Below are 55085 nucleotides of genomic sequence, written 5' to 3'. Positions count from 1 at the left end.
CGGGTTTTCCTCAGCCGCCTGAGGCGCACCACCAGGGGGTATGAGTCCGGCTGGAGCAGGTGCGGCCACCCTGTCGTTGCATACGGTAGGGGGGTATGGTAAATCTGTAGAGGTCGCGACGACCTCGATCGAATTCCGTACCGAAGAAAGAAGGACATGCGATGAGCACCACCACCGTCACCGTCACCGGAATGACCTGCGGCCATTGCGTCTCCTCGGTCCGCGAGGAGATCGGCAGCATCCCCGGCGTCACCGGCGTGGACGTCGACCTTGCGAGCGGCCGGGTCGACATCGACTCCGATACCCCGATCGAGCAGGCGGTGCTCGCCCAGGCTGTCGACGAGGCCGGCTACCAGCTCGCCGGCTGACCGGCCGAACCCGAGACCCGGACAGGAGATTCCCCCCGATGAACGCATCGTCGAAGTTCGCCGGATTCACCGTCGGCCTGGCCGCGGTCTTCGCTCTCGCCCTCGGGGCCGGGGCCGCCTTCGGCCCCGAGGACGCCGCACCGGCCGACACCCACGACACCTCGACTCACGGCGCCGGACCCGTGTCCACTGCGGGCGCACCGGTCGCCGATCAGACACCTGGAGGACTGATGGTCACCGACAGCGGATACACCCTGGCCTTGGACACAGCGCAGGTGTCGGCGGGCGCGGACGTGCCACTGCGGTTCCGCATCCTGGGCGCCGACGGCGTGCCCGTCACCCGCTACGTCGACAGTCACGACAAGCAACTGCACCTGATCGCGGTGCGCCGCGACATGGTCGGGTTTCAGCACGTGCACCCGGTCCTCGACGCTGCCGGAACCTGGAGCGTTCCGCTCGATCTGACCCGCGCCGGGGCGTACCGGGTGTTCGCGGACTTCTCCCCCGACGGCGGTGACGGTCTGACCCTGGGCGCCGACCTGCAAGTTGCCGGTGCCTACGATCCGCAGCCGCTGCCCCCGGTGGCCGCAACCACCACGGTCGACGGCTACACCGTCACCCTCGATGGCGCTCTCACCCCTGGTCAGGCGTCGAGGGTGACGCTGGCGGTGAGCCGCGGCGGGCAGCCCGTCACGGATCTGCAGCCCTATCTGGGGGCGTACGGGCACCTGGTGGCCCTGCGGGCCGCCGACCTCGGCTACCTGCACGTGCACCCGGACGGCCATCCCGGCGACGGGGTCACCCCGCCCGGTCCTGGCATCGACTTCTCTGTCACCACCCCGAGCGCGGGCGATTACCGCCTGTTCCTGGACTTTCAGCACGATGGGGTGGTGCGGACCGCCGAGTTCACCCTGACGGCCGGGCAGATCCCCGGCTCCGCGGCGCCCGTCGCCCCGGAGCCGATGCCCGCCGGGCACGGACACTGACCGCGATCACACCCCGAGAGGAGGACACGATGAATCCCGTCACCCAGCACCCGACCGCCGACGGCCAGGTCGAACTCGAAATTGGTGGCATGACCTGCGCCTCGTGCGCCAACCGGATCGAGAAGAAGCTCAACAAGCTCGACGGCGTCACCGCCACGGTGAACTACGCCACCGAAAAGGCACGCGTCCACTTCGTCGGTGATGTGTCGACCGAGGATCTCGTGGCCACCGTCGAGCAGGCCGGCTACACCGCCACGGTCCCGGCGCCCGCCGGGTCCAGCGCCGACCCCGACGCCGCCGACCCCACCGCGGAGCAGGACCCGACCGCCTCGCTGCGTCAACGCCTACTGGTCTCGCTGGTGCTCAGTGTGCCGGTGATCGCGATGGCCATGGTCCCGGCGCTGCAGTTCACCAACTGGCAGTGGCTCTCGCTCACCCTCGCCGCCCCGGTGGTGGTGTGGGGGGCGTGGCCGTTCCACAAGGCCGCCTTCACCAACCTGCGGCACGGCACCTCCACGATGGACACCCTCATCTCGATGGGCACCCTCGCCGCGCTGGGTTGGTCGCTGTACGCCCTGTTCTGGGGCACCGCCGGAATGCCGGGTATGACACACCCGTTCGAGCTGACCATCTCCCGCAGCGACGGCGCCGGCAACATCTACCTCGAGGCCGCCGCGGGAGTGACCACCTTCATCCTCGCCGGCCGCTTCTTCGAGGCCCGCTCCAAGCGCCGCGCCGGCGCCGCCCTCCGCGCACTGCTCGAGCTCGGCGCCAAGGAAGTCTCCGTGCTGCGCGGCGGTGTCGAGGAGCGCATCCCCACCGATCAACTGGCCGTCGGTGACGAATTCGTCGTCCGCCCCGGGGAGAAGATCGCCACCGACGGTGTGGTCACCGAGGGCTCCTCGGCGGTGGACGCGGCGATGCTGACCGGCGAATCTGTGCCCGTCGAGGTCGGACCCGACGACCTGGTCGTCGGCGCCACCGTCAACGTCGGCGGACGAATCGTGGTCCGCGCCACCCGCATCGGGTCGGACACCCAGCTCGCGCAGATGGCGAAACTCGTCGAAGACGCGCAGACCGGAAAGGCGCAGGCCCAACGCCTGGCCGACAAGATCTCCGGAATCTTCGTCCCGATCGTGATCGCCCTCTCGGTCGCCACTCTCGGGTTCTGGATCGGCACCGGCGGCGGCATCGCGGCCGCGTTCACCGCCGCCGTCGCGGTGCTGATCATCGCCTGCCCCTGCGCCCTCGGCCTCGCGACTCCGACCGCACTGATGGTCGGCACCGGCCGCGGCGCCCAGCTCGGCATCCTGATCAAGGGACCCGAGGTCCTCGAATCGACCCGCCGCGTCGACACCGTGGTGCTCGACAAGACCGGCACCGTCACCACCGGCAAGATGACCCTGCAGGGCGTGATCACCGCGGACGGCGAAGACACCGCGCAGGTGCTGCGCCTGGCCGGCGCCCTCGAGGATTCCTCCGAGCACCCCATCGCCCAGGCCATCGCCAAGGGCGCCCGCGAGAAGGTCGGGACCCTGCCGACGGTGGAGCAGTTCGCCAACATCGAGGGCCTCGGGGTGCAGGGCATGATCGACGACCACGCCGTGATCGTCGGACGGGCCCGCCTGCTCGCCGACTGGGCGCAGCATCTACCCAAGGGTCTCGAAGCGGCCATGAGCGCAGCCGAATCCGAAGGCAAGACCGCCGTCGCGGTCGGCTGGGACGGGCGGGCCCGCGCCGTGCTCGTCGTCGCCGACGCGGTCAAGGCCACCTCGGCCGAGGCGATCACACAGCTGCGGAAGCTGGGTCTGACCCCGATCATGCTCACCGGCGACAACGCCGCGGCCGCCCGGGCGATCGCCGACCAGGTCGGCATCGACGAGGTGATCGCCGAGGTGCTGCCCGCCGACAAGGTCGATGTCGTCAAGCGTCTGCAGGATCAGGGCAAGGTCGTCGCGATGGTCGGCGACGGCGTCAACGACGCCGCCGCATTGGCTCAGGCCGACCTCGGTCTGGCGATGGGCACCGGCACCGACGTCGCGATCGAGGCCAGTGATCTGACCCTGGTGCGCGGTGATCTCCGCGCGGCAGCGGATGCGATCCGGTTGGCCCGCAAGACGTTGGGCACCATCAAGGGCAACCTGTTCTGGGCCTTCGCCTACAACGTGGCCGCCCTGCCCCTGGCCGCCGCCGGGCTGCTCAACCCGATGCTGGCCGGTGCGGCGATGGCGTTCTCCTCGGTATTCGTGGTCAGCAACAGCCTGCGGCTGCGCCGGTTCCAATCCCTCACCGGATAACCACGGGCAGAAAGAGCACCGAAGGGTGTGGGGTGGGCGGGGCGTGCAGTCGCCCACCCCACCCACACCCCTTTTACCGATGTACTCCCGAAAGGAGACCGGCCATGTCCTCGGTGACAACGACCCTGGTGCAGATCACCCGGCACCCCGCGACCCGGGCGGTGGCCCGCTGCGCGGTGATGTGTGCCGCGGCGGCGGTCGGCCGCCGTCCGGGCGGACCGACCCCGCCGCCCCATACCCCGGGCGGGCATAATCGGGGATGCTCGGCATGACACTCGGATTCCAGGAGGACACCATGGCCACCACCCCCGCGGCCACCCCGGCACCTGCCGAAACCGACGGCCATGACCATGCCGCGCACGGCTACATCACCGAAAAGGACGCCTACCTCAAGCGCCTCAAGCGCATCGAAGGCCAGGCCCGCGGACTGCAGCGGATGGTCGAGGAAGACAAGTACTGCATCGACATCCTCACCCAGGTCTCCGCGATGACCAAGGCCTTGCAGGCGGTGGCCATGGGACTGCTCGAAGACCACCTCAGCCACTGCGTGGTCGACGCCGCGGTCGCCGGCGGCCCCGCAGCCGACGCGAAGATCAAAGAGGCCACCGACGCGATCGCCCGCCTCGTCCGCTCCTGAGGCGAGCCGCGATCACCCGGTATAGTCCAGCCGGGTCACCATGCCGGGTTTCTGATGATGTCCGTTGTGGCAGTGAACCATCCAGTTGACTGGGGGCGTCCGCGACCAGCCCCACTGCACGAGAGCGTTGCGGGGCCGAGAACTGGTCACCGCTTCAACTGTCGTAGTCGAGGCGGGTCATCATTCCTGCTTCCTGGTGGTAGGCGTTGTGGCAGTGCAGCATCCAGTCGCCGGGATTGTCGGCGACCAGGTCCACCGCGAGCGAACGCATGGGCAGCACGATGACGGTGTCCTTCCGCGGGCCGGGGGTGCCGTCGGGTTTGACGATCTGGAAGGTGTGCCCGTGCAGGTGCATCGGATGCCACATCATCGTCATGTTCGTGAAGGTCAGGCGGGCGTGCTGACCTTGCCGGATCGTCAATGGTTGGGTCTGGTCGTAGGGGCGGCCGTTGACGGTCCAGTCGTAGCTCATCATGCCCCCGCCGAGATCCGCGGCCAGGTTCACCTCCGGGCGTCCCCCGGGCAGCAGGACGGTGTCGGCGGCGGCGAAGGTGTCCACGGTGCCGACCCGGCCGCCGAGTTCGCGGGGCGCGAATGCCGGGTCGGGAGCGGATCCGGCGCCGGTGCGCAGCAAGGCCCGGGCGCGGGCGTTCTTGCCTTCGGCCGCCGCGACGAGGGGAAAGATCCCGTCCCCGGCGGTGACGATCACGTCGTAGCGTTCACCCATGCCGAGTAGGAGGGCGTCGACGTCGACCGGGGTGATCGGGTAGCCGTCGGTGTGGGTGACGGTCATGGTGTGCCCGGCCAGCGCGACGCGGAAGGCGGTGTCGGCGCCGGCGTTGATGATGCGGAGCCGCACGCGCTGACCGGGTGTGGCCGTGAACGTCGACGGTGCGGTCGGGATCCGCCCGTTGATCAGGTAGTACGGGTAGGTGATGTCGCCGGCGTCGCCGCCCAGGAGGCTGCTGGTGCCCACCCCGTTCGGCGTCGCACTCGAGGTGGGGGCGCCGGATCGATCCGAGCCGCCACCCATGCCCATGCCCATGCCGGGCATGTTCCCCATGCCGCCTGGTCCGCCCATCGATCCCATCCCGCCCGATTGCAGGTTCGAGAAGATCTGCCGGGGGCCGGGGCCGATACCGTCGGTCCAGTCGTCGAGGACGACGATCCATTCGGCGTCGTATCTCCCGGGTTCGTTCGGGTCGTCGACGATGACGGGAAGGTAGAGCCCGTAGTCGGTGTCGAGCCCGACATGCGGGTGCGCCCAGTAGGTGCCCGCATGCGGCACCGAGAAACGGTAGGTGAAGCTCTGCCCCGGTCCGATGTCGGGGCTGGCGGGCGCGGCCCCGTCCATGTCGTTACGCAGCGCAATGCCATGCCAGTGCACCGAGGTGTCGTGGTCTAGGCCGTTGGTGAGGGCGACAGCTATCTCGTCGCCGACGTTGGCCCGAATCATCTTCCCGGGAACGGTGTTGCCATAGGCGAAGGTGCGCACGTGTATCCCGCCGAGGTCGATGTCGGTGGTCTGCGAGGCCAGAGCGGCGTCGACGGTGCGGCCGGTGCGGGGGCGGGCTGCCTCGGCGGCCGCGACGGCGTTCGAATCGACCGGATGAGGTCCGGAAAACGGTGATCTGCGGGTACAGGCAGACACTGCGAGGCCGCCCAGCCCTGCGGCCGCGGCGGCGAGGAAGGTGCGCCGACTCAGTCCGGCACCGTACTCAGGCACGTCCGCCCCCACTCCTTTCCAGGCCCTGCAGCACGCGTGAGGGTGTTGCTGGCTGACCGTCAACCGGCCATCGACACGGCAGATCGCTCACGTGTCACTGCCGGGCACGCAATTCGTCCCTGCGGAGTCGGTATTCTTCGGCGTCGATCTCACCTCTGGCGAATCGTTCGTCGAGAATTTCCCGGGCCCGAGCGTCGGGGTCGAAGGGCGCGGTGCGATCCGTTCGCATGCTGTGGAACAGTGCAAACACCCCGGCAACAACCAACCCCCAGAACGCGACCATCACCACGGCCATCAGTACCCAGCCGCCCCAGCCCATTCCGTACCCCATACCGTCGTTCCACCACATCATGGCTGTTCACCTTTCGTTGCTCTCCAGCGTGGTGTCGGATCGCGGTGAATCGATGAGGGTTCTGTGTAGTTTCCCTGAAGATATGGGCGGTTCAGGGTGACCCGCACCGGACCGGGAGGACACCGGCGACGATGGAGACCATGAACCACACGCCACACCTCCCGCCCGAGAGCGCCGCCGGATATCGGGCCTTGGTGGTCGACGACGAGCGCCCGCTGACCGCGGTCGTCGCCAGCTACCTCGAGCGGGAGAACTTCGAGGTCGCCGTCGCCTACAACGGCGTCGATGCGCTCGCTCGCGCCCGGGAAATCGACCCCGACGTCGTGGTCCTCGACCTCGGACTGCCGGGCATGGACGGAATCGAGGTGTGCCGGGCACTGCGGACGTTCTCCGACGCCTACGTGGTGATGCTGACCGCCCGCAACGCCGAAATGGACACCATCATCGGATTGTCCGTCGGCGCCGACGACTACGTCACCAAACCGTTCAGCCCCCGGGAGTTGGTGGCTCGCATCCGAGCCATGTTGCGCCGACCCCGGAAGGCACCGACATACGAGACGCCGACCACCGGGCCGGTCGGGAGTGAGGCACCCCCGCGGGTATTCGGGGCGATGAGGATCGACGTCGCGGGCCGGGAAGTCCATCTCGGCGACCGCCCGGTGGTCTTGACCCGCACCGAGTTCGACGTGTTGGCGGCGTTGTCGTCCCGGCCGGGTATGGCCTTTAGCCGGCGCCAGTTGATCGAGGCCGTGTGGGGAGAGTCCTGGGTCGGGAACGAGCACCTCGTCGACGTACATGTCGGCCACCTGCGCCGCAAATTGGGAGACGACCCCGCCGCGCCCCGGTACGTCACCACCGTCCGCGGCATCGGGTACCGGATGGGGACCGGGCAATGACCTCGCATCAGGTTCGCCCGGGCACCGTCGGCGCAGGTCCGGTGCGCAGCCGTGGCCCCGGCCTCGGCGTGCGGCTGCTGCTGGCGCAATCGCTGGTCTTGGTTGCCGGCGCCGCCACCTGTTGGGTGGTCGCGGTGTTCGCCGGCCCCCCGCTGTTCCGCGAGCACCTGCACCGCGCCGGGGTACCGGCCTCGTCCGACGAACAGTTCCACGCCGAGCAGGCGTACCGCTCCGCCACCGCCATTTCCCTGGCGGTCGCCCTCGGAGTGGCCTCCCTGGCCGCGTTGGTGGTGACCTGGTATTTCAGTCGGCGCCTGCAACGGTCGTTGACCGAGGTGTCGTCCGCGGCGACCGCGGTGGCCAACGGGCGCTACGACATCCGGGTCACTCCCCCGCACCTGGGGGACGACTTCGACTCACTCGCCGAGGCGTTCAACCGGATGGCCGCCGGACTCGAATCGGTCGAGACCACCCGCCGTCAACTTCTCGCTGACCTCGCCCACGAGATCCGCACCCCGGTGTCGGTACTCGAGGCGTACATGGAGGCACTCGAGGACGGGGTCGAGACGCTCGATGCCGACACGATCACGATGCTGCGCGACCAGACCCGCAGACTGGTCCGTTTCTCCGACGATGTCCGCAGCCTCTCCCATGCGGAAGAGAGCCGGACCTCGATCGAGCCCACCTGGGTGGACCCCGCCGCACTGCTCTCCACCACCCTGATCGCCGCGGCGGACCGCTACGCCGCGAAGCAGGTGACCCTGACCTCTCATGTTCCCGCGCACCTTCCCCGGCTGTGGGCCGACCCGGAGCGGCTCGGGCAGGTGCTGGGGAACCTGCTCGACAACGCCTTGCGTCACACCCCCCGGGGCGGGCGGGTGGAGGTGACCGCCGGCCAGCGGAGCGAGCAGCTGGTGATCGCGGTGACCGACACCGGCGACGGGATCTCCGCCGAGCACCTCCCGCACCTGTTCGAACGGTTCTACCGGGTCGACGCGGCCCGCGACCGCGAACACGGCGGCGCCGGGATCGGATTGGCGATCGCCAAGGCCCTCGTCGAGGCGCACGGCGGCCACATCACCGTCCGTAGCGACGGCCCCGGAACCGGCAGTACCTTCACCATCACCTTCCCCCTCCGCCCGGATCAGCGATGAGGAAATACTCGGTGACCGCGATCGCCCGGCACCGGCTCGCGCACGCCCGCAGCGCGCCGAGCGGACGGAGCGCGGAAACTGTCTACGGTGGTCACGAGCACCGGCTGCGCCAGACTCTCATTGCGCTCACCCCGGGCCGGCGGTTAGCCGATGTTCCCATTCGCGGCGAGGCCACCGTGTACATCATGTGCGGGCGGGTCCGGCTGACCTGCGGTGGCAGCCACGACGACGCGGTGGCGGGCGACCTGGTGACGATCACCGCGGCCCATCCTCCCCGGGTCGAAGCGCTGGTCGAGTCCGTCCTCATTCTCACCGTCACGAAACCTCGCTGATACCCCGGAAAGGGCGCCGAGGGCGGATCAGCTGGGCGGGTCGGACAGCGAGTATCCGGCCTCGTCGACGGCATGACGTACCTGCTCGAGCGGCAGTGGCCGGCTGCTGGTGACCCTCACCCGAGAATCCTCGCCGGGGACCAGGTCGATGTCGACGTCCGTCACTGCATCGAGACGGTCGAGTTCCTCGGTGACCGCCTTCACGCAATGCGCGCAGGTCATGCCGGACACGTGGTAGCTGGTGGTGGTGCTCACTGTGTTTCTCCTCGGACGAGGTCATCGGCTGGTATTCGAATCCCCGAGCCGGGGTGTCACAGCGAGGCCAGGATGGTCTGCATCGTGGTGATCTCCTGCTGTTGGGTGTCGGCGATGGTGCGTGCCATCGCGATGGCATCGGGATACTGACCGGAGTCGATTTCAGTCTGCGCCATGGCGATTGCGCCCTGGTGATGGGTGATCATCTGCGTGAGGAAAAGCCTGCTGGCATCCACGCCCTGAGCATTCTGCAGTGCGGTCATGTCCTCGGCGGACATCATTCCGCTCATTCCCATCCCGCTATCGCCTGGCATCTCCATGCCCGGCATCGACATCGGCATGCTCTGACCCGGAGTCATCATCCCGGACGTGGCCATCGGCATGCTCTGACCCGGAGTCATCATCCCGGACGTGGTCATCGGCATGCTGGACTGTCCCCACTCGGTTAACCAGCCCTGCAGCCGCTCGATCTCCGGGCCTTGGGCTGCCTTGATCTGGTTGGCCAGATCGGTCACCCGGGGGTCGATACCGTCCTTGGCGAGCACGACATCGCTCATCTCGATCGCCTGCGCGTGGTGCGGAATCATCTGCTGCGCGAACGTCACGTCCGCCTGGTTGTGGGCATCTGCGGAGGCCGTCGTGGCGGTAACGCTCGCCGCGGTACTGCTCTGCGCTGACTGATCAGTGCTGGAGTTGCTACAGGCGGTCAACGCGACCAGAGCAGCAACCGCGGCTGCGCCGGCGGCGAGGGACTTCTTCTTCATGACAGGGGAATTCCTTTCTCACAGTGCACACACGTGCTGATCACGCGAGACGTCGGGCAGTTGTGCGGTGGGGGCCAAGCGTTCACGCCCGCACCCCGCCGAAAATCACGCGGGGCCGTCGAACTCCATGACCTTGGCGGCCTGACAGATTCCAAGCACCTGGGCGCGCACCCGCTTCCGGCTCGGCGGGCTGTTCGGGCCTCATTCGGCGCCATGCCCTTCGATGACAGTTTTGCAGTCAGGACCGCACGAGACGTGCGATGGCGTTGGATGCCTCTGCGATCTTCACGTCGGCCTCGACGCGATCGCCGGCCGCGGCGGCATCGACCACGCAGTGGCTGATGTGATCCTCGAGCAGGCCCAGCGCCACGGCCTGGAGGGCCTTGGTCATCGCGGAGATCTGGGTGAGGATGTCGATGCAGTACTTCTCTTCGTCGACCATCCGTTGAAGGCCGCGGGCCTGCCCTTCGATGCGCCGCAGGCGCGCGAGGTAGGCGTCCTTGGACTGGATGTGGCGATGGCTGGCCTCGGGGGGTTCGGTGCTCACTGCCGACTCCTCTCGCCGGGCCGCGTTCTCCACCTCTCAATATACCCTCCTCCGGTATCATCGGCGGTTGCGGACGCAGGGGACTATTCAGCGGCCGAGTCGCCGGTGGTGGATCGCTCACGATTCCTGACCAACCCGGTGTGTCGACAGAGACGGCGACAAGTGGATCCGCACGGCACTGCGACACATCCGCTCCTTGTCCCTCATCCCACCTCGATCGACCCGACGGCGCCCTGAGCCCGTCTCGTTCCAGACTGTCAGTTCATTGCCGGTTCAAGCCGAGGATTTCTGTGAAGATTCGCTGAAGAAGCTTTACCTCCATGGCGGGTGGTGGCGCGGCGACGCGCAAATACGAGCGGCTGGGCACGGACCGTCACGTCGTTAGGCGCGCGAGGATTGGCACCTCACCTCGGCCAATTCACCCGAACGATATTCGGCGACAACCTCATCGGACTGGCGGCAGATCACGGCCACGGGCAGACCCCTGCAGCCGACGTCATGTCGGTGGCCGTTCGGTATCACAGCTCACTGACGCGGAGGGTGAGCAAGCCGAACTGACCGAGGTGAGGTTCCGATTCAGTTATCGGGGACAACCGATCAGCATCGGCCTGACCCAGGACCGGGCGCGGCTGCGACTGCATCCCTGCTCGGCCGGACCGGTCCGGCTCTGCGTCGAAGGAATCGAGAAGACGCTGCCCCCCGGTGAAGTCTGGGAAGAGGACCTGCCGTCGGCGGCGGCCGCCGACGCACTGCCCGAACCTGGCGCCGACCCTACCGCTCCGATGTTCGCCAGATAGCCCGTCCTCGGGCGTGGTGATTACCTGCGGGTGCGCTTGCGCAGAATCTTCGTCACCTGATCGAACAGATCGTTCGGCTCCCCACCATGCGTCGAGGTCGCCGAGTTCCTGATCGGTCAATGAGTCTGCCGGAGCTGCGGATTCGGGTACGGCGTGCATTGCGCTCCTCGTCGTCGGCGAATGGTTCGCTCGAGTCACCGCTCACCGCGGACCTGTTGGTGTGGGTTCGGGCGCCGGTCGGGGCGCGGCGGGGTGAGGTTCGGGCGGGGCGGGCAGCTTGAGTCGTTTGAGCATCAGGGCGTTGACCGCGACGATGAGGCTGGAGCCGGACATCGACAGGGCGGCGATCTCCGGGCGCAGCACCAGCCCTAGTGAGGGTTCGAAGACTCCGGCGGCGATCGGCAGGGCGATGACGTTGTAGCCGACCGCCCATCCGAGGTTCTGCCGCATCTTGCGGAGGGTGCCCCGCCCGATCCGCAGCGCGATCGGCACGTCGAGCGGGTCCGAGCGCATCAGCACCAGGTCGGCGGTTTCGATCGCGACGTCGGTGCCGGCGCCGATCGCGATGCCCAGGTCCGCCTGGGCCAGGGCGGGGGCGTCATTGACGCCGTCACCGACCATGGCGACCTTCTTGCCGGCATCCTGCAGTTCGGCGATCTTGGCGGCCTTGTCACCGGGCAGCACCTCGGCGATGACGGTGTCGATGCCCAGTTGTCCGGCGATGCGCGCGGCGGTGGCCTCGTTGTCGCCGCTGAGCATGACCACCTCGATGCCCAGGTCGTGGAGTGCGGACACCGCGTCGGCGGAGGTTTCCCGGGCGGCATCGGCCAGCGCGATCACCCCGACCCCCCGGCCGTCGACGGCTACCAACACCGCGGTACGCCCGGTCGAGGCCAGCTCGTCACGCCGGTCCATCAGGGCACCGAAATCGACCTGTTCGGCGACCATGAGCTTGCGGTTGCCGACCGCGACCCGGCGGCCCTGCACCTCGGCGGTGGCACCGTGCCCGGGCACGCTCGAGAACTCGGCCAGCGACAGTTGTGGGATCGCGCGTTCGGCGGTGTAGCGGACGATCGCGCCGGCCAGCGGGTGCTCGGATTCGCGTTCGACCGCAGCGACGAGGGCGAGGAGTTCGTCCTCGCCGATACCGTCGGCGACCACGTCGGTGACCTCCGGTTCACCTTTGGTCAGGGTGCCGGTTTTGTCCATCACCACGGTGTCGATGCGCGCCGAGGTTTCCAGTGCGGTGGCGTTCTTGAACAGCACTCCCCGCTGCGCTCCGAGGCCGGTGCCGACCATGATCGCCGTCGGGGTGGCCAGGCCCAGCGCGTCGGGGCAGGTGATGACCACGACGGTGATCGCGAACAGCAGCGCCATCTGCACGCTCTCACCCGCCAGGAGCCACACCACGAACGTGCCGGTGCCGCCGATCAGCGCGACCAGGACCAGCCAGAAGGCGGCCCGGTCGGCGAGTCTCTGCCCGGGTGCCTTGGAGTTCTGGGCCTCCTGGACCAGGGCGACGATCTGGGCGAGAACGGTGTCGGAGCCGACCTTGATGGCGCGGACCCGCAGGGTGCCGGTGGTGTTGATCGAGGCGCCGATCACCTGCGATCCGGGTGTCTTGGTCACCGGCAGACTCTCGCCGGTGACCATGGACTCGTCGACCTCCGAGCTTCCCTCCTCGACCGTGCCGTCGACCGGGATCTTCGCGCCCGGGCGGATGAGCAGCAGGTCCCCGACCACGACCTCGGCGGTGGGGATCTCGACCGGTTCCCCGTCGCGCAGCACCAGTGCCATCGGCGGGGCCAGTTCGAGCAGGGTACGGATCGCGTCGTTCGCGCCGCCGCGGGCGCGCATCTCGAACCAGTGCCCGAGCAGCACGAACGCGGTCAGCACCGTGGCGGCCTCGTAGAACACCTCACCGCCGCCGGTGAAGGTGATGGCGGCGCTGTAGAGCCATCCCGTTCCGACGGCCACCGCGACCAGGACCATCATGTCCAGCGTCCGCGCCCTCAATGCCCGGTAGGCGCCGTCGAAGAAGATCCAGGCCGAGTAGAAAATCACCGGGATCGACAGGATGAAGGAGAAGACGTCGTCGCGCAGACCGAACGGTGCAGCCACTGTGAATCCGAGGACGTCGCGGCCGATCGGGGACCACAGCAAGATCGGGATCGACAGCACCGCGGCAACCAGGAAGCGGTTGCGCATGTCCCGGACCATGTCGTCCATCGACATCCCGGCGTGACCACCGCCGTGGCCCATCATCTCCTGCGGCGACCGTCCATGTGCCTCATGTGCCTCATGTGCTGCCGGTGTGGCGGGCGCACCGGGCGGCGGGGCGTGGTGGAGGTGTTCGGCCACGGCGGCCGGCTCGGACATCGGGTCGCATACGTGCTCGGGCACCGAACGTCCGGCGCAGTGATAGCCGCAGTCACGCACCCACTTCGACAGTTCGACCACCGACGTCTTCGCCGGGTCGTAGGTGACGGTGGCGGTCTGGTTTACGGCGTTCGCCTCGACGGATGCGACTCCCGGGCGACGGCGCAGGGTGGCCTCGACTGACGCCGTCGAGCTCGCCCAGTGCAGTCCACCCACTTCGAGCACGGTGGTTTGGTTCATTCGCTGTGGCACCTTTCGTTTGTCGCGGCACCGAGCCGTCATCGCCCCGCTCGCGCAGCACTGACTTCAGCTGGTCATGGTGTTGATCACCGACCCACTGGGTTGATTGAGGCGGACGTCAATGACGGTGTCCTCCGCCCATCGGAATCATCATCACCGCCATCATTCCCACGCACGCCAACGCGAACACGATGCCGCCGATTCCCACCGTGCCGGTGGCGATCAGTGCGACGGCGATGACCACCATCGGGATGCAGCAGGCGATCATCATCCAGCGGTGACGACTGTGCCCACCTGCACCGTGACCCTCGGCATACTCGTCATGGCCGCTGTTGTCGCCGATATAGGGCTTACTCCGATCATCCTCGGTCATGACGTTCCGCCCTTCAACGATGCCGGGACATGGCCCAGCTTCTGGTACAGCGGGCAATGGCCGGTCGCCCCGGTCACCACCAGATCCAGTCCGGCCAGGATCAACAGCACCGCCAATGCCATGACCACGGCCGTTGCCCCGCCCGTGATCAGGTAGACCCCGCCGACCACGCCGGCCCCGCCGACGAGGATCCGGGCGATGCGCTCGGCCGGGCTGACGTTGACACTCCATCTCTGCGTCATCACTGCTCCTCGATGTCTGATCAAAACGTTTGCCAAGGCTCGGAATACGCCTGCCAGCCACTGTTCGATCAAGTCCGAGCCTGCCCCCACGGGGTATGGCTTGGCTGGTTGTTTGGTGAAGATTCGATGAAGAAGTCACGCGCAGAGACTCGCGCCGAGGCGCTGTCGACATGGATCGACCTCAGGTTTCTCGTCGTTGCGACAGAACGTCCATTTACCTATACGCCCTAGGGGTATATACTTCATTGCATGGGATGCGCATCGAAGCGTCCGAGAAGGGTGAAGATCGATGACCACCACATACACAGTCCAGGGGATGACCTGCGGGCACTGCGTGTCGACAGTGAAGACTGCAGTAGGTTCCGTTCCCGGCGTGACCGGGGTAGGCGTGGACCTGCAGGCGGGCACCGTGACCACTGTCGGCGCGCCGACCCCGTCCGCTGTCGCGGAGGCCATCTCGGCGGCGGGATACGAAGTCGTCTCGACGGAACGCAAGGTGGCCGCCGGTCGCGCCCTGCCGATGGCGGGCAATGCCGGTGGCTGCTGCTGCGGCTGACGCACGACGCCGGCGGATGGAGGAACCCGCCCGCCGGTACTCGGCTCAACCGCCGTGGTGTTCAACCGTGTTCGGTCGAAGGGGCGTCCGCGTGGGCGCCGGGTTGTCGGGGGCGGTGCCACCGGTGATCGCAGGGCCGATCACGAACGCGGACAACGAGAACTTCATCGGGGTAGCGATATTCGAGTTGGGAAGGGATTGGCATGACGACCCGGATCACGGAGTCCGGTGGTCGACAGCACGATGTCGTGCTGTCGATCGGGGGGATGACGTGCGCGTCGTGTGCGGCGCGGATCGAGAAGAAGCTCAACGGGATGGACGGGGTGACCGCCACCGTCAATTACGCCACCGAGAAGGCCAAGGTCACCTTCGCCGACCGGGTGGCACCCGAAGACCTCGTCGCGACGGTGGAGGCGACCGGATACACCGCCACCCTGCCGGCCCCCGAGGACACCGCCGCAAAAACGGCCGCCGCCGCGGAGCCGGACGAGGCCGCCGAGTGGCGGCAGCGGCTGATCGTCTCGACGGTGCTGACCGTGCCGGTCGTGCTGTTGTCGATGATCCCGGCGCTGCAGTTCGACAACTGGCAGTGGCTGACCCTGACCCTTGCTTCCCCGGTGGTGGTGTGGGGCGCGCTGCCGTTCCACCGCGCCGCCTGGGCGAACCTGCGGCACGGCGCCGCCACGATGGACACCCTCATCTCCGTCGGTGTCACCGCCGCCTACCTGTGGTCGCTGTGGGCGCTGTTCTTCACCCACGCCGGGATGACCGGCATGCGGATGAGCTTCGAGCTGCGCAGCACCGGCAACGCCGAACCGCACATCTACCTCGAGGTCGCCTCCGCGGTGACCACCTTCATCCTCGCCGGCCGCTACTTCGAGGCCCGGGCGAAACGGCAGTCCGGCGCGGCCCTGCGCGCACTGCTGGACATGGGAGCCAAGGACGTCGCCGTGCTCCGCGGGGGATCCGAGACCCGCATCCCGATCGGCCAGCTCGCCATCGGCGATGTGTTCGTCGTCCGGCCCGGGGAGAAGATCGCCACCGACGGAATCGTCACCTCGGGCACCTCCGCGGTCGACGCGTCGATGCTCACCGGCGAACCGGTCCCCGTCGAGGTCGGACCCGGCGACAGCGTGGTCGGTGCCACCGTCAACGTCGGTGGTCGACTCGTCGTCCGCGCGACCCGTGTCGGCGCCGACACCCAACTCGCCCAGATGGCGCTTCTGGTCACCGAGGCGCAGAACGGCAAGGCGCAGGTCCAGCGCCTCGCCGACCGAGTCTCGGCGGTGTTCGTGCCCATCGTCATCGGGCTCGCACTGCTCACCCTCGCGGTATGGCTGCTCACCGGGAACACGGTGACCGCGGCGTTCACCGCCGCCGTCGCGGTACTGATCATCGCCTGCCCGTGCGCCCTGGGTCTGGCGACACCGACCGCGCTCCTCGTCGGCACCGGCCGCGGCGCCCAGCTCGGCATCCTGATCAAGGGCCCCGAGATCCTCGAATCGACCCGCCGCATCGACACCATCGTCCTGGACAAGACCGGAACCATCACCACCGGCCGGATGGCCGTCGCCTCGGTACACGTCCCCGACGGGGTGTCCGACGCCGAAGCGCTGCGGCTGGCGGGTGCGCTCGAGCACGCCTCCGAACACCCCATCGCCCAGGCGGTCGCCGCATACGCCGCCGAGGCAGGCCCGTTGCCGGCGGTCGAGGGTTTCGAAAACCACGGCGGCCGTGGGGTGTCCGGAGTCGTCGAGGGCCACGCGATGCTCGCCGGGCGGCACAGCTGGCTGCGCGATGAGTGGGCGCTGACTGCCCCCGACGCGCTGCAGCGCGTCGTCGACGAGGCCGAAACGCAGGGCCGCACCCCGGTGTGGATTGCGTGGGACGGGGCGATCCGCGCAGTGATCGTCGTCTCCGACACCGTCAAGGACACCTCCGCCGCGGCGATCGGTGAACTGCGCGAGCTCGGCCTCTCCCCTGTGCTGCTCACCGGGGACAATCACCGCGCCGCGCAGAGCGTCGCGACCCAGGTCGGGATCGACGAGGTGATTGCCGAGGTGTTGCCCTCCGACAAGGTCGACGCCGTCAAGGAATTGCAGGACCAGGGGCGGGTGGTGGCGATGGTCGGCGACGGTGTCAACGACGCCGCCGCGCTCGCCCAGGCCGACCTGGGTCTGGCGATGGGCACCGGCACCGACGTCGCGATCGAGGCCTCGGACCTGACGCTGGTGCGCGGTGACCTGCGGGCCGCCCCGGACGCGATCCGTCTGGCGCGGGCCACCCTGCGCACGATCAAGGGCAATCTGTTCTGGGCGTTCGCCTACAACGTGGCGGCCCTGCCGCTGGCGGCGCTGGGCCTGCTCAATCCGCTGATCGCCGGGGCCGCAATGGCCTTCAGCTCGGTGTTCGTGGTGAGCAACAGTCTGCGACTGCGCCGGTTCACCCCTGCCCGGTAATGACAGACATGCCGATCGCCGGACCAGAACTCGGTGTGTGATCGTCGCCGGATCACATGCCCAAGCGGGGACGCACGGGGGTGGCGGGTGTGCGGTGGAACAGCCACCCGGCCAGTGCGGTGAGCGCGAGCAGCCACGCCAGCGCCGCCAGCAGCGGCCCGGCTTCGTCGAACCGTGCGGTCAACCCGCCGTCGAGCAACACCCGCATCGCCCCGTATCCCGGTAGGCCGTGTGCCCAGGTCGCCGGTTCTGGTCGCAGCATCGGACTCTGGCCGATCCCGATGTCGAGGAACGGCACCAGAAAGGCGATGAACACCCCACCCACGCGCCCGAAGATCGGGCCCAGGCAAAACCCGAGCAGCCCGTAGGTCACCGCCATGAGCAGGTTCCCGGCGCCGTAGACGCCCCACTGCCGGGCATCGAACACCGTGGCGGTCACCATCAACGACGAGAGGGTCACCAGGGCTGCGCCGCAGCCGATCATCGTCAACCGCACCGCCAGCAGCCGGGGGAAGGGAAAGCCGGCCATGGTCAGTCGCTGATCGCCTGCGCGGGCATCGAGCCCGACGAACAGCCCGGCCAACGCCGCCAGCGAGGAGATCGCGATCGGGGTCATCGTCCCGGCATGCACATCCGGCAACCAGAACGCCTCCATCACCGTCCGACCACCCTCGACCAGGGAGAACACTCCGGACTCCTGCGCGGTCATCGCCTTGGCCAGCACGATGAACACGATCGGCACCACCACCAGCAGCACCCACAGCACCGGGTTGCGGCGGTAGTCGCGCAAACCCATCCGCAGTCCGGCCGAAAACTGACCCCACCCGGATCCAGCTGTGGGGCGCCGCCGCGATCGCCAGGACACCCCGACGGTCGCGGTGATGACGACGGTGCTGACGATCAGCGCCGCGAACATCCACACCAGTGCCCAGCCGAGGTCCCCGATCCGGCCGCCGTGCCGGGACGCAATGTCCACCATCCACAACGTCACGAAATGCGTCGGGAACCAACGGGTTTCGATGCGGTCGGGGGATCCGACGGCGGGTCCGAAGAACACGTCCAGAATCCAGATAAACAAGATCAGGACGGTGCCGTTGACGGGATTGCGCACCAGTGCTCCCACCAGTGCGCCGATCGCCAGATAGATCACCGCGAACATCAGCGTGCCGGCGATCGCCCGGCCGAGGTCGCCGATGCCGGTGCGCGCGGCCAAGGCGAGCAGCGCCGTCGCCGCGACCAACGCTCCCAGCACCAGACCGGTCCCGAGCCGGGCTGCGACCAACCGTATCGGCGCAAGGCCCGCCGAGACCAGCCGCCGATCGGCCGCACGGGCGGCGCTGATTTGGAAGAACATGGCGATACCGGCGAGGAATCCCGCCGCCCAGCCGGCGGTCGCGGTTTCCACCGCGGGCCCGCCCGCGCCGCCGAGCAGCTTCGCGGCATCGGCCATCGAGCCGGCCGCGACGATCACGAAGACCACCGGGACCAGCACCAGCACCAGCATGTTGACCGGGTTGCGGGCGTAGTCGACCAGGAATCGGTGGACGAGTAGCGCGACCTCGCCCGGCGCCCCCGGCAGGTGATTCTCGCTTCTCATCTCGCCGCCGCCCTCCCGTTGCGCAGGTCGACGATGCGGTCGAATCGGTGCTCATCGGTGACGAAGTGGCTGATGATCAGCACCGAGCGGCCGGTTTCTCGGCGCTGTGCCACCAGTTCCCAGAACCGCAGGTAGGTGTCCCAGTCGAATCCGGAGTACGGCTCGTCGAGCAGCAGCACCTCCGGGTCGGCCAGCATCGCCAACCCCAGGTTGAGTTTCGCGAGGGTACCGCCGGACAGCCGGTCGGCGCGGGTGTCCGCGTAGCGCTCGAAGCCGAGCGCCGCATACAGTCCCCGGCGGGACCGTCGCTCCTCGTTCGGGGTCATTCGGTAGGCGCAGCCGAACAGCTCGAAGTGTTCGTCGCAGGTCAACCTCTCGTAGACCACCGGCTGCTGCGGGCAGTAGCCCAGCCGCCCCGACCGGGTCACGGTGCCGGCGTCCGGCCGGTACTCGCCGACGAGGATCTTCATCAACGTCGACTTCCCCGACCCGTTCTCCCCGGTCAGCCCGACCACCTCGCCCGGCTGCAGCGCGAGATCCACGCCCCGCAGTACCGGGAAATCGCGGCGGGCCGGCCACCATCCCTGCCGGAAGCTCTTTTCGATTCCTTCAGCGGTCAGCACCGCGGTCATCGGCGCCGGCTCCGCGGGCCCCGAACTGTTCATCTCGCTCCTCGGAACACTTTGCGGGTGGTCATCGGGACGTCAGCGCCGCTGCGTCCGGGGTGTGCGCACCACCGGCGGCCGGCACCAGAAAGCGGCGGTGGGGGTGTCGAATCAGATGCCGTGATGTCGAGGTCGAGGTGCCACTCCTTCCCCCGCACTGCAGCAACCCGAACGAGTGCCGCCTGATCGGTGCACACTCTCTTCGGGTCGTGACCGCCGATTCTTCAACTCAATACCGTGCCAGCGCCGGGCGCACTCGTCCGGTCCTCTTCTTCAACGAATCTTCACAAAACCCTCACCGATTTGCGGGGGTTCGCCGCCGACACTCGTCAACGAACCGACGCATAACCGGGTCAGGGCTGCGGCCATGTCGGTCTCGACGATCGTCGTGGCGCTCAATGCGCAGCTTCTGCGGCGACTCGACCTCGACCCGGCACGGCTCGTCACCCACACTGATATCCGTACCTCGACCGGTCACACCCTGCAGGGCGCTGACCAATCACCAAGGGAGGACTTTCACATGGGACTCGGTGGGAAACTGCTGGGTGGCCCCGGTGGTCATGCCGACGACGGGAGCGGAGGCCTGATTCGGCGGGCGCGACTGTACGAGTTCTTCTCCGCGGTGGGATTCGGCGGGTTCCGTCGCCGGGTCTTCGACGACCTGGTGGCACTCGCCGGGGCGCACCCCGGCGACGAGGTGCTCGACATCGGGTGTGGCACCGGCTACTTCTCCCGCCGGGCGGCCCCCGCCGTGCTGCCGAGCGGACGCGTGGTGGGGATCGACCCGTCCGCGCCGGTCATCGAGTACGCCCGACGAGTCTCACCGCCGAACTGCACCTTCCGGGTCGCGGGCGCCGAAAGCCTGCCGCTGTACGACGCGTCGATGGATCTGGTGATCTCCAGCCTGGCGGTGCACCACATTCCACCCGAACTGAGGGCCACCGCGCTGCGGGAGGCGTTCCGTGTGCTCCGGCCGGGTGGTCGGCTATTCATCGCCGACTTCCGGCCACCGCGCAACCGCATCGCGAACCACCTCGTGGGAATGCTCAGCGGGCACGCGATGCAACACAACCCGATCCACGAACTCGACGGCCTGATCACCGAAGCCGGATTCGAGATCATCGGAAGCGGCGACCGCCTCCCGCTGCTGCACTACGTCCACGCGGCGCGGCCGGCATCGCCCTGAGTCCGGCCAACACGGTCGACCGGGAGGCCCTGACCGCTCACGCCGCTACAACGGCGTGAGCGCGCCGATCCGGGCTTCGATCGCTGCGTGGAAGTGCGGACAGGACGCGATGTCGTCGTGATCGCAGTCGAGCGCACAGTCGATCAGGGCGAGCGAGGCCTGCGCCTGGGCGATCCGCACCGCCAGCGCATCGCGGTGTCGCCCGAGGATGGCTTTGCGCCGGACCGGGTCGTCGGTGTCGAACATCTCCCGGAGGTCGTCGAGACCGAAACCGGCCTCCTTCGCGCGCAGGATCATCGCCACCGCGTACACATCCGGCTTCTCGTACCGGCGGCGCGCCCCGCCTTCTCTCGACGGATGCAGCAAGCCCACCGATTCCCAGTGGCGCAGTACGTGCGTGGCGATCCCGAACCGCTCGGCGACCTCACCGATGCTCCAGGAGCGGCTGCCCTCGCTTGACTTCATGTCAACATGAAGTCGCACCCTGGCTGTCATGTCAACCACCAACACTGCCGCCGACACCGAGGCCCTCGTCGCCCTGCTCGACGTCATCGACAACTACCCCGGTGCCGCGGCACTACGGACACGATCGATCGAGCTACTGGCCGCCCCACCTGGAGCGGTGGTCCTCGACGTGGGCTGCGGCGCCGGCCGCGCCGTCGCCGAGCTGGCCGAGCAGGGATGGGATGCGGTGGGGATCGATCTGGATGAGCAGATGATCACCATTTCTCGCCGGCGGTGGCCCCGCGCCCGGTTCGAGATCGCCGACGCCACCGAACTCCCCCTCGGTGACGTGTCGGTGCACGGGTACCGGGCCGAGAAGGTCTTTCACGACATCGCCGATCCCGTCGCGGCGCTGACCGAGGCGCACCGGGTCCTGGCCCCGGGCGGCCGTATCGTCCTGATCGGCCAGGACTGGGACGGATTCTTCATCGACTCCGACCATCCCGACCTCACCCGAACCATCGTCCATGCACGCGCCGACACCGTCGCGGCGCCCCGGGCGGCCCGCCGGTACCGCAACCTCCTGCTCGACACCGGCTTCACCGACGTCCGGGTCGAAGTCCACACCGGTGTGTTCACCGACCAGACCCTGCTGCCGATGCTCACCGGGATCGCCCACGCCGCCGCCGCGGCCGGCGCCATTACCCCCGACCAGGCCGCGGCGTGGATCGGCGATCAGACGCGCCGCGGGCAGGCGGACCGGGGTTTCGTGGCGATTCCGCTGTTTCTCGCGCACGCCGCCCGGCCCTGAGACCGCACCCCGGTCGGGACCGGGGTGCGGCAGATCGCGGTCAGCGCTGCGGCTCCAGCCCGGTCAGGATGATCGCGACGAGCCGGTGCACCGCGGCGGGTGAGTCGAGCCCTTCGGCCGCTGTGACCGCGTGCAGCACGTACCAGGTCAGCTCGTCGGCGGTGGCGTCGTCGCGGACCTGACCCGCCGCCGCCGCGTCGGTGAGCAGGTCGCGGACGAACTCGTGCAGGTGTTGCTGTGCGCGCGCCACGTGCTCGCCGCGATGCAACCCGGCCGCGATCGCACCGGTGTGATGGTGGGCGAGGATCTGCGCGTACGCCACGAGCACCGCCTCCAGCCGGGCACCGGGATCGGCGGCGTGGTCGCGGATCCCGGCGAGATGGCGCAGGTGGCCGGCGATCTGCCGCTCGTGCCAGGCGGTGAGGATGGCGTCGGCGTCGGGAAAGTACTTGTACAGCGTGGCCCGGCCGATCCCGGTGCGCTCGGCGATCTTCGACATGGTCACCGCGGCGAGCCCGGACTCGGCCACCACTGCCCCGGCGGCGTCCAGGGTCGCCTCCCGCACCGCCTGGCGATGCGATGCGATCGTCTCGTTCCACAGCTTCGGCACCCCCGAAGTATACGCAGCGCCGCCCTATCGACACACTGCCGCCATATGTGACAGTGTGTATTGAAAAAGTCGTGTTTTGCGTATGAGGGAGCTACCGCCGATGACCGACCCCACTCCCACCCCACCGCCGCCGCCGCCCCATGGAGTCGGCGCCGGCCCGGAGCACCGCACGCCGCGCTGGGTGAAGGTGATCGCCCTCGTCGTCGGCGTTCTCATCGTGCTGGTCGTGGCCGTGATGCTGTTCGGTGGCGGCAACCACGGTCCGGGCCGGCATCTGTCCGCCCCCGCCGCGGTGGTGCACTCGGTGATCGACGCCGACGGCGGCGGGTTCTCGCCGGGCGCGCGGACCGGGCCGATCCCGCTGTGACGATGCCTCCGAGGGCGCGGACCCTCGCGCGGTGTGTGCACATCGGTGCCTCGGCGGGGTGGCTCGGCGCCGTCATCACCTACCTCGTGGTGGCCGCGGCCACGCTGATCGGGGCCGATCCGGCACAGGTGCGCGGGGGGTATCAGGTGATGGCGATGATCGCCGGCGTGGTGCTGCTGCCGTTGGCGGTGGCCTCACTGGTCACCGGGTTGATCTGCTCGTTGGGCACCGCGTGGGGGTTGCTGCGCCACTACTGGGTGCTGCTGAAGTTGCTGCTGAATCTGGTCGCCACCGTCGTCCTGGTGCTCTACACCCGTTCGATCGAGTACGCCGCGAGCGTCGCGGCGCAGCCGAGCTGGTCGCAGGCGGACCGGGCCGTCCTGGCGGATCCGACCCATCTGGTGCATGCCACCGCGGCCCTGGTCGTGGTGCTCGCTGCGCTGGTGCTGGCGGTGTACAAGCCGCGCGGGGTGACCGCGTACGGGCACCGGAAAGCGCTGCGGAACCGGGCGGCGGCCAGGATGTCGACATAAGGTCGCGGCCCGATCGGACCGGGGTGGCGGTTATTCTGCGCGGGTTTCGAGTAATGCCTTGAGGTTTCGCAGGTTGGCGGCGAAGTCTCTGCGCAGGCCCTCGGCGACCACCCGGTCAGCGAGGGCGAACAGTCCCTTCTGCTCCATCCGCATGTGGCAGCTGAGCCGGGTTCCCTCGGCGGTCTCCTCGGTCCGGTACGTCACCTCGAAGCGGCTCGGTCCGGACGCACCGGTGAAGGTGATCTCCGCGTTCGGCTCGAACTGGGCGTATTCGTTGATCAGGTCCAGTTTCCGACCCAGAAACTTGCGGACGACAACATGTTTGGTGCCCACCCCGGGTGGTCCGTCGGTGATCCGGCGGACCTGCTCGAGTCCGTTCTGCCAGCGGGGTGCGTTGGTCTGGTCGGCGAGGAAGTCGAAGACCTCGCCGATGGGGCGGTCGATGACGATGCTGTCTTCGACGTCGATCATCACGATCACCGTCCCTTTTCCGCCGCTGCTGTGCAGCTGCACGAGCTTTGCCGCCGATTGTCCGTCCGGTGGCTGGAGAGGGAAGAACAGCGGTCCGCTCAGTCGAGTCCGACGATGGAGGCGCCGCGCTTGGCCAGCCATTTGACGGGGTCCATGATTTCCCCGTCCGGGTCCTCGATTTCGAAGTGCAGGTGCGGGCCGGTGGAATTGCCGCGGTTGCCGACGGTGGCGATCTGCTGTCCGGCCTTGACCCGCTCCCCCACCTCGACGAGGTTGTCGTTGTTGTGGCCGTAGGTGGTGATGGTGCCGTCGTCGTGCCGGATCCGGACCCACAGCCCGAACCCTTGGGCGGGGCCGGCGTCGATGACCTCGCCGTCGGCGACGGCGACGATCGGTGCGCCGAGGGTGTTGGCGATATCGATGCCTTCGTGGCCGCGTCCATCACCCATGGTGGCGGTGATGGTTCCCGCGCTGGGTGCCACGAATTCTTTGGTGCCGGGGCGATTCCAGGTGCGGGGCTGCTGCGGAGCCGTCGCGCCGTCCTCGGTCTCGTCAGCACCGGTCTCGTCAGCACCGGTCTCGTCAGCACCGGTCTCGTCTGCACCGGTCTCGTCACCGGTGGCGTCGTCGGCGGTCCCCTCGGTGTCGGTGCCGTCGTGAGCGTGGGATCCGTCGGCGTCGCCGCCGGTGTCCGCCTCGGGTGAGGGGGCCTCGGGGTCGGGGTGCTCGCTTTGCGGATCGGCCTCGGCCTCCCCGGTTTCGGCGCCGGTGCCGGCGGTCTGCTCCGCGTCCGGGTTCGGAGCGGTGGCCTCGGCAAGCTCCGAGTCGGGTGCCGCCGCAGCCTCGGCCGGGTCGGTGGCGTGGTCGAAGGTGCCGGGACCGGAGGATTCGGAGACGTCGTCGAGGTCGAGTGCGGCGAGCAACCTCGGCGCGATGCCGCCGTCGACGGCGGCGAGCTCGTCCGCGCAGGCGCCGAGTACCTCGGCGGCGGCGGACCCGGCGGCGAAACCGCTCAGGCATCCGGCGAGCAGGTGCTGGGCCTCGAACGTGTCGGCGAGCGAGCCGTTGGCCTCGGCGTTCCGCAGACTGACGGCCGCGATGTTCGCGACGGTCTGCCAACGACTGGGATCGACCACCACCACGTCCGGCTGCGCCGCGTCGGCGACCATGGTCACCGCGTCGGCCAGCGCCGCGGCGAGCGCGGACGACGAATCCGCGTGGCCGGGATGGACGGCCGAGGCGGGCGGGGCGGTCAGGACCACCATCGCCGCCGCCGTGGAGGCGCCCAGGCACAGGGTGGGCAGTCTTCTCGTGCAGGCGGTCAGCGTCGTTGAGGTGATACCGCGCATCGCAGGTCCCTTCTGAGCAGTCACGCCAGGGTTTCGGCGGTGAAGCAAAAACATGGACCGGCGCGACAAAGTCAAGACGACACGCCGTAACGCTAATACACTTTCTTCACTTCTGTGCCGCTATTCACTTGTTTCCCACGGTTCCCACTGGGATCAGACAGGGAGGACGACGGCGGTGACGAACTCGTCCCGGATCCAGGCGACGAACACATCCCAGGCACCGGTGAGCAGGGCGAGCCCGACCACGACGAGGGTCAGGCCCCCGACGATCTGGAGGGTGCGCGAGTGCCGCCGCAGCCAGCCGACACCGCGGACGGCCGTGGTCGAGCCGAAGGCGAGCAGGATGAACGGCAGGCCCAGGCCCAGGCAGTAGGCGACGATCAGGGTGACCCCGCGGGCGGCGGTGGCACCCTCGGTGCCGGCGGCCACCGATAGCACCCCGGCGAGGGTGGGACCCAGGCAGGGGGTCCAGCCCAGCCCGAACACGGCCCCGAGCAGTGGGGCGCCGGCGAGGTGGGAGATCCGCCGCGGATGCGGGCGGGTGTCCTTCTGCAGGGCCGGAATCGCGCCGAGGAAGGCCAGTCCCATCACGATGGTGACCACGCCGCCGATCCGCTGGAGCAGTTCCCGGTTCAGTTGCAGCACGCTGATCGCCCCGAACACCGATGCGGTGGCGAGGACGAAGACGACGGTGAATCCGGCGACGAACAGGACCGCGGCGCCGGTGATCCGCCAGCGGGTGGCCGTGCGCACCCCGGTCCCCCCACCGGGGGCGGACTCGGTTTCCGCGCCGGTGATCCCGGCCAGATACGACAGATAGCCGGGGACGAGGGGGATGCAGCACGGGGAGGCGAACGAGATCAGCCCGGCCAGGGCCGCGGCGCCGAGGGCCAGCAGCATCGGTCCGGTGGCAGCGGCGCTCTGGAAGCTCGACCCGATGTCCTGGGCGAGCGCGGTCATGACGGATCTCCCGGCTCGGCCGCCACTCGTTCGATGACCGGTTGCAGGTCCTCGGTGAGCAGGGCGCGCAGGAACACCGCGGCGACCCGGTGGTGGCGGTCGAGGACGAGGGTGGAGGGGATGACGCTGGTGGGATAGCTGCCGCCGAGGGCGAGCAGGGTGCGCATGGGTGGGTCGTAGATCGAGGGGTAGGTGACGACGTTGTCGATGACGAAGTCCTGGGCCTTGTCGCGTTGGGGGTCGCGGACGTTGATGCCGAGGAACGCCACCCCGAGGTTCGCGGTGGCGGTGTAGGCGCGTTCGAGGTCGTCGGCCTCGCTGCGGCAGGGGGCGCACCACTGGCCCCACAGGTTGATCACCACCACCTGCCCCGGATAGTCGGCCAGCGACACCGGCCGGTCGGTCATCAGCTCCGGTCCGGACAGGGCGCCGATCGTGCCCCGGTTCTGCGGTGGGTCGTAGAAGATGTCGGTCTGCCCGCCGGGGGCGACGAAGTCGAACGTGCCCCCTTGGGCGACGGCGTCCTCACCGGTGGCACATGCTGTCGCGGTGAGAAGGGCCGCGCAGACGGCGGCGAGGACGGCTCTGCGGCGGAGAAGTCGCTGTGGCGTCGGGGTGGTCATGAGGTCAGTTCGCTGACCGCTCGGTGGATTTGGGCGGGGTCGGCGAAGACCGCGGGCTCGGTGATGCGCGCAATCGTGCCGTCCGCACGGAGGAGGAAGCTCAGCGGCAGCACCGGCGGCGCACCAAGGGCGCCGCGCAGGGCGCCGGCGTCGGTGTCACCGAAAGACGGGTAGTGCGCGCCCAATTCGGTGAGCAGGGCGAGCGCGGCGGTGGAGCTGTCTTCGACATCGACACCGACGACGCGGATGGCATCGGGGGTGTGCGCGTATGCCTCGAGAACGGGGATCTCCTCCCGGCACGGGCCACACCAGGAGGCCCACACATTGATCAGGGTTGTCTCGCCACCGAGGGCGGCACCGAGATCGACCTCGGCGGCCGCGCCCAGACAACGGGCGCGGATGCCGCCGAGCGGTCCGCGGGAAGCCTCGGTGTCCGGCACCGCCTTCGCGGTCGGGCACGGCTGGAGCGCCGCCGTCGCGGCGAGCCGGTCCAGTTCGGCCTGATCACTTCCGGTCTCGGCGGAGTGAGAGGACGGCCCGGTCGAGATGTCCTGGTCCGCTTGTCGTGGCCAGAGGGCGACGATCAGCACGACGATCACGGCCAAGACCGGCACCAGCCAGCGAACACCGACCGGCATGGGAGGACTCATGTCGTGGTTCTCGGAATCGGCAACGCTGCTACGAGGGCATCATCATCGAGCACATCTGGCACATCTGGCACATCTGCCCGTTCATCATCATCATCATCTGGCAGTCCCACCATGCTTGCAGGTTGCCCAACATCTCCAGCATCGCTTCCACTCCCGTTCGTCGATCGATGACGGTTCCCGACACCAAAATACGTAGTACGTACGTAGATAGTAGATCAAGGGTTGGTCCGTCCGTCGCCGCAGGTGGGCGGACGCCGAGCCGACGTACCGGCACGGGGTCGGCGTCGTACCCTGGGACGACGAAGACGGCGGGAGACGGCAATGCGGGTGCGCGGGTTCGGGGAACTCGAAGCGGTGGTGATGGAACGGCTGTGGGATCGAGAAGGAGCGACCACGGTCCGTGAGGTGTTCGACGACATGAGCCGGGACCGGGAGATCGCATACACCACGGTGATGTCGACGATGGACAATCTCCACCGCAAGGGATGGCTCGAGCGCGAACGCAGCGGCAAAGCGTTTCGGTACTGGCCCACCCTGACCCGGGAGGAGCACAGCGCCCGGCTGATGCGGGAGGCCTTCCACTCCGGCGGCAGGTCCGATGTGGTCTTGACCCACTTCTTCGAGCAGATGAGCGAGGAGGAGACCGCCGGCCTCCGGGTCGCCTTGCAACGGATGGCCACCGACGAGGACGTCGCCCCATGATGAGCGCAGCGGCGTGTTTCCTGCTGTTCAGCGGGCTCGTTGCCGTTCTCGGTCCCCCTGCGCTGCGGCGCCTCACCCACGATGGCCTCGCCCCGCGGCTGGGCGTGATCGCCTGGACGGCGGCGATCGCGAGCGTGGCGCTCTCGTGGGCTATGGCCGCACTGCTGGTTGTGCTCGATCTTCTCCGATCTCGGGCTGTTCCCGGCGGGTCGATGATCGGTGCATGCCTGGCCCGCCTGCAGGAAATGGTCGGCGGCGCCGACACCGCATTCGAGATGGGGGGAGTCGCCGTAGCGGCGGCGGTGGTGTCGGCCACCGCGTGGATCAGTTGCCGACTCGCTGTCGGACTGGTGCGGCTGCGTCGGCGAACCCACGGACACGCCCACCGGGCCCGCCTCATCGGCCGCCGGGTGCGCGGCATCGATGCCGTGGTCATCGACAATCCCGAGCGCGCCGCCTACTGCGCCGCCGGTCGCCCGCACGCCGTGGTGATCACCACCGCAGCACTCGCCGCCCTCGATGACCGGCAGGTCCAGGCCGTCCTCGCCCACGAACGTGCCCATCTGGCCGGGCACCACGCGCAGATACTCGCCGTCCTGCGTGTGCTGGCTGCCTCCATGCCCGGCCTCATCCTGTTCACCGCGGGCGCGGTGGAGGTGGCGCGCCTGCTGGAGATGTGTGCGGACGACTCCGCCGCCCGCGTGCACGGCTCGCGAACCCTGCTCTCGGGTCTGATCGCGTTGAGCGCTCCGGCTCCGCTCCCCGATGGTGCCCTCGGCGCCGGCAACATTGCCCTACTGGACCGGGCCGGACGACTGGCGTCCCCGCCGCCCCGGTCGGCGAAGGTGCGGGTGCGGGTGTTGTCGGCGGCCGTGGCCGCCGTGCTGACCGCCGCGCCGATCGCGCTGGCCGTGCTCGAGGTGACCGGAACCATGTGGTGCCTACCGATGACCTGATGACCTGCGGGGATCGGCGCTGCACCCCCGCGCACCCCCGGTTGTCTGGACCGACGCCCAGGTCCGCGCTGCTACAGTCGGGAAATTGTGACGGCCCTTGCGATACGCCCCCCGCGTATGCGGACGGTAGTTGCGGTCGCCGCTGTCTTGTATTTGCTCGCCCACACAATCGCCCAGTGCGGCATCTTCCTCGCCCACGGACACGAGGGCGAGGACGCCCACATCTCCTCCTCGTCGGCCCTTCCGGCCGAGGAACTCACTCCCGGGCACGCGCACATCGACGACGGATCGAACCACCTGGCGCACGAGGCGCACACCGTCGTCGCCATGCCCCGATCCGACAATCCGCTCCGCCCGTTGACCGTCGCCGCGGTCATCGCGATGGCCCTGGCGGTGGTGCTGGTGGTGATGTCGGCGCCCCGGACTCCGCGGGCCCCGCCGGATCTACCCATTCCCATCCGGCACGGCCGGACCGTCTTGAACGAACTCTGTATCAACAGGTGCTGATCGGCAGCCCGCAGGCCATCTGAGGACTTTCCCTCGTGGCCCAGCTCGTGCTGCCCATCACTCACTTACTGCGCCCGTCGCAGTCAGATACAGGGATTACTCATCATGAACAGTGCTGTTCCCTCCACACTCGTTCCACCGTCCTCCGCCGCCCAGTTGCTCACCACCGCCAACCGTTGCCCGCAACCGAGCACCATGGTCGGCAACACCCCCGTTCTGTGGATCGGGGAACCGTTCGCCGACTTCGGCCGCGGCTTCTGGGCGAAACTCGAAGGCTCCAATCCCGGCGGGATGAAAGACCGCCCCGCGCTGCACATGGTCGAGAAGGCGAAGGCGCGCGGCGACCTTGCTCCCGGGGCGATGATCATCGAATCCACCAGCGGAACCCTCGGGTTGGGTCTGGCCTTGGCCGGGATCACCCATCACCATCCCGTCACCCTGGTCACCGACCCCGGTCTGGAACCGATCGTGCACCGGATGCTTGCCGCCTACGGCGCCCACGTCGAACTGGTCACCGCCCCGCACCCCACCGGCGGCTGGCAGCAGGCCCGGCGCGAGAAGGTTCGTGAACTCCTCGGGGCCCATCCGGGGTCGTGGTGCCCGGATCAATACACCAACCCGGACAATGTCGAGGCGTACGAGTCGCTCGCTCATGAACTCATCGCCCAGCTCGGCCGCGTCGACACACTGGTGTGCTCGGTGGGCACGGGCGGGCACTCCGCCGGGGTGGCACGCGTGCTGCGCCGGTTCTGCCCCGAGCTGAAACTGGTCGGCGTCGACACCGTCGGCTCGACCATCTTCGGACAGCCTGCCAGTACCCGGCTGATGCGCGGGCTGGGCTCGAGCATCTACCCCGACAACATCGACTACCCGGCCTTCGACGAAGTGCACTGGGTGGCGCCGCACGAAGCGGTCTGGTCCTGCCGCACCCTGGCGGCCACCCACCACGCCAGCGGCGGCTGGAGCGTCGGCGCCGTCGCGTTGACGGCCGGCTGGGTCGCCCGCACCAGCGCACCGGAGACCCGGGTCGCGGCGATCTTCCCCGACGGCCCGCAGCGCTACTTCGACACCATCTACAACGACGACTACTGCGCCGAGCACGGGCTGCTCGAGGTGAACCCGCCGACCGAGCCGGCGACCATCGACCACCCGACCGAACAGATCGTGAAGTCCTGGACCCGGTGCGCCACCGTGGTCGATCCCACAGAGAGCGTTTCATGAAGAACCTTCTGACCCAGTTCCGCAGCTTCGACCGGCCCGCCCAGGTGCTGATGGTCAACCAGTTCTCCATCAACGTGGGTTTCTACATGCTGATGCCGTATCTGGCCGGGTACCTGGCCGGCCCCCTGGGGTTGGCGGCGTGGGCGGTCGGGCTGGTGCTGGGCATGCGAAACTTCTCCCAGCAGGGGATGTTCCTGCTGGGCGGCACTCTCGCCGACCGCCTCGGCTACAAACCGCTCATCATCGCCGGCTGCCTGCTGCGGGTCGCCGGGTTCGTCCTGCTCGCCGCCGTGGAATCACTGCCGGCGATCCTGCTGGCCTCGGTCGCGACCGGGTTCGCCGGAGCCTTGTTCAACCCGGCGGTGCGGGCCTATCTGGCCGCCGACGCGGGCCCCCGTCGGGTGGAGGCGTTCGCGGTCTTCAATGTGTTCTATCAGGCCGGCATCCTGCTGGGCCCGTTGATCGGTCTCGCCCTGACCACCCTCGATTTCCGGGTCACCTCGCTGGTGGCGGCCGCGGTCTTCGCCGTGCTGACGATCGTGCAGATCTGGGCACTGCCCGCGCACCGCGCCGAGCCGGTCGGGGCCAGAACCTCGATCCTCGAGGACTGGCGGGTGGTGGTCGCCAACCGGCCCTTCGTGCTGTTCGCGCTGGCGATGATCGGGTCCTACGTGCTCTCGTTCCAGGTCTATCTGGCGCTGCCGCTGCAGGCGGCCGTGGTGGTCGGCGACGGGCGGTCCGACACCGCGCTGGTGACCTCGCTGTTCGTCGTGTCCGGGGTGGTGGCGATCGCGGGGCAGCTACGGATCACCGGCTGGTTCTCCCGCAGGTGGGGATCGGGACGAAGCCTGGTCGTCGGTATGGCGATCATGGCGATGGCGTTCCTACCGCTGATCGTGCTTCCCGGTCCGGCCACCCTCGGCGGGTGGGCCGCCGCCGGCGCCCTGGTGCTGACCGCCGCCCTGTTGGCGGTCGGCACGGCGGCGGTATTCCCGTTCGAGATGGACACCGTCGTCGCCCTCTCCGGTGGCAGGCTCGTCGCCACCCATTACGGCTTCTACAACACCGTCGTCGGGGTGGGCATTCTGCTCGGCAACCTCGGCACCGGCGCCGTCTTCGGGCTACTGCGCGACGCCGATCTGGGTGCGCTGATCTGGGTGGCGTTGACCGTCGTCGGGGCGGTCTGTGTGGGTGCCCTGTATCTGCTCGACCGGTCCGCCCGGCTCTCCCCGCCGCCGGCGCAGACCCCCGCGCCCGAGGGCAACGAGGTACCGGCCGCCTGACCGTGGTCCGATCGCGTTCGCCCTCGCCCGCTGCGCCGCGACCCGAAACCTACGCGTACGGCCGCGCCGGAGACCTCGTCGGGCGTGGTCGCGATGATCACGCCCGACGACCATCGCCGGCTATGACTCGACCGCTGGTTGAACCACCCAGTCGAGATCGAGCATCTCGGCTGGGTCGACGCCGCGGGGCTGGCCGGCTTCCTCGGCAACGGGCTCGTGCGCTGTATCGGATTCGAGGTCGGCCGCCGGATCAGTCGGCGGCCCTGGTCTCCGGCCCGAGGAGAACGGCGTGAGCGAGAGCGGGCGGCCATCGCCGAGCCGGACGGGTCGGTGTGGACGAATCTCGGCTGGTGGCGTTAGGTCTCCGGGACGGTTGGGTCGACCCCTCAGCTTTGTAGTGGAGCGGAGAGGCGGCGTGCCACCAGATCGACCACACGACAATCGGTGACGGTCCTGTCGCTGTAGCCGATCCTCGGCCCGGGTCGTACCGGCCGAGGATTTGCTCACGACGTCAGAATGAGGAGCCAATCGTTGCGACCATCGGCATTCGGGCCCGGCGTGGTAAAGGTTGCCGACATGGGGACGGGGCGCCTCCCGCCGGACGTCGGGTCTACCCACGTTGCGCGCGTCCCGGATGCCATCGCCGAGGCGTTCACCGAGATCGTGCGTTGGGTAGGCAGGTAGATAACTGCCAGGTGGCCGTCCGGAGTCTTCGCGGCTGTCACGTAGTCGTTCTCCAGGACGTCCTTCGCGTCGTCGGTCGTCAGTTCCGTGCCGCGCCCCGCGGTGACCAGCTCATTCGCGGTGTCCGGCACCAGCTCCCACCACGCGAGCGTCGAGAACAGGGCACGCAACCGCGTGATCTGGGTGAGCGCGCGGGTCGACAACCGCTGCTCCCACCCGTCATGGAACTCCCAGTCGTCACTGCCGACGAACTCGCCGGCCGCGCCGGAGGTGAGCGCCCAGAGCACCTGCCGGCGAAGGGTCTCGTCCGTGGTCGGTGGTGTCTCCGGATCGTTGTTCTCGCCTTCATAGTTGGCCTCGCCGAGGACTGCCGGGATCGCCGGCTGCCGTCGGTAGGCATCCAGCATTGCCTCATAGGTCGGGTCGTAGGTGTAGACGAAGTTCCAGTCGACACGCCACGCCCAGTAGGGATCCTGGGTGGAGATCGACGGGGGGGTCAGCTGCATGGAGAACGGTCGGCCGTCCCCCGCCCCGCGGACGCCGCGCATCATCGCGTCGATGCAGTGGTCGACGTCGCTGCCCCGGGCCGGGTCCTCGCCGGCCGAGACGTAGTCACCCCCCGACATCCAGATGATGTTGGGCAGGTCACGAAAGCGCTGCGCCACCTTGACGCCATAGCTGTGGCATTGCGCGATCGACGTGGGGACGAAGGCATGTCCGATGGTCCAACCGTCGATCGGGTAGAGCATGACCGTGATGCCGTGGTCGGCGGCCATCCGCAGGTACGCCGTAACCCGCTCCCAGTACGGCTCCTGCCACTCGAGGAGGTCGCCGTTCACGAAGGGGAGCAACCCATCGAACGTGGCGCCGTCGTCGCTGGGCGCACCGTTGCTTGTCGTCCCGATCAACGAGACGATGGCCGCGTTGAAACCCTGCCTCCGGCGGTCCGCGAACCACAGTCGGGCCTGCTGCGGCGACAGTCTGGTCATCAGAGCCCAGGGGGAGTCGCCCTGCAGCAGGATGGGGCTGCCGTACTGATCGAGGAAGTAACGACGATCGGGACTCACCGAGGTCACGAACGGCGGCCCTTCCGGTCTTGCTTCGCTGGGGGGAGCGGGCGCCGGCCAGGGCACGACGGGACTGCCCGCCGCGCCAGCGATGCCCATGCGCTGACCTTGATTGAACTGTCCTTGGTGAAAATGCCGCCATATCACCCACGAACCGCTCGCACCCACCACGAGTACCACGACCAGCCCCAGGATCCACCATCGGCGGCGTCGCCCCACTCGCCCTGCTGCCATGGTTACGTCGCGGTCCTTCTCCGGAGCCTCACCCTCGCCCCGGACCCGAACAGAGATCTCGTCCTGCGTCCCATGCGCATCGCCGAAGCGGCCGTTGCTCGGGGGGCCAAGGCTAAAGCCGGATAGTCGTGATGTATATGCTCGGCTGCCGCCACCATCGCCACCGCCCGCTCCGTCGAGCACGCGCTGTCCGACCAGTCCCACCGGCTGTACGCCGGACGGCGCCCCCTGGCGCTGAACCCCACCCTTGCCCCGGGAATGACGTGGTGCCAGCACCACCAGCCGTGAGATTCCGACACGGGCTTGCTCGATCCCTTCATCACGCGCTGGTCAGTCCCCCACCCATCCAATCTACTATGCAACTACGTAGATTGGGTGGGGGTTCTCGGCCGAGCCCCGCGCCGTCCTCCGCGCTCGAACAGGAGTTGTGCATGATCGAACGGTTTCCCGGCGCCGCGCGTCTGTCGCGTCGGAACTTTCTGGCGCTGGCCGGCCTGGGGGCGGCCGCGACGGTGGCCGGGTGCAGCACCGGCGGCGACGCCACCGCACCGGCGACGGTCGTCGGCCCCGACTCAGCTTCCGTGAAAGCAGCCGAGGAAGCTCGCCGAGCCAATATCGGGACCGGGAACACGATCACCGCCTCCCTCAAAGCCGGCCCGACCCGGATCGACCTGGGCGGTGTCCAGGTCGACACCTGGGCCTACAACGGCCAGGTCCCCGGCCGGGAAATCCGGCTGCGCCGCGGGGATCTGCTGCGCGCCGAGCTGACCAACGACCTCCCGGCCGAGTCGACCATCCACTGGCACGGCGTCGCGCTGCGCAACGACATGGACGGGGTGCCCGGGCTGACCCAGCCCGCCATCGCCCCCAACAGCCCGTTCACCTACGAATTCCTCGCCCCCGACGCCGGCACCCACTGGCTTCACCCCCATGTCGGGATGCAGTTCGACCGGGGCCTCTACGCCCCGGTCATCGTGGAAGATCCCGCCGACGGCGGCGACTACGACCTCGAGGCCGTCCTGGTCCTCGACGACTGGCTCGACGGGGTGGCCGGACGCACCCCGGAGCTGCAACTGGACGCGCTGCGCCGCGACGGGATGCCGATGGGCGGCATGGGAATGGACCACGGCGGCATGTCCGGCATGGGGATGGGTGCCCAGGCCGATCCCGCGAACCCGCTGGGCGCCGACACCGGGGACGTGGACTACCCCTACTACCTGATCAACGGCACCCTCGGTGCCGACCCGTTCTCGGTGCGGGCCCGCCCCGGTCAGCGTGTGCGGTTGCGGATCATCAACGCAGGCGCGGACACCGCGTTCCGGCTCGCGGTCGGCGGTCATCAGCTGACCGTCACCCACAGCGACGGGTATCCGGTGCAGCCGGTCACCGGGTCCTCGCTGCTGATCGGCATGGGTGAGCGCTTCGATGCGATCGTCACTCTCGGCGACGGGGTCTTCCCCCTCGTCGCCTCGGCCGAGGGCAAGCAGGGCCAGGGTTTCGCCGTGATCCGCACCGGGGCGGGTGGACGACTCGACCCGGCCGTCCGGCCTGCCGAGCTCGACGCACCCCCGATCACCGGCCTTGCGCTGCGCTCGCGTGAGGAGGTCCGGCTCGGCCTCCGCAACCCCGACCGGGTGCACGATCTGCTGCTGGGCATGGACATGTCCGGGTACCGGTGGACGATCAACGGCGCCGTCTTCGACGAGCACACCCCACTCGAGGTCACCGAGGGGCAGCGAGTGCGGCTGCGGTTCGTCAACGAGACCATGATGTTTCACCCCATGCACCTGCACGGGCACACCTTCCAGGTCGTCGGCGACCATGGCGCCGGCGCCCGCAAGGACACCACCTTGGTGATGCCGAACCAGACGGTCGAGGTGGACCTCGACGCGGACAACCCCGGTCAGTGGCTGGTGCACTGCCACAACCTGTACCACGGCGAGGCCGGGATGATGACCACCCTGTCATACACCGAATAACCTCCGCCGCAACGTTTTCCGATCAACCATCCAGGGAGGCCCGCTTCGCGGCGACCCTCCCCTATTCTCATCCCACCGAGCACAGAACGAGACCCCTATGCCTGCTAATCGGATCGCCCGCACCGTGTTTCCCACCGGGATCGCCGCCCTGCTCGTGCTGGCCGGCTGTTCCTCCCAAGCCGACGACACGACGACCCCGGACGCCGCCGTGCCGACGGTGGAGCTCAGTTCCGAACTGTCCCACCTGCACGGACTGCACGTGGGCGCCGACGGCACCGTGGTAGCAGGCACCCACACCGGGCTGTTTACCATCGACACCTCCGGCGCGACGGCCCGGGTCGGCGCCTCCGACGACGACTTCATGGGACTGACCGGCGTACCGAACACCGACACCGTCTTCGCCTCCGGGCACCCCGGTGCGTCCAGTTCCGCCGCCAACCCGCTGGGGCTGCGCAGCAGTACCGACGGCGGCACCAGCTGGGTGGACCGGTCCCTGGCGGGTCAGGTCGACTTCCATGTCCTGAGCACGGACGGACGCCTCCTGGTCGGCTTCGACGGAACCGACGGACTTCTCGTCTCGACCGACGGCGGCACCACCTGGACCCCGGGCGCCACCCTGGTCGCCGCCGCACTGGCGGTCAACGGCAGCGGAGTGTGGGCGGTGACCCCGGCGGGGCTCGAACACAGCACCACCGCCGCCCGCACATTCGCGCCGGTGCCGGGTGCCCCACGCCTGGTCATGATCGCCGGCGCCGGCGATGCGCTGTGGGGCATCGACGAGGACGGGTATGCCTGGCGCAGCAGAGATGGGCAGGACTGGCAGAAACGCTCCCGAGTCGGCACCGTCGACGCAATGACCGCAGTCAACTACGACACCGCCTACGCCGCCACCTCCCAGGCGCTCTACACCCTGAATTGACCGAGATGCCCACCCGCGCCCGCCCGCTGATCCGTGGCCTCGTCCTGCTGCTGGCCCTGGTCGCGGCCGCGGCCGTGGGGGCGGGGGTGGCCGGCGCCCATCCCACCCTGCTGTTCACCGACCCCGGCTCCGACACCGCGGTCTCCGCCCCACCGCAGTCGATCACGTTGCTGTTCAACGAGCCGGTCACTCCCGGGGCGCCCGCGATCGTCCTGCACGATGGCGCCGGCCGCGAAATCCCGATGGGCGTCGCCGAGACCGCCCGGGACGGGCGCGTGATCACCGCCCGGCCGGCCGACACCCTGGCGCCGGGAACCTACACCGTGCGCTGGCAGGTGACCGGCGCCGACGGAGACCTCGTCGAGCAGGACTTCCGCTTCGCCGTTGGCCTCGCCCTGACCGGAGACGGCAGCGCGGCCGACGGCCGGTCGACGTCCTGGACCGATGCCGCCCTGCGGTGGCTGCTGTTCCTCGGGCTCGCCGTCGCACTCGGCGGCCTGCTCGCCGAACGCGTCACCACCACCGCCCGACGAGAGAATCCGTCCCTCCCGACGCTGCGGTCCGCGGTGGTGCCCGGCGCCCTGATCGGGCTTGTCGGGGTCGTCGGCCTCGCCGCGGCCCTCGCCGCGTCCGCCGGCGAGGTGAGCGTGTGGTGGCAGGGCCGGCCCGGTCTCGTCGTGCTCATCGAGGCCGCCGGATTGGCCGGGGCGATCGCGGTGGCCGCCGCCGGCCGCCGGGAGTGGGCGCTCGCACCGCTGGTGCTGGTCGTCGCCGCGGAGGGGTTGCGCTCGCACGCCAACGTCGCCGCCCCCGGGTGGGGTGGCCTCCTGACCGCGGTCCACCTGGCGGCGGCCGCGATCTGGGTGGGCGCACTGGTGCACACGGTCCGCGCGGTGCGTGCGTGGTGGGGCGAGGGCCCCGCCGTGCGGTGGGTGTTGGCGGGATACACCCGGCTGGCGGTGGGGGCCTTCCTGGTCGTGGTGGCCACCGGCACCGTCTCCGCCCTGCTGTTGATCCCGCTCTCCGCACTGCTGTCCACCACCTACGGTCAGGTTCTGGTGGTCAAGCTGGTGTTGGTCGTCGCCGCCGCCGGGTTGGCGCTCGCGGCGCGGCGGTCGCTGCGCACCCCGGAGCGAACCGCCCTGATACGGCGCACGATTCGGGCCGAGAGCATCGTGTTGATCGCGGTGCTGGCGGTCAGCGCCACCCTGGTCTCCACCACCCCGGCCGGTACCGCCCCGCAGCCGGGACCCCCGGCGCCGGCCGGTCCGGTCCTGCCGCTGGGCGCCCTCGCCGGGCAGGTCGGAGTCTCCGTCGCCGCCAGCGACGGGCAACTGGTGGTCCGGCTGTCCACCCCCCGCCGCGGCGACTACTACGCCCCCGAACCGGACCAGGACTTTTCCCTGACCGGGCGGATCGACGCCACCGGAACCGACGGCGCCGCCCTCTCGCTGCGTGGATGCGGCCCGGGCTGCTTCGTCGCCCCGGCCACCTGGCGGGGCGGTGACAACGTGCTCACCCTCGGCGCGGCGGCGCAGGGCTGGCAGGGCGGCACGGTCAGCCTGCTCGTGCCCTGGCCCACCGGTCCCGGCAGCGATGACCTCGCCCGCGCCGTCGCCGCCACCCGCGCCGCGGGGGACCTGACGGTCTACGAGAGCGTCACCAGTGACACCAGCGGCCCGGCGCCCGAGCCGCAACAGCTCGACCTGCCCGCCGACTTCTTCCTGGCGCAGGAACCGTACGCCGACGGCACCGCCCCGATCGCCGCCCGCCTGCCACATCAGGGCGGGGCCGTCCGGTTGGCCCTCGGCTACCCGGCCGCCGGAATGAACGTGCTGCTCACCCTCGACGACTCCGGCCGGATCAGCGAGGAAACCCTCACCGACACCAAACATCTCGTCACCCGCAGATTCCTCTACCCGGAGCACGGCGGTGGATGAGACGCCCACCTCGGACCGGGTGTCTCGGGTTACCGCCCGGGCGAGCAGAGGAGGCGGGGCGCCGGTCCGGTGCGACGGCCCGTCGGATCCTCGCACCGGCGGCAGGTCAGTAACATCATGGCTGTGAAACCGCTGGGTGCGACGCCGACGATGCAGCAACTGCTGCGGGTGGCCGCCGTCGTGGCGGTGCTGTTCGGTGTCCTGCTCATGCATTCCTCCCCCTTGCTCGACCACACCGGCGGGCACGCCACCGAATCGGCGCACGATTCCGGTGGGCACGGCCACTCCCACGCGACGACCGCGGAGCCGGTGGCCCTTCCCGCCGCGCTGGCCGGGACCGGGTGCGAGGGCGGCGACTGCACCGACCATTCCGGCCTGCATCTGTGCATGGCCGTGGTGACGATCGCCGCAGCGTTGGTCCTCGCCCGGTGGTACGCCACCGCCGCCGCCGGCGAGCTCACCGTCCACGCTCTGCGGGCGCCGCTACCCATCCAGGCCGGCCGGGCGCCGCCGTGGACCACTCCGACCCTCGCGCAATTGTCGGTATTGCGGGTGTGACAGGTGCCCCACGTCAAGTGGGGTCACCTACGCAGACGTGTCTCGGGCACGCCTGCTTCACCTTTCACCGACCTTTCGAGGAGTCCTATCCATGTGGTCTTTGCGTTCCCCCCGTGCCAAGTTCGTCCTGTCCGCCGCGGCCGTGTCCGGAGTCCTGGTCCTCGCCGGCTGCAGCGACAACAGCGGCGGCGGCCATGACATGTCCCAGATGTCGAACAACACCTCGGGCACCACGTCGAACAGCTCCACCACCGCAGCGGTGGAGACGAGCGCCTTCAACAACGCCGACGTGATGTTCCTGCAGATGATGTACCCCCATCACGCCCAAGCCGTGGAGATGGCGAACATGGTCGAGGGCCGCACCAGCAATCCGCAGGTACTCGCCCTGGCCAAAGACATTGCCGCGGCCCAGGGACCGGAGATGGAACAGATGACCGCGCTGCTGGCACAGCGGGGCATGAGCGTTCCCTCGACAGATGCCGGCGGCGGAATGAGCGGAATGAACCACGGCGCCGCGAGCGCCGCCGCCGACGGTGGTGGCATGAGCGGGATGATGACACCGGAGCAGATGACCGATCTGGCAGGCAAGAGCGGCACCGACTTCGACACCGCCTGGCTGAACATGATGATCGAACACCACACCGGTGCCATCGAAATGGCGCAAACCGAACTCTCCAACGGTGAGAACGCCGACGCCAAGCAGATGGCCACCGACATCGTCGGTGCCCAGCAGGCGGAGATCACCACCATGCAGGCACTGCTGCAACAGAACTAGTCCGATGAGGGTGGGACCGCGGGCCCATTTGCGGTCCCACCCTCCTCCATCACCGCACGCACGGCGTGCACCCCTTCTTCTCGGCCCACCAGCTTCGCTGCCGCCTCGTCGGTATGGAGGAACCCCATGAACACTCGCCCACCGCGCCGGACTCCGGTACTGCTCGCGCTGGCGATCCTGATCGCACTACTGGCCGCCTGCGCCCCGTCCGGAACCGAATCATCCTCACCGAGCGACCCGGCGACCCCGGCCGCCGACCCCACGATCACCATCGTCCCCACCGATGGCACCGACACCGTCAACCCTGCGGATCCGGTATCGGTCGACACCACCGGCGGCACACTCGAATCCGTCACCATGACCAACGAAGGCAAGGTCATCGACGGCATCTTCACCCCCGACCGCATCGCCTGGAAGCCCGGTGTCCCATTGGGCTACGGCAAGACCTACACCATCACGGCCACCGCGGTCCACGATGACGGCACCCGCACGGAGCGCACCAGCACCTTCTCCACCGTGCAGCCGGGAAACCTCACCAAACCCACCTTCGTCACCTCGGGCGGCAACCTCCTCACCGACGGCGGCACCTTCGGCATCGGGATTGTCATCGTCACCCACTTCGACGAGCCGATCACCGACCGCGCCGCCGCCGAGAAGGCATTGACCGTCGAAACCACACCCCAGGTGCAGGGATCCTGGTACTGGGCGGACGAGCAGAACGTGCACTGGCGCCCGCAGAACTATTACACGCCCGGCACGAAAGTGACCGCCCGCGCGAACGTGTACGGCGTCGATCTCGGTGGCGGATTGTTCGGCCAGGAGGACGCGGCAACCTCCTTCACCATCGGCGACGCGCACATCTCCGTCGCCGACGACACCACCAAACAGATCACCGTCACCAACAACGGTGACCTCGTGCGGACCATGCCCACCTCGATGGGTATGGGCGGCAGTGAAACCATCAACGGGCAAACCCTGACGTTCTGGACCCAGCGCGGCATCTACACCGTCATCGACAAGGCCAACCCGGTCATCATGGATTCCTCCACCTACGGGCTCCCGGTCAATTCCCGTCTCGGCTACAAGGAATCGATCAACTACGCCACCCGTATCAGCAACGACGGCATCTACCTGCACGAACTCGCCGACACCATCTGGGCGCAGGGCAACACCAACGTCTCCCACGGCTGCCTGAACCTCAGCCCCGACAATGCCCGCTGGTTCTACGACTTCTCCGTCCCCGGCGACATCGTCGAGGTCCGCAACACCGGCGGTGCACCGCTCGAGCAGTGGCAGAACGGGGACTGGAGCGTGCCCTGGGACCAGTGGCTGGCCGGCAGCGCGCTGTGACCCCACCGACTCCGACGTGGCACCCGCGGACCTACACCGCCCACGCCGCCGCGGTTGCCCGCTCAGGCGGTGAGCGCTCACCGCGATCCCCACGTCGCGGGCCTCGGCGGGCGCCGCTGATCCTTCGCGACCACCGAGTCCTCGCCACGGTAGCGGTGCTGGCCTCACTGGCCGTGGCCGCCGCCCTCGTCCCCCGCCCGTCGATCTCCCAGGTGCGGGAGTGGGCGGAGTCGATGGGACCGGGGTTTGTGCTGGTGTTCTTCCTGACCCAGGCGGTGTTGACGATCGCCCCGGTGCCGCGCACGGTGTTCACCCTCAGCGCAGGATTGCTGTTCGGTCCCGTCGCCGGGGTCGTCGTTGCGATCGCCGCCACGACGGTCAGCGCCGTACTGGCGTTGCTGCTGGTGCGGGCGCTCGGACGCACCGCGGTGCAGGCCCGGCTGACGCACCCCGCGGTCAAGGCCATCGATGCCCGCCTCGCCCGGCGGGGGTGGCTGGCAGTCGGGTCATTGCGCCTGATCGCCCCGGCACCGTTCGCGCTTGTGAACTATTGCTCCGGGCTCTCGGCGGTACATGTGCTGCCCTATACCGCAGCGACGGTGGCGGGAATTCTGCCGGGCACGGTCGGGGTGGTGTTGCTCGGTGACGCGTTGACCGGGCAGACGAATCCGGCGCTGATGGTGGTGACGCTGATCTGCATCGCCGTGGGGGTGGCGGGATTGGTGGTCGACACCCGCCTGCCCGTGTCACCGGCCTCGAGCGCACCAAAGGCGGCCTAGCCCACCGCGGCACGTGCGGAACCCGCGGGTAGGTATTCGGCGATGTGGCACAGGGATTTCGAATCACCCACTCGAATCGAACTGGGCGCTCTCGCGCACGGTCCAGCCAACTACATGCAGGGCAGAGTGAGGAATCACACCCAAGCCATAATACCCCCAGGGGTATTATGGAGGAACGTTCACGGAAGGACCCACCATGGTTGGCGACGACGAATCCATTGCACTGGTACTCAATCGACTCCGTCGCGCCCAAGGGCAGCTCGCGGGTGTGATCTCGATGATCGAAGCCGGCCGTGACTGCAAGGATGTAGTCACCCAACTCGCCGCCGTCTCCCGTGCCCTCGACCGCGCCGGATTCAAGATTGTCGCGAGCGGACTGCGCGAATGCCTCACCGGTGACGCCGCTGAAGGTCAGGAGCCAATGACCGAGACCGAACTGGAGAAACTCTTCCTCGCCCTCGCCTGACAGTCCTTCAGCGCCGCCCTCGCAGCCAAACCCCGGCTCCACCATCCATCGATAGGAACCCTGATGAACCTCGCACTGTCGACCACCCTGAACACCACCTTCGACGACGCAGTCGAGCGGACCCGGAACGCCCTGCAGGAACAAGGCTTCGGAGTGCTCACCGAAATCGATGTCCGTGCCACCCTGAAAGCGAAACTCGACGAGGACCTCGAGGACTACCTGATCCTCGGTGCCTGCAATCCACCCCTGGCGCACCGCGCCGTCACCATCGACCGCCAAATCGGGCTGCTATTGCCGTGCAACGTCGTCGTCCGCACCGACCCCGACGCCGGTACCGTCATCGTCGAGGCCATGAACCCTCAGTTGATGGCCCAGATCACAGGCAACCCCGCCTTCGAACCCGTCGCCCAGGACGCCGCCACCCGACTGCAAGCCGCAATCGACACCCTCGCAGCAGCAGATCGATAATCACCGCCGCCCTCGGAAGATCAGGCCACGCAGAGCACCCTTCCCAGCAGCTCAGTGTCGCTGGTCGACGGTGACCTGGTGTTCGCGGGAGTCGAAGCCCTGAGGTCGGCGATGGTCATGTCATCGGGGAAAGACGGATCCTGCCGCGCGGAAAGGAATCGCCCTGACCGGGTGGGCTTGTCCGACGCGGTGCAGCCGGTGGACCATCACCCGGTCCACTTTCGCGAGTCGGCAGGACAGCGTTGGTTTCGACCACCTCGAGCCGGAAACATCGCAGCGGAAAGTGCGCGGGCTGAGCCAGGCTGAAACTCCGGATTCCTCTCGGGTCACTCATGCTTTGTGCGCACCCGGCATCGATAACTTCGGTAAGCGCACCGTAGTCGAAGCTATCCCCTGCGCCGGGACCAGTACTCCTTCAGTTGATTTCGGTGCTGTCGAGGATGGAGAGAAGGTCCACGAGGAGTTTGTCGGCTTCGTCTTCAATGCCGTCGAGGATGTCGGTGACGTCTTCGAGGTGGGTGTGGGCGTTTCGGCGGGCGGCGATGCCGCGGTCGTAGTAGCCCTGGTCGAGTTCGATATCGACCACGACCGGGACCGGCACGTTCTCGTGTGACGGCGCAGTCGGCTTCCTGGTCGGCGGCCGCTTGTGTACCGGCGCTGACCCGACCAGGTGCGCCCGGACCAAGGCGGCGACGGAGTGCCCGGTCAGCGGGGTCGGATCGTAGGGGGTGTGTCCCCACCGGTCGATGGATGTGAAAAGTGGTTGGTCGTCGCGGCGCGCACTGTCCGCGAACGCCGAGAGGCTCACCCCTTTGTCGAGGCGGCCGGCGAGGAGCTGGGTGCTCGGATACCGGTCCAGGAACCCGAGCACCTCCACCCAATTACTATACACGGCAATAGGTTCGACACCAGATTCGGCGGTGACACGCACCCAGCCCTCACCCGCCCCGAGGACGAGCGCGTCGCGCTCGGTGGTGACGTCGGTGCGGCGCAGCCGGGCGATCTCCTCGAAGCCCAACCCGGCGGCGGCCAGGGTGAGGAGGAGGGCGTCGCGGCGGCCGAACAACCCGCCCGGCCACCCGGTGACCGGGATCTGTGGCACCACCTGCGCCACCCGCTCCCCGACCCGGGCCAGCCGGTTTGCACGCGCAGTGCTGAGCAGCTGCCGGATCGTCTCCGTCCGGCCCGGGGCCGGCAACCCAGCCCCGGCGTGGACGGCGTTGATCGCGGCGACCCGGCGGCGTTGCGTTCCGTCGGCGGCCGGGTGGTCGTCGAGGAACTCCGCCACCACCGACGGGTGCGCGGGCAACGACCGGTGCTCGCACGCTGTGCACCAGTCGACGAACAACGCCCAGTCGTACCGATACCGACGGGGCACCACCACCGGATCCGCGCTGTTACCCACCGATTGCGTGATGGTGCCGAGGTCGACGTACACGGTCAGAGGCCGATCTCAGTGACCGCGTTCCCGACGAGGGGCGCGTGTTCGCGGGCGTAGAGCTCCACCATCGCGGGCGTGACATGCCCGGTCTGCCGCATGATGGCATGCGCGTCGGCGCCGTTGCGGAACGCCTGGGTGACGAACCCGGCCCGCAGCGAATGCGCACCGAGCTGCGCGACGATGTTCTCGTCGTAGCCGGCCGCGGCGGCGCGGCGGCGGATCGCCGCGTGCACCGACGCCCCCGACAACGCGTTGTCGGAGAGGTTGCCGTTCTTGGCGATCGCCCGGAACAACGGGGCCCGGGCCCGCATCCGCGGCAACCCTGTTCGACACACATGACCCTCGAACGGTGGGGCGGTGCGCAGCAACCGGATCACCCCGGAGCGGGCGGCGAGATCGTATGCGGCGACGACCTGCGCCCACCGCACATACGCGCACGGTGGACAACTGTGATGGTGGGTGGTGAACGGCAACGCCCGCACCGTCCCGGCACCGTCCTGGTCGGTCTTCGACCGCCGCAACCGCACGTGCACCCCATCGAGCCGGTGCACGGTGACGTCCCCGCAGGTGAGGGCGACGAGTTCGCTGCGGCGGAACGCGCCGGCGAACCCCATCAAAAGCAGCGCGCTGTCGCGGCGCTCGTGCACCGCGGCCGCCCAGCCGGTAACAGCTTGCCGGGCGGATCGGACGATGGTGACGATGTCGTCGACCAGCAACGGGGCCCGGGGATTCCGGGGCCGGTCGCCGTTGGTGGCGTAGGTGCGGCGAATCCCGGACATAGTGGAGACCACCAGGGCCTCGGTGCACGGGTTTCGCAGGTTCGCGGTGCGGTGGTAGTGCCCGATCACCGACACCCACCGGTTCAACGTCGATGGTGAGTAGGCCTTATCCCCCGCCTCGGTGAGGGTGTCGGCGGCATCGACCAGATACGCGGCCACCGTCGCCGGGTGCGCCGGCAACGCAGCGTGGCCGTGGGTGTGGCACCAGCTGCGGAAGCGGCGCCAATCCGAGGCGTAGACGCGGCGGGTACCCGCCGATTGTGACGCCTCCAGCGCCCCGGCGATCTGCGCCACCGCATGCTCCGACAGCTCCGGAACCGCACCCCACGAACGATCGGGACCCGACTCGGCTGGGGTGCTGGCGGTTACCTCGATCGTCACACCGGGAATCTACCTACGGTCACCGACATCACCGGTGCCGCGCTGGTCAGTGCCGAGAGCGGGAATGCTCGTCGGTCTGCATCGCCAGGACGGCAGCGAACGCGGTGATCAGCAAACCCAGCAGAAGCAGCACATTCATCGTGTCCCCCTGTCGTGGTGTCAGCGCGGACCCGTCTGGGTCATCGGTCGGCGGTCGTCGGCGAACATGGCCTCGATCCTGGCTTTGATCTCCGCGGTGCTCATCGCACCGGTGCGCCGCACCGGCGTCCGCGAGGGGATCGAAGACGTCGGAATCATCGAGGCTGTGGTCATGCGCGCCCTACCTTCCCATCGTGTCCGCGGACTCGGCACACCCGGTTGGTGTGCACCCCCGTCACAGTGATATGTGACCCGCTTCACATTTTCTGTCGTGAAAGTTGTACATCACCAACGGCACAGTTGGCATCCTTCGCGACTCCAAGCCGCGGCGCGCGCGACAGCCGGTGCTGTTACCGAGCGCCGCCGGGGCCGGACCGTCACGGACTTTCCGCCCTCACCTGCACGAAATCCACGGTCGAGGCGCCGCGGCGGGGCTCTGCAGAGCAAAAAGTGTGCTCACCTGCAGGTTTAAGGGAGACGTTGCGTAAATGTTTTTTTACAGCACCAACCCCGCACAAATCATGAGTGACACGGACCCGCTCTGTCCTGGCTCAGTGCATCTGATGCCGACTCAGCAGATCTGATGCGGCCGACGGTCGATCTGATGCGTGACTCGGTGAATCTTATGCGGGGTCCCCTGGTCGCGGTCGACGTCCTCGTGCGTCGGGACTCAGGCCACGTGCAATCGGTCGGGCGGCACGCCAACAAATTCCACCCGCATCAGATTCAGTGAGGCAAAGTCGAACATTGCGGCTCAGACAATCTGACGCATCGCAGGTCGGCGGCATCAGATTCACGGAGTCAGGACACGCTCTGTCCTGACTCGGTGAAGGTGGCGACGACTCAGTGAATCTGGCGAGTGTGGCGGTCTATCTTGGCGGCCGGCTCAGCGAACCTGGCGAATCCGAGGCGGTCACCCGCGATCGGGAATGAATCGAGGCACCGAGTTCCATGCTCGCCACATTCTTTGAGTCCGAAGCCGCCGCGGCGACTAAATAGACCTGGCGAACAGCAGGTGCGGCCGCTGCGATCTCGCCAGATCCACTGAGTCAGGACACGCTCGCTGAACCGGCCAAAATTCGGGCCGGTTGTACTCGATTTCGTGTCAGTCGCCTGTCAGTCGCGTGTCGGCTTCTCGATTTCGTGTCAGTGCGAGGAAGCCGTTTAGTGCCGCGGAGCGGCAATGCCCAGGTTCAGTTACGTGCATTGACCTGCTAACTTTCGCGTAGCTGCAACCGTGTCGATGTGCATTTCTCTCGACATCAACCAGTTCCCATGCACCGCGGCCTGCTTCACATAATCTCTGTACGAGGCACCATCAAGATCACCGACACAGTGAGAGCAGGATAGTGAAGGTAATTGGTTTCAGATGCGCGAAAGACTCGATCAGTTGGGCAGTAGTCGAGGGCGATCGACGCGCTTGCGCAACTCTCGTTGATCGGAAAGTCGTGTCGGCTCCGACTGACACACGGGAGATGCAACTTGCCTGGGTATCGAAAGAGATCCTGGAAGTCCTCACGAAATTCGACCCCTCTCATGCCGCAATCCAGGCGGCGGGTGGTAGCCGGGGAGGTGGCCTCGCGGACTCCCTCGTACAACGCATTGAAATCGACGGTGTGGTGCGCTCGGTACTAGGCGCATGTTCAATTCCAACCAAGTCGATCAAGCCGCAATCAGTGAGTACTGAGTTCGGGGCCAAGAAGACCGAGCTCGATGATCTGCTCGCTGACATCTCCTGCATCAGAGACGTACCGAAGACACATCGTGAGCCGGTCATCCTCGCCGTCTCTCAGTTGCCGGTGTGACGGGATGACCCCGTTCAGACGTATCAAACACATCGGTGACGGACATTTCGGCCGCGTGGAGTTGGAGTACGACGAGGGACTGAAGCGCTACTGCGCAGCGAAGTACCTAGAGAATACGGCCTTTGTCAGTCCGGATTTCACCGAAGCCCAAGCGATGGTGCTCGGCCGCCACGACAACGTCGTCACCGTCTATTCGACGGATACGGAGGACGGTACGCCCGTCATTCGAATGGAGTACATGAAGGATGGGAGTGTCGCGAAGAGGTACGGCCTTGAAGCCGCACCTGTTAGGGATGCCCTCCTCATCATGGAAGCGGCGTGCAGGGGTATTCAACACATCCACACTGTCGGATTGCTTCATCGCGACATCAAGCCGGCAAATCTCCTTCTCGACGATGAACATACGGTTAAGGTGACCGACTTCGGACTCGCGTGCGAAAGCCGAGACGCCGAGAACTCGATTGGCGTGCCTTACTTCGCGCACCTTCCGCCGGAGTCGATCAAAGACGGCACAGGGACGATCACTTCGATCGCCGGCGATATCTATTCGCTAGGGCTGACCACCTACCGGTTGCTCAATAGCGATAGGCGCGTGCGTCCTAGACTTGAGACGGACTCGTCAATCCCCCACAGTGAGACCTGGATGCCGTACATCCATCAATCTCTCCGCCGAGCCGTCACCAGAGCCCTCCATGAAGACCCCGGGAAACGCATCCAAACGGCATCGGACTTCAGGCACGCCCTCGGCAATGCGCGACCACGAGTGAGCTGGCAACCCGACGTGGGCCAAGCGACGCGGCATGCATGGACTGGTTCAAGCATCGAGGGAACAGACTGGCGAGCACGTATCAGCCGAAATTCCACGGGGCATCAGTTCACGATTGATCGTTGTCTGCCGAATAGGGCATGGCGAGCACACAATGCTGACAAGGGCATCTATGACACTGAATCCGAGGCCCTAGATCACGCCGCCGAAGTGCTCCAACGTGTCGCGACCGAGGGAAAGTAGTCCCTGAGGGGACCGCCCATCGTTACTGCTGGTGTCCTGAATCAGTAGAACTGGCGAGATCACTGACGCGCCGCCTTGGTCGCCGTATCGACCGAGACGCCGGGGCGACCTCCGGCTCAAAGAATCCGGCGAGCGTGGAACTCGGTCGCCTCGATTCATCCCCGATTGCACGGGTGATCATGCCGGATTCGCCGGTCTCGCTGAGTCGTCCATCAGATAGTCGTCCACGCTCGCCAAATTCACTGCGCTTTCGTCAACTTCACCGAGCCGGGGCAGTCGCGACCACGCGGCGATGATGCACAGAAGGCGGCAGCGTCTGTTTACCGCGGTAAAAAAAAAGACCAATCGGTATGCTTCCGGGGACTGCGTTACGCCCGCCACGGATCTTCAGGGGGTTGTCTCACGCAGAGATTCTCCGGCTCCGACCTGAATTTCCGACAGAGGCTCTCCGAACCCGGTACGGATGGTGCGGCGCCGCCGCGCCTCACTCCCAACAGCTATCGTCGGTTGCCTGCGGAACAAGGAGGTATCGCGTCCATGACATCGTCCACGACCACCGACACGTCCACGCTGCTGATGGTCGACTCCGCGTCTGCTCGGGACCGAGACGACGCCTTCTCCGTCACCCCGCTCAGCGGTGGTCGCGGGTGGGCGGTCGAGGTCCATATCGCCGGTGTCGCCGACGTCGTCGGCCTGGGGTCGGTCGCCGACGAGCAGGCGTTTCTGCGGGCCGAGACCCGGTATCTGCGCGACCGCACCGTTCCGATGCTCGGCGAGACGGCCGAACAGGCGGCCACCCTGACCTCCGGAGCCGCGCGGACCAGTCTGCGGGTCGCCGGCACCCTCACCACCGACGGGCGGCTGGTCGACGTCACCGTCGCCCGCGGGCACATCCCCTTGGGAAGATGTGTGGCCGTCGATCACGCGCAGGTGCCCGGCATCCTGACCGACCCGGCACATCCACTCCAAGTCCAATTGGCCGCGGCGGATGCGGCCGCGCAAGCCCTGCTCGGCGCCCGCCGCGACGGCGGCGCCCTCGCGTTCTACGACCTCACCCGCGGCTGGGCAGCCAACGAGGACGGCGCCATCGTGCCGATCACCGCCGAACTGCGCACCGTCGCCTACGTCATCGTCCAGGAACTGATGATCGCCACCAACGAGGCCGTCGCCCTCTGGTGCGTGGAGCAGGGGCTACCGATCCTGTTCCGCAACCACCGACCCAACCCGGTCGCCGGCAGCACCGACGAGCTCATGACCGAGATCGCCGCCGCGGCAGGCGACCCGGACCTGTTCGCGAAACTCCGCGGACGACTGCTGTCGACGCTGCGGGCCGCGACCTACGACCCGACGGTGCACGGCCTTAGCGACTGACATTTGCGTGTTCTCGACGTTCGCGGTGTGTCATCAACTGCTATGTCGCGTACACGTGCTAGATGTGATGTACGCGAGATGAGGAGCCACCCGTGGAGAGCGATGGCCAGCGGTACCGCGTTCGGCAGGTTCGCCACCGGGGTGGGCAAATCTCCTATTGGATCTTTAGTTCGGATGGGGAGCTCCATCACGATTCGATGCGCGTGTTGGCGTCGTATGGCACTGCAAGCCAGCAGACTTATGCCTTCAGTCTGGTAGACCACCTGAATTGGTTGCACATCAACGGCATCCAGACGAAGTCGGTAACCTTTGACGACTTGCGTCGGTACATGAATGCGCTCACCAACGAGGGCGCGGAGATCTTTGTGCCGTGGAGACGTGCTGATCAGCGACCACTTGGTGCCTCGTCCGCGTGCAACGTGGCAACTGTCGTGAAGGCGTTCTACATGTCGCTGCTCAAATCGGGGACGGTGAACGAAGACCTGGTATGCAAGCTCAACGCACCAGCGTCCCGCACGCAACGGGGCACCTTCGTACAGAGGAATCCCCTAGCCCCGAAACGAACTTCGCGAAGACCTCGGGTAGTTACGGACGCCACTGTGCAGGCCCTGTTTGAACCGGACATCCTGAGAAGCGCTCGCGATGTCATGATCGTGACCTGGCTGCACGACACCGGCATCCGGGTCGGAGGCCTTTGCGGACTGAGGTTTACCGACCTTCATCTCGTTGCGGATCATCCCTGCGGGCAACACCGATATCCACATATCCACGTGGTGGGGCGCAACGACAATCCGAACGGTGCTCGCGCCAAGATCCCAGGTGCGTTGAGCCGGGTTCAGCTGAATTCCGAAGGGTATGTCATTGATGGTGTCATTCGTGCAGTGAGTGACGACATGATCAGCACCTTCCACGCGTACCTCCTCGACGAATACAAGACCGTCCAGCACTTCATTGATCACCAGCAAGTACTCGTCCACACGGATGGTCGAACGCCGGGCGCTGCTCTCACGACAACTGGTGTTCGAGGCATGCTTCGGAGAGCGGGGGAACGAGCCGAGCTGCCGACCCGTGTCACGCCACACGCGTTTCGCCACAAGGCTGCCTCGGATTTCTATGCGGTCACGGACTTTAACGCCGAAGAAGTGGCGGAGGAATTCGGCTGGTCCAGACCGGAAATGGTCACGGAGCTCTACGGCAAGTCGGCTAGCTCATCGGTACTTTTGCACCTCGATCAGTACTGGACAGCAACTGCACGTCCGAGCGCAGAGCACGACCTCGTGCCGGACCGGAAGTGAGGGCTGGCGCAGTGGCAACGACTACCAGCAGGTATCCGACACTCACAGTAGTAGCGCATGATTCGGACATAGATAACCTCAGCATCGAGCGGCGATACACCATCGCCAGCGAGTTCTTCCCCGAGTGGATGAAGAACGAGCCGATCCAGTTTCCGCCCGATCACGACACGTTTGGGTGGGCGTGCCGGGTTCCAAACTGCGCGGCAATGATGTGCGGGAGCTACACGCTCCGTCTCTGCGAGGCTCACGCGACCAAGTACCTTCAGGCGAAGGACAGATTGACGCTCGATGAGTTCGCCGAACAGGCTCAGCCACAACGGAGTCTACGGTTCGGGTGGGCCCTCGAACGCGGTAGGGACTGCGAGGTGTGCGGGTCCCATCGTGAAGCAGTGACACGAGGACTCTGCGTGCAGCACAACAACGCGAGAATGAGGGCATCGGAGTGCGGCATACCGCGGCCCGACTGGCTGTCAACTGCAGTTCCACTTCCTCCTTTCGCCTGCTGCGAACTCGGGGTTTGTGTGCGTGACGCTACGATGACGATTGGGGTAGGCGCCGCCAGTCGGCGGGTTTGCCGCGGACACCAGCACGTGTGGTCACGCTGGCGCAAGTCATTGACGAAGCCTCCCACACGGCGGCAAGCCGAGGAATGGTTCTCCAGGGAAGACGCCGGGGATGCAATGCAGCCGCACGAGAGTCGTGGCCTGCTCTCACTCTCGGACCTTCCGGCCAACGTTCAAAGAGAGGTCCGGTACGGCATCTATAGACACGCCAAGGCGCCGAACCGGACCCAGTGGCGTCCGCTCGACATCAGGGAAGCACTCAATCGACTCGCAGCCGAGGGCATTGAGACCTTGGCCGATCCACGTGTCGAGGCCATCGCGGGCGCAGCGAAACGCGGCAGCATGGTCAAACGAGTACTCACGGACCTGCCGATCGCGGCCCGGCCGCTACTCCTCGACGCCAAATCGGCGAAAGATGCTGGCGTGTTCGACCCGGTGTTTGTCGGTGGCGAGCCCTTCCAATCATCGTCGGTGCGACACCGCCGCTACCTGTTTGATCTTCGAAACGTGTCACAGCGATGGCTTCGAGATGTTCTGTGGGACTATCTTTCCGACCAGGCACTCGCAACCAACGGGAAGCGTGCCACGCTGCCAACCATCCAACTACGTATAACCAGCGTGATCGTCCTGTCCTTCATGCTCCGCCAAATCCGTCAGGACGGCGGCAACGTGGCAGAAATTCTCACCAGCGAGGATTCGGCGGCACTCGGCGATCTCTGGAATATCTGGGTATCAGAAAATATTCACGTCCCGTGCATCAAGCCGCCCAATCGCCCAGTCAAGGACGAGCGCACCGCCTTGGTTCGCGCACGGTTCAACTTCACCACGAACGCACGAATCGTTCTCCTTCACGCGTTGAACCACAATACGATCGCGCGTAAGACGGAGAGCTTCATCCTCCGCTTTCCGGAGTACTCCAGGCCGAAGACCAGTCCTCGCCCACGACCGCTCAGCGACGAGGAGTTCATGCGTCTGGTATCGGACGAGAGCATCACGAAGCTCGAGGATTTGGACACAAACGACGTTGGGATCGCCGACATCTGGGTAACTCATGCATTCCAGGGCGGGCGAATCAATGAGACACTCACGCTACGCCTCGGATGTATCGGCTTTGTGGGCGCGATGCAGCCCTACCTGTGGCGGGACATATCGAAAGCAGGTCAACTTGACTACGGCATTCCGTGCCACCAACCCGTCTATCAGAGACTGCTGAAGCGGCAAGAGAAAACCCGGCAACTACTGCGCCAACGGTATGCAAAGGAATTGTCGAAGCTCGGAAAGCGCCAGGCGACGGCGTTGGAGACCAATTGGGACCGGGAGATGCCGCTGTTTCCACGCCCGAGCAGCAACCCTGACCTGGTTATACCATTCTCCTTCAGCGGTTTTCAAGATTCGTGGATGACGTGGCTGGAACAGATCGGAGTCGCAGGTGTGACGTCGCACCGGACACGTGCGACGATGGCAACCACCCTCCTCGACAACGGGGCACCACCAAAGCTCGTTCAGCAGATTCTCGGGCACTTCTCCGATGCCGCTCTCGCCTTCTACGGAAGGTACAGCGACGAAACCACCGTCCGCCACCTCCAGATGTTCTGGGCAGGCGGGCCAGGCACCAGTAAGCCTGGCGCCATCGTGGCGCAACCCAGCGATTTTGCCGACAGCACGTCAACTGCCGCTCGAATAGACCTTGCGGTTGTGCCCGTGGAGCACGGCCTCTGCCGATACGGCCCGGTCGTTGGTGGCGCGCTCTGTCCAAAGCAGAAGAACTGCACCACCGGACCTGGCGGCGTGTGTGAGCACTTCGCCCTCACCGGTGCGGATCTCGCGTATTGGGAACGGAAACGAGACGCCGACTACCAGTTCGCGGAGGGAGCACCCACCGAGGAGGCGCGCGAGTACATCTTGAGCCAGTGGCGCGAGTGGGAACCAGTGATCGACGGCCTCAGGGAAGCGCTCGAGGACGCCGGCCTGTTGGAGGCCGCAGAACAACTCGACTTGAGAAGTCCAGCCCAGGACTACTTCAGCCCGGTGTTCTCCATCGGCTGGACGGCAGGAGAATTGGATCAGAATTCCAACGAAGTGGGAGGCGGTGACGATGGCCACGGAGCGACGGCCAGCTGAGGCAATTGCGCGGCGCACTGCCCAGTCGAAAGCTTGTGAAGATAGGGTGCGCCAGGCGCTTTCACGACTCGTGAAGGCGGGGGTTCCGTTCACCGTTGCTGATGTGTGCACTCTCGCCGGGGTTGGACGAACGTTCATCTACAGCCAGAAGCGGCCCGAGCTCACTCAGGCAGTCCTCGACGCACGGAAGCATTCAGTCCGGGCAGCGACCACAAGGGCCGAGGAGTCGCTCGATACGCAGACCGCATCCTGGCGCGAACGAGCACTCAACGCCGAGGCAGTTGTCACCTCGCTCAGGTCAGGGATTCAGCGGCGTGACGAGCAGGTCAGCGCCCTCACCGGGATGCTCTATGACGCCGACGGCGTCCACCTTGTCGAGGAGAACACACGACTGCGCGAGCTGATCAGGAATCTCACCCGAAGCCTGGCGGAGTCGGAGAAGGAACGAACCAGACTCACGAGATCCCTCGACGGCGCACGGGCCAACGTGAAGCGCGAAAGGGAACGCAACGTCACGCAGCTCTTCGGCGACAACCCATAACGCAAAGGCGATGGTTTCGCTGTTCGTACCCGGTTGCGGGGACTGTCGAGAGCATGTTCGCGATACCGTGACCTGCAAAGATAGTGGCAGCTGACTCCGGATCAGTCGCTAAGCACGGCCACTACGG

57 protein-coding genes and 1 pseudogene are annotated in these 55085 nt (G+C 67.5%); 36 read left to right on the top strand and 22 right to left on the bottom strand.

The genetic code is table 11. The features are described from left to right. The first annotated feature begins 161 nt into the window (after positions 1-161). The 5 genes from ACNJ7E_RS16230 (at position 162) to ACNJ7E_RS16210 (ending at position 4288) form a co-directional block, all read left to right on the top strand. The gene (locus ACNJ7E_RS16230; RefSeq protein ID WP_418340414.1) at positions 162-368 is read left to right on the top strand and encodes a heavy-metal-associated domain-containing protein; all 207 of its coding nucleotides are present in this window, start codon (positions 162-164) and stop codon (positions 366-368) included. A gap of 38 nt (positions 369-406) precedes the next feature. Then, positions 407-1354, top strand: a complete 948-nt coding sequence (locus ACNJ7E_RS16225; protein WP_418340413.1) for a DUF8832 domain-containing protein — start codon at positions 407-409, stop codon at positions 1352-1354. Positions 1355-1383: 29 nt separating this feature from the next. Beyond that, positions 1384-3651, top strand: coding sequence for a heavy metal translocating P-type ATPase (locus ACNJ7E_RS16220; RefSeq protein WP_418340412.1), 2268 nt, complete (start codon positions 1384-1386; stop codon positions 3649-3651). Between the two features lie 104 nt (positions 3652-3755). After that, positions 3756-3923, top strand: coding sequence for a hypothetical protein (locus ACNJ7E_RS16215; protein ID WP_418340411.1), 168 nt, complete (start codon positions 3756-3758; stop codon positions 3921-3923). Between the two features lie 23 nt (positions 3924-3946). Next, positions 3947-4288, top strand: coding sequence for a metal-sensitive transcriptional regulator (locus ACNJ7E_RS16210; RefSeq protein WP_418340451.1), 342 nt, complete (start codon positions 3947-3949; stop codon positions 4286-4288). Between the two features lie 12 nt (positions 4289-4300). Here the strand turns inward: ACNJ7E_RS16210 and ACNJ7E_RS16205 are convergent, their stop codons facing one another. The 3 genes from ACNJ7E_RS16205 to ACNJ7E_RS16195 all read right to left on the bottom strand — a co-directional run bounded on the left by ACNJ7E_RS16205 (position 4301) and on the right by ACNJ7E_RS16195 (position 6366). After that, a complete protein-coding gene (locus ACNJ7E_RS16205) occupies positions 4301-4408 on the bottom strand; it encodes a multicopper oxidase domain-containing protein (RefSeq protein WP_418340450.1) in 108 nt (35 codons plus the stop codon). A gap of 34 nt (positions 4409-4442) precedes the next feature. Further along, the gene (locus tag ACNJ7E_RS16200) at positions 4443-6014 is read right to left on the bottom strand and encodes a multicopper oxidase family protein (RefSeq protein WP_418340410.1); all 1572 of its coding nucleotides are present in this window, start codon (positions 6012-6014) and stop codon (positions 4443-4445) included. A 94-nt stretch (positions 6015-6108) separates the two neighbouring features. Continuing rightward, positions 6109-6366, bottom strand: coding sequence for an SHOCT domain-containing protein (locus tag ACNJ7E_RS16195; protein WP_418340409.1), 258 nt, complete (start codon positions 6364-6366; stop codon positions 6109-6111). A 131-nt stretch (positions 6367-6497) separates the two neighbouring features. Here ACNJ7E_RS16195 and ACNJ7E_RS16190 point away from each other — a divergent pair, with 131 nt between their 5' ends. Genes ACNJ7E_RS16190 through ACNJ7E_RS16180 form a run of 3 tightly spaced genes read left to right on the top strand, consistent with a single transcriptional unit; the run spans position 6498 to position 8748 of the window. Continuing rightward, positions 6498-7262 (top strand): response regulator, encoded by a 765-nt coding sequence (locus ACNJ7E_RS16190; RefSeq protein ID WP_418340408.1) that lies wholly within the window; start codon positions 6498-6500, stop codon positions 7260-7262. Then, entirely contained in the window at positions 7259-8416 is a 1158-nt protein-coding gene (locus tag ACNJ7E_RS16185) for a sensor histidine kinase (RefSeq protein WP_418340407.1), read from the top strand. Before ACNJ7E_RS16190 ends, ACNJ7E_RS16185 begins: the two co-directional genes overlap by 4 nt. 11 nt (positions 8417-8427) lie before the next feature. Then, on the top strand, positions 8428-8748 hold the full coding sequence (locus ACNJ7E_RS16180; protein WP_418340406.1) for a cupin domain-containing protein: 321 nt from the start codon (positions 8428-8430) through the stop codon (positions 8746-8748). A gap of 27 nt (positions 8749-8775) precedes the next feature. On the opposite strand, the gene ACNJ7E_RS16175 is transcribed toward ACNJ7E_RS16180, so the two are convergent. The 3 genes from ACNJ7E_RS16175 to ACNJ7E_RS16165 form a co-directional block, all read right to left on the bottom strand. After that, positions 8776-9003 carry a heavy-metal-associated domain-containing protein gene (locus tag ACNJ7E_RS16175; RefSeq protein ID WP_418340405.1) on the bottom strand — a complete coding sequence of 76 codons (228 nt, stop codon included), beginning with the start codon at positions 9001-9003 and terminating at the stop codon, positions 8776-8778. A 56-nt stretch (positions 9004-9059) separates the two neighbouring features. After that, on the bottom strand, positions 9060-9767 hold the full coding sequence (locus ACNJ7E_RS16170; RefSeq protein ID WP_418340404.1) for a DUF305 domain-containing protein: 708 nt from the start codon (positions 9765-9767) through the stop codon (positions 9060-9062). A gap of 238 nt (positions 9768-10005) precedes the next feature. Beyond that, on the bottom strand, positions 10006-10314 hold the full coding sequence (locus tag ACNJ7E_RS16165) for a metal-sensitive transcriptional regulator (protein WP_418340403.1): 309 nt from the start codon (positions 10312-10314) through the stop codon (positions 10006-10008). A 563-nt stretch (positions 10315-10877) separates the two neighbouring features. On the opposite strand from ACNJ7E_RS16165, the gene ACNJ7E_RS16160 reads away from it, so the two are divergent. Beyond that, positions 10878-11111, top strand: coding sequence for a glycosyl hydrolase family 65 domain-containing protein (locus ACNJ7E_RS16160; protein WP_418340402.1), 234 nt, complete (start codon positions 10878-10880; stop codon positions 11109-11111). Between the two features lie 201 nt (positions 11112-11312). Here the strand turns inward: ACNJ7E_RS16160 and ACNJ7E_RS16155 are convergent, their stop codons facing one another. The 3 genes from ACNJ7E_RS16155 to ACNJ7E_RS16145 form a co-directional block, all read right to left on the bottom strand. Continuing rightward, a complete protein-coding gene (locus ACNJ7E_RS16155; protein ID WP_418340401.1) occupies positions 11313-13730 on the bottom strand; it encodes a heavy metal translocating P-type ATPase in 2418 nt (805 codons plus the stop codon). A gap of 118 nt (positions 13731-13848) precedes the next feature. Continuing rightward, entirely contained in the window at positions 13849-14103 is a 255-nt protein-coding gene (locus ACNJ7E_RS16150) for a hypothetical protein (RefSeq protein ID WP_418340400.1), read from the bottom strand. Next, entirely contained in the window at positions 14100-14345 is a 246-nt protein-coding gene (locus tag ACNJ7E_RS16145; RefSeq protein WP_418340399.1) for a YgaP family membrane protein, read from the bottom strand. Before ACNJ7E_RS16145 ends, ACNJ7E_RS16150 begins: the two co-directional genes overlap by 4 nt. Positions 14346-14634: 289 nt before the next feature. On the opposite strand from ACNJ7E_RS16145, the gene ACNJ7E_RS16140 reads away from it, so the two are divergent. Both ACNJ7E_RS16140 and ACNJ7E_RS16135 read left to right on the top strand, forming a co-directional pair. Further along, positions 14635-14901 carry a heavy-metal-associated domain-containing protein gene (locus tag ACNJ7E_RS16140; protein ID WP_418340398.1) on the top strand — a complete coding sequence of 89 codons (267 nt, stop codon included), beginning with the start codon at positions 14635-14637 and terminating at the stop codon, positions 14899-14901. A 203-nt stretch (positions 14902-15104) separates the two neighbouring features. Then, the gene (locus ACNJ7E_RS16135) at positions 15105-17360 is read left to right on the top strand and encodes a heavy metal translocating P-type ATPase (protein WP_418340397.1); all 2256 of its coding nucleotides are present in this window, start codon (positions 15105-15107) and stop codon (positions 17358-17360) included. Positions 17361-17412: 52 nt separating this feature from the next. Here ACNJ7E_RS16135 and ACNJ7E_RS16130 read toward each other — a convergent pair whose 3' ends face one another. Both ACNJ7E_RS16130 and ACNJ7E_RS16125 read right to left on the bottom strand, forming a co-directional pair. Continuing rightward, positions 17413-18957: an ABC transporter permease gene (locus ACNJ7E_RS16130; RefSeq protein WP_418340396.1), complete on the bottom strand. Its 1545-nt coding sequence runs from the start codon at positions 18955-18957 to the stop codon at positions 17413-17415. Next, on the bottom strand, positions 18954-19622 hold the full coding sequence (locus ACNJ7E_RS16125) for an ABC transporter ATP-binding protein (RefSeq protein WP_418340395.1): 669 nt from the start codon (positions 19620-19622) through the stop codon (positions 18954-18956). The genes ACNJ7E_RS16130 and ACNJ7E_RS16125 overlap by 4 nt, the downstream gene beginning before the upstream one ends. A gap of 367 nt (positions 19623-19989) precedes the next feature. Here ACNJ7E_RS16125 and ACNJ7E_RS16120 point away from each other — a divergent pair, with 367 nt between their 5' ends. Continuing rightward, on the top strand, positions 19990-20808 hold the full coding sequence (locus ACNJ7E_RS16120) for a class I SAM-dependent methyltransferase (protein WP_418340394.1): 819 nt from the start codon (positions 19990-19992) through the stop codon (positions 20806-20808). A gap of 45 nt (positions 20809-20853) precedes the next feature. Here the strand turns inward: ACNJ7E_RS16120 and ACNJ7E_RS16115 are convergent, their stop codons facing one another. Further along, positions 20854-21273 (bottom strand): helix-turn-helix domain-containing protein, encoded by a 420-nt coding sequence (locus ACNJ7E_RS16115; RefSeq protein WP_418340393.1) that lies wholly within the window; start codon positions 21271-21273, stop codon positions 20854-20856. Between the two features lie 28 nt (positions 21274-21301). Between ACNJ7E_RS16115 and ACNJ7E_RS16110 the strand changes: the two genes are divergently transcribed. Beyond that, entirely contained in the window at positions 21302-22063 is a 762-nt protein-coding gene (locus ACNJ7E_RS16110; protein WP_418340392.1) for a methyltransferase domain-containing protein, read from the top strand. A 40-nt stretch (positions 22064-22103) separates the two neighbouring features. Here ACNJ7E_RS16110 and ACNJ7E_RS16105 read toward each other — a convergent pair whose 3' ends face one another. After that, the gene (locus tag ACNJ7E_RS16105; protein ID WP_418340391.1) at positions 22104-22673 is read right to left on the bottom strand and encodes a TetR/AcrR family transcriptional regulator; all 570 of its coding nucleotides are present in this window, start codon (positions 22671-22673) and stop codon (positions 22104-22106) included. A gap of 100 nt (positions 22674-22773) precedes the next feature. On the opposite strand from ACNJ7E_RS16105, the gene ACNJ7E_RS16100 reads away from it, so the two are divergent. Then, positions 22774-23040, top strand: a complete 267-nt coding sequence (locus ACNJ7E_RS16100) for a hypothetical protein (RefSeq protein ID WP_418340390.1) — start codon at positions 22774-22776, stop codon at positions 23038-23040. 2 nt (positions 23041-23042) lie between these two features. Next, positions 23043-23573 (top strand): DUF2269 domain-containing protein, encoded by a 531-nt coding sequence (locus tag ACNJ7E_RS16095; protein WP_418340449.1) that lies wholly within the window; start codon positions 23043-23045, stop codon positions 23571-23573. Positions 23574-23603: 30 nt separating this feature from the next. Here the strand turns inward: ACNJ7E_RS16095 and ACNJ7E_RS16090 are convergent, their stop codons facing one another. From ACNJ7E_RS16090 to ACNJ7E_RS16070, 5 genes are all read right to left on the bottom strand, one after another. Next, positions 23604-24086: an SRPBCC family protein gene (locus tag ACNJ7E_RS16090; protein ID WP_418340389.1), complete on the bottom strand. Its 483-nt coding sequence runs from the start codon at positions 24084-24086 to the stop codon at positions 23604-23606. 56 nt (positions 24087-24142) lie between these two features. Continuing rightward, the gene (locus ACNJ7E_RS16085) at positions 24143-25393 is read right to left on the bottom strand and encodes a peptidoglycan DD-metalloendopeptidase family protein (protein WP_418340388.1); all 1251 of its coding nucleotides are present in this window, start codon (positions 25391-25393) and stop codon (positions 24143-24145) included. Between the two features lie 153 nt (positions 25394-25546). Further along, on the bottom strand, positions 25547-26353 hold the full coding sequence (locus ACNJ7E_RS16080) for a cytochrome c biogenesis CcdA family protein (RefSeq protein ID WP_418340387.1): 807 nt from the start codon (positions 26351-26353) through the stop codon (positions 25547-25549). Next, positions 26350-26976, bottom strand: coding sequence for a TlpA disulfide reductase family protein (locus ACNJ7E_RS16075; protein ID WP_418340386.1), 627 nt, complete (start codon positions 26974-26976; stop codon positions 26350-26352). Before ACNJ7E_RS16075 ends, ACNJ7E_RS16080 begins: the two co-directional genes overlap by 4 nt. Next, a complete protein-coding gene (locus ACNJ7E_RS16070; RefSeq protein ID WP_418340385.1) occupies positions 26973-27626 on the bottom strand; it encodes a TlpA family protein disulfide reductase in 654 nt (217 codons plus the stop codon). The genes ACNJ7E_RS16075 and ACNJ7E_RS16070 overlap by 4 nt, the downstream gene beginning before the upstream one ends. Before the next feature lie 321 nt (positions 27627-27947). Between ACNJ7E_RS16070 and ACNJ7E_RS16065 the strand changes: the two genes are divergently transcribed. The 6 genes from ACNJ7E_RS16065 (at position 27948) to ACNJ7E_RS16040 (ending at position 32655) form a co-directional block, all read left to right on the top strand. Further along, complete coding sequence (locus ACNJ7E_RS16065; RefSeq protein ID WP_418340384.1) at positions 27948-28328, top strand: BlaI/MecI/CopY family transcriptional regulator; 381 nt, start codon at positions 27948-27950, stop codon at positions 28326-28328. Continuing rightward, entirely contained in the window at positions 28325-29284 is a 960-nt protein-coding gene (locus ACNJ7E_RS16060; RefSeq protein WP_418340383.1) for a M56 family metallopeptidase, read from the top strand. Before ACNJ7E_RS16065 ends, ACNJ7E_RS16060 begins: the two co-directional genes overlap by 4 nt. A 117-nt stretch (positions 29285-29401) precedes the next feature. Further along, positions 29402-29791, top strand: coding sequence for a putative copper homeostasis (lipo)protein LpqS (lpqS, locus tag ACNJ7E_RS16055; RefSeq protein ID WP_418340382.1), 390 nt, complete (start codon positions 29402-29404; stop codon positions 29789-29791). Positions 29792-29896: 105 nt separating this feature from the next. After that, complete coding sequence (locus ACNJ7E_RS16050) at positions 29897-31012, top strand: PLP-dependent cysteine synthase family protein (protein ID WP_418340381.1); 1116 nt, start codon at positions 29897-29899, stop codon at positions 31010-31012. After that, a complete protein-coding gene (locus tag ACNJ7E_RS16045) occupies positions 31009-32295 on the top strand; it encodes an MFS transporter (protein WP_418340380.1) in 1287 nt (428 codons plus the stop codon). The genes ACNJ7E_RS16050 and ACNJ7E_RS16045 overlap by 4 nt, the downstream gene beginning before the upstream one ends. 138 nt (positions 32296-32433) lie before the next feature. Beyond that, complete coding sequence (locus ACNJ7E_RS16040; RefSeq protein ID WP_418340379.1) at positions 32434-32655, top strand: hypothetical protein; 222 nt, start codon at positions 32434-32436, stop codon at positions 32653-32655. Between the two features lie 143 nt (positions 32656-32798). On the opposite strand, the gene ACNJ7E_RS16035 is transcribed toward ACNJ7E_RS16040, so the two are convergent. Continuing rightward, positions 32799-34145 carry an apiosidase-like domain-containing protein gene (locus tag ACNJ7E_RS16035; RefSeq protein ID WP_418340378.1) on the bottom strand — a complete coding sequence of 449 codons (1347 nt, stop codon included), beginning with the start codon at positions 34143-34145 and terminating at the stop codon, positions 32799-32801. A gap of 566 nt (positions 34146-34711) precedes the next feature. On the opposite strand from ACNJ7E_RS16035, the gene ACNJ7E_RS16030 reads away from it, so the two are divergent. The 9 genes from ACNJ7E_RS16030 to ACNJ7E_RS15990 all read left to right on the top strand — a co-directional run bounded on the left by ACNJ7E_RS16030 (position 34712) and on the right by ACNJ7E_RS15990 (position 43514). After that, positions 34712-36259, top strand: a complete 1548-nt coding sequence (locus tag ACNJ7E_RS16030) for a multicopper oxidase family protein (protein ID WP_418340377.1) — start codon at positions 34712-34714, stop codon at positions 36257-36259. A 97-nt stretch (positions 36260-36356) separates the two neighbouring features. Further along, a complete protein-coding gene (locus tag ACNJ7E_RS16025; protein WP_418340376.1) occupies positions 36357-37178 on the top strand; it encodes a F510_1955 family glycosylhydrolase in 822 nt (273 codons plus the stop codon). A 5-nt stretch (positions 37179-37183) separates the two neighbouring features. Next, positions 37184-39118 (top strand): copper resistance CopC/CopD family protein, encoded by a 1935-nt coding sequence (locus ACNJ7E_RS16020; protein ID WP_418340448.1) that lies wholly within the window; start codon positions 37184-37186, stop codon positions 39116-39118. Between the two features lie 117 nt (positions 39119-39235). Beyond that, positions 39236-39676 carry a DUF6153 family protein gene (locus tag ACNJ7E_RS16015; protein ID WP_418340375.1) on the top strand — a complete coding sequence of 147 codons (441 nt, stop codon included), beginning with the start codon at positions 39236-39238 and terminating at the stop codon, positions 39674-39676. A 91-nt stretch (positions 39677-39767) separates the two neighbouring features. After that, the gene (locus ACNJ7E_RS16010) at positions 39768-40451 is read left to right on the top strand and encodes a DUF305 domain-containing protein (RefSeq protein WP_418340374.1); all 684 of its coding nucleotides are present in this window, start codon (positions 39768-39770) and stop codon (positions 40449-40451) included. Between the two features lie 126 nt (positions 40452-40577). Further along, positions 40578-41801, top strand: a complete 1224-nt coding sequence (locus ACNJ7E_RS16005; protein WP_418340373.1) for a L,D-transpeptidase — start codon at positions 40578-40580, stop codon at positions 41799-41801. Between the two features lie 119 nt (positions 41802-41920). Continuing rightward, positions 41921-42580, top strand: a complete 660-nt coding sequence (locus ACNJ7E_RS16000; RefSeq protein WP_418340447.1) for a TVP38/TMEM64 family protein — start codon at positions 41921-41923, stop codon at positions 42578-42580. Between the two features lie 196 nt (positions 42581-42776). After that, a complete protein-coding gene (locus ACNJ7E_RS15995; RefSeq protein ID WP_418340372.1) occupies positions 42777-43046 on the top strand; it encodes a metal-sensitive transcriptional regulator in 270 nt (89 codons plus the stop codon). Positions 43047-43109: 63 nt separating this feature from the next. Beyond that, positions 43110-43514: a DUF302 domain-containing protein gene (locus ACNJ7E_RS15990; RefSeq protein WP_418340371.1), complete on the top strand. Its 405-nt coding sequence runs from the start codon at positions 43110-43112 to the stop codon at positions 43512-43514. 415 nt (positions 43515-43929) lie between these two features. On the opposite strand, the gene ACNJ7E_RS15985 is transcribed toward ACNJ7E_RS15990, so the two are convergent. The 3 genes from ACNJ7E_RS15985 to ACNJ7E_RS15975 form a co-directional block, all read right to left on the bottom strand. Further along, entirely contained in the window at positions 43930-44952 is a 1023-nt protein-coding gene (locus ACNJ7E_RS15985) for a hypothetical protein (RefSeq protein WP_418340370.1), read from the bottom strand. A 2-nt stretch (positions 44953-44954) separates the two neighbouring features. Beyond that, on the bottom strand, positions 44955-46109 hold the full coding sequence (locus ACNJ7E_RS15980) for a site-specific integrase (protein ID WP_418340446.1): 1155 nt from the start codon (positions 46107-46109) through the stop codon (positions 44955-44957). Between the two features lie 165 nt (positions 46110-46274). Further along, on the bottom strand, positions 46275-46427 hold the full coding sequence (locus ACNJ7E_RS15975) for a hypothetical protein (protein ID WP_418340369.1): 153 nt from the start codon (positions 46425-46427) through the stop codon (positions 46275-46277). A 1301-nt stretch (positions 46428-47728) separates the two neighbouring features. Here ACNJ7E_RS15975 and ACNJ7E_RS15970 point away from each other — a divergent pair. From ACNJ7E_RS15970 to ACNJ7E_RS15945, 6 genes and pseudogenes are all read left to right on the top strand, one after another. Next, positions 47729-48058 (top strand): hypothetical protein, encoded by a 330-nt coding sequence (locus tag ACNJ7E_RS15970; protein WP_418340368.1) that lies wholly within the window; start codon positions 47729-47731, stop codon positions 48056-48058. Positions 48059-48062: 4 nt separating this feature from the next. Further along, on the top strand, positions 48063-49067 hold the full coding sequence (locus ACNJ7E_RS15965; RefSeq protein WP_418340367.1) for a serine/threonine-protein kinase: 1005 nt from the start codon (positions 48063-48065) through the stop codon (positions 49065-49067). A gap of 537 nt (positions 49068-49604) precedes the next feature. Next, a pseudogene (locus tag ACNJ7E_RS15960) lies at positions 49605-50426 on the top strand (RNB domain-containing ribonuclease); the annotation flags it as partial. Positions 50427-50530: 104 nt separating this feature from the next. After that, on the top strand, positions 50531-51733 hold the full coding sequence (locus tag ACNJ7E_RS15955) for a tyrosine-type recombinase/integrase (protein ID WP_418340359.1): 1203 nt from the start codon (positions 50531-50533) through the stop codon (positions 51731-51733). Between the two features lie 680 nt (positions 51734-52413). Further along, positions 52414-54417, top strand: coding sequence for a tyrosine-type recombinase/integrase (locus ACNJ7E_RS15950; RefSeq protein WP_418340358.1), 2004 nt, complete (start codon positions 52414-52416; stop codon positions 54415-54417). 103 nt (positions 54418-54520) lie between these two features. After that, on the top strand, positions 54521-54958 hold the full coding sequence (locus tag ACNJ7E_RS15945) for a maltose acetyltransferase domain-containing protein (RefSeq protein ID WP_418340357.1): 438 nt from the start codon (positions 54521-54523) through the stop codon (positions 54956-54958). Positions 54959-55085 lie beyond the last annotated feature (127 nt).

Origin of the sequence: Rhodococcus mengyinensis, from assembly GCF_048381435.1 — a bacterium.
In the GTDB taxonomy this organism is placed as follows: Bacteria; Actinomycetota; Actinomycetes; order Mycobacteriales; family Mycobacteriaceae; genus Rhodococcus_F; species Rhodococcus_F opacus_D.
This window is presented reverse-complemented; position numbering and strand designations above follow the sequence as displayed.

What these genes read in the sequence shown, in the direction of transcription:
- ACNJ7E_RS16120 (WP_418340394.1), top strand. Translation starts at nt 19,990, where the DNA reads ATGTCGGTCTCGACGATCGTCGTGGCGCTCAATGCGCAGCTTCTGCGG.
- ACNJ7E_RS16135 (WP_418340397.1), top strand. Translation starts at nt 15,105, where the DNA reads ATGACGACCCGGATCACGGAGTCCGGTGGTCGACAGCACGATGTCGTG.
- ACNJ7E_RS16100 (WP_418340390.1), top strand. Translation starts at nt 22,774, where the DNA reads ATGACCGACCCCACTCCCACCCCACCGCCGCCGCCGCCCCATGGAGTC.
- ACNJ7E_RS16145 (WP_418340399.1), bottom strand. Translation starts at nt 14,345, where the DNA reads ATGACGCAGAGATGGAGTGTCAACGTCAGCCCGGCCGAGCGCATCGCC.
- ACNJ7E_RS16075 (WP_418340386.1), bottom strand. Translation starts at nt 26,976, where the DNA reads ATGACCACCCCGACGCCACAGCGACTTCTCCGCCGCAGAGCCGTCCTC.
- ACNJ7E_RS16060 (WP_418340383.1), top strand. Translation starts at nt 28,325, where the DNA reads ATGATGAGCGCAGCGGCGTGTTTCCTGCTGTTCAGCGGGCTCGTTGCC.
- ACNJ7E_RS16095 (WP_418340449.1), top strand. Translation starts at nt 23,043, where the DNA reads ATGCCTCCGAGGGCGCGGACCCTCGCGCGGTGTGTGCACATCGGTGCC.
- ACNJ7E_RS16010 (WP_418340374.1), top strand. Translation starts at nt 39,768, where the DNA reads ATGTGGTCTTTGCGTTCCCCCCGTGCCAAGTTCGTCCTGTCCGCCGCG.
- ACNJ7E_RS16185 (WP_418340407.1), top strand. Translation starts at nt 7,259, where the DNA reads ATGACCTCGCATCAGGTTCGCCCGGGCACCGTCGGCGCAGGTCCGGTG.
- ACNJ7E_RS16045 (WP_418340380.1), top strand. Translation starts at nt 31,009, where the DNA reads ATGAAGAACCTTCTGACCCAGTTCCGCAGCTTCGACCGGCCCGCCCAG.
- ACNJ7E_RS16190 (WP_418340408.1), top strand. Translation starts at nt 6,498, where the DNA reads ATGGAGACCATGAACCACACGCCACACCTCCCGCCCGAGAGCGCCGCC.
- ACNJ7E_RS16080 (WP_418340387.1), bottom strand. Translation starts at nt 26,353, where the DNA reads ATGACCGCGCTCGCCCAGGACATCGGGTCGAGCTTCCAGAGCGCCGCT.
- ACNJ7E_RS16170 (WP_418340404.1), bottom strand. Translation starts at nt 9,767, where the DNA reads ATGAAGAAGAAGTCCCTCGCCGCCGGCGCAGCCGCGGTTGCTGCTCTG.
- ACNJ7E_RS16035 (WP_418340378.1), bottom strand. Translation starts at nt 34,145, where the DNA reads ATGGGCATCGCTGGCGCGGCGGGCAGTCCCGTCGTGCCCTGGCCGGCG.
- ACNJ7E_RS16195 (WP_418340409.1), bottom strand. Translation starts at nt 6,366, where the DNA reads ATGATGTGGTGGAACGACGGTATGGGGTACGGAATGGGCTGGGGCGGC.
- ACNJ7E_RS16125 (WP_418340395.1), bottom strand. Translation starts at nt 19,622, where the DNA reads ATGAACAGTTCGGGGCCCGCGGAGCCGGCGCCGATGACCGCGGTGCTG.
- ACNJ7E_RS15995 (WP_418340372.1), top strand. Translation starts at nt 42,777, where the DNA reads ATGGTTGGCGACGACGAATCCATTGCACTGGTACTCAATCGACTCCGT.
- ACNJ7E_RS15975 (WP_418340369.1), bottom strand. Translation starts at nt 46,427, where the DNA reads ATGACCACAGCCTCGATGATTCCGACGTCTTCGATCCCCTCGCGGACG.
- ACNJ7E_RS16050 (WP_418340381.1), top strand. Translation starts at nt 29,897, where the DNA reads ATGAACAGTGCTGTTCCCTCCACACTCGTTCCACCGTCCTCCGCCGCC.
- ACNJ7E_RS16140 (WP_418340398.1), top strand. Translation starts at nt 14,635, where the DNA reads ATGACCACCACATACACAGTCCAGGGGATGACCTGCGGGCACTGCGTG.
- ACNJ7E_RS16005 (WP_418340373.1), top strand. Translation starts at nt 40,578, where the DNA reads ATGAACACTCGCCCACCGCGCCGGACTCCGGTACTGCTCGCGCTGGCG.
- ACNJ7E_RS16020 (WP_418340448.1), top strand. Translation starts at nt 37,184, where the DNA reads ATGCCCACCCGCGCCCGCCCGCTGATCCGTGGCCTCGTCCTGCTGCTG.
- ACNJ7E_RS16070 (WP_418340385.1), bottom strand. Translation starts at nt 27,626, where the DNA reads ATGAGTCCTCCCATGCCGGTCGGTGTTCGCTGGCTGGTGCCGGTCTTG.
- ACNJ7E_RS16015 (WP_418340375.1), top strand. Translation starts at nt 39,236, where the DNA reads ATGGCTGTGAAACCGCTGGGTGCGACGCCGACGATGCAGCAACTGCTG.
- ACNJ7E_RS16085 (WP_418340388.1), bottom strand. Translation starts at nt 25,393, where the DNA reads ATGCGCGGTATCACCTCAACGACGCTGACCGCCTGCACGAGAAGACTG.
- ACNJ7E_RS16220 (WP_418340412.1), top strand. Translation starts at nt 1,384, where the DNA reads ATGAATCCCGTCACCCAGCACCCGACCGCCGACGGCCAGGTCGAACTC.
- ACNJ7E_RS16030 (WP_418340377.1), top strand. Translation starts at nt 34,712, where the DNA reads ATGATCGAACGGTTTCCCGGCGCCGCGCGTCTGTCGCGTCGGAACTTT.
- ACNJ7E_RS16065 (WP_418340384.1), top strand. Translation starts at nt 27,948, where the DNA reads ATGCGGGTGCGCGGGTTCGGGGAACTCGAAGCGGTGGTGATGGAACGG.
- ACNJ7E_RS15950 (WP_418340358.1), top strand. Translation starts at nt 52,414, where the DNA reads ATGCAGCCGCACGAGAGTCGTGGCCTGCTCTCACTCTCGGACCTTCCG.
- ACNJ7E_RS16210 (WP_418340451.1), top strand. Translation starts at nt 3,947, where the DNA reads ATGGCCACCACCCCCGCGGCCACCCCGGCACCTGCCGAAACCGACGGC.
- ACNJ7E_RS16130 (WP_418340396.1), bottom strand. Translation starts at nt 18,957, where the DNA reads ATGAGAAGCGAGAATCACCTGCCGGGGGCGCCGGGCGAGGTCGCGCTA.
- ACNJ7E_RS15970 (WP_418340368.1), top strand. Translation starts at nt 47,729, where the DNA reads ATGCAACTTGCCTGGGTATCGAAAGAGATCCTGGAAGTCCTCACGAAA.
- ACNJ7E_RS16115 (WP_418340393.1), bottom strand. Translation starts at nt 21,273, where the DNA reads ATGAAGTCAAGCGAGGGCAGCCGCTCCTGGAGCATCGGTGAGGTCGCC.
- ACNJ7E_RS15965 (WP_418340367.1), top strand. Translation starts at nt 48,063, where the DNA reads ATGACCCCGTTCAGACGTATCAAACACATCGGTGACGGACATTTCGGC.
- ACNJ7E_RS16215 (WP_418340411.1), top strand. Translation starts at nt 3,756, where the DNA reads ATGTCCTCGGTGACAACGACCCTGGTGCAGATCACCCGGCACCCCGCG.
- ACNJ7E_RS15990 (WP_418340371.1), top strand. Translation starts at nt 43,110, where the DNA reads ATGAACCTCGCACTGTCGACCACCCTGAACACCACCTTCGACGACGCA.
- ACNJ7E_RS16230 (WP_418340414.1), top strand. Translation starts at nt 162, where the DNA reads ATGAGCACCACCACCGTCACCGTCACCGGAATGACCTGCGGCCATTGC.
- ACNJ7E_RS16150 (WP_418340400.1), bottom strand. Translation starts at nt 14,103, where the DNA reads ATGACCGAGGATGATCGGAGTAAGCCCTATATCGGCGACAACAGCGGC.
- ACNJ7E_RS16155 (WP_418340401.1), bottom strand. Translation starts at nt 13,730, where the DNA reads ATGAACCAAACCACCGTGCTCGAAGTGGGTGGACTGCACTGGGCGAGC.
- ACNJ7E_RS16225 (WP_418340413.1), top strand. Translation starts at nt 407, where the DNA reads ATGAACGCATCGTCGAAGTTCGCCGGATTCACCGTCGGCCTGGCCGCG.
- lpqS (WP_418340382.1), top strand. Translation starts at nt 29,402, where the DNA reads ATGCGGACGGTAGTTGCGGTCGCCGCTGTCTTGTATTTGCTCGCCCAC.
- ACNJ7E_RS16025 (WP_418340376.1), top strand. Translation starts at nt 36,357, where the DNA reads ATGCCTGCTAATCGGATCGCCCGCACCGTGTTTCCCACCGGGATCGCC.
- ACNJ7E_RS16110 (WP_418340392.1), top strand. Translation starts at nt 21,302, where the DNA reads ATGTCAACCACCAACACTGCCGCCGACACCGAGGCCCTCGTCGCCCTG.